Genomic DNA, 55,470 nt, shown 5'->3' with positions numbered 1-55,470 from the left:
GGTTCCGCCAGCGGCAGAGGCTGTCGCGGGGGTCGTCCAGCACAGCCATCGGGACGAGCGGGTTCGGGCGGTTCACCACGTCCGCCCAGATCTGCAGGTAGGCGCGGCCGGACGGGTCGGCCAGGCGGGCCGCGAGCGGGCGGACGAGGGCGGCGGCGAGCGGGCGGACGCCCCGCTCGCCGTCCTCGTAGGCGTCGAGCAGGGCGTGCCGGCGGGCCTCCACGTCGGGGGCGTGCCGGGCGAAGATCGCGCGGAGGATCCCGGCGCGGTCCCCGAAGTGGTACTGGACGGCCGTGGCGTTGCGGGCGCCGGCCTCCTGGAGGATCTCCCGGAGGCTGACGGCGTCCACGCCGCGCGCGGCGTACAGGGCCTCGGCGGCGTCCAGCAGCCGCTCGCGGGTGTCACTCATCGGCGATCGCGAGCTCCAGGGCCTCGGCGAAGCGCTCGCGGGCGGCCTCGCGGCGGGTCGGCAGGTGGCCGGACGGCCATAGCCCCTCGACCGGCTCGACGTCGCGCAGCAGCTGCCGGGCCAGGGTGATCTTGTGGACCTCGGTGGGGCCGTCGGCGATGCCGAGCGCCTCGGCGGCGAGCAGCATGCCGGCGAACGGCATCTCGTTGGAGACGCCGAGGGCGCCGTGCAGGTGCATCGCGCGCTGGACGACGTCGTGGTAGACCTTCGGCATCGCGGCCTTGACGGCGGCGATGTCCTTGCGGACCTTCTTGTAGTCGCCGTGCTTGTCGATCAGCCAGGCGGTGCGCAGCACGAGCAGCCGGAACTGCTCGATCTCGATCCAGCTGTCGGCGATCTTCTCGCGGGTCATCTGCATCTTGGCCAGGGCGCCGAACCGGGTCTGCCGGGACACCGCCCGCTCCAGCATCATGTCGAACGCCTTGCGGACCTGCGCGATCGTCCGCATCGCGTGGTGGATGCGGCCGCCGCCGAGGCGGGTCTGCGCGATGACGAACGCGCCGCCCTCGTCGCCGAGGAGGTTCTCGGCCGGGACGCGGACGTCCTCGTAGCGCAGGTAGCCGTGCGAGCCCTCGCGCTCGCCGCCGACGCCGACGTTGCGGACGGTGGTGAGCCCGGGCGCGTCGGCGGGCACGATGAACATCGACATGCCCTCGTAGGCCGACACGTCGGGGTTGGTCACCGCCATCACGATCAGGAAGGTCGCGTGGCGGGCGTTGGAGGAGAACCACTTCTCGCCGTTGATGACCCACCCGTCCCCGTCCCGGACGGCGCGGGTGGTGAACAGGGTGGGGTCGGCTCCCCCGTGCGGCTCGGTCATCGAGTAGGACGAGGAGATGTCGCCGTCCAGCAGGGGGCGCAGGTAGCGGTCCTTCTGCTCGGGCGTGCCGAAGTGGGCGATGATCTCGGCGTTGCCGGAGTCGGGCGCCTGGCAGCCGAACACCGACGGCGCCCACCGGGAGCGGCCGAGGATCTCGTTCAGCAGAGCCAGCTTGACCTGGCCGTATCCCTGCCCGCCGAGGTCGGGGCCGAGGTGGCAGGCCCACAGCCCCTTGGCGCGGACCTGGTCCTGGAGGGGGCGGACGAGCCGCTTGTAGCGGGGGTCGCTCTTGTCGTAGGGGTCGCCGAGCACCAGGTCGAGCGGCTCGACCTCGTCCCGGACGAAGGCGTCCGCCCAGTCGAGGAGTTCCTGGTAGTCGGGGTCGGTCTCGAAGTCCCATGCCATGGCGAGCCTCCTGCGTCGTTTCCCCCGATAATCGACCTACCTCAGTAAGTAATGCAAGTGCATGACTGTTACCCTCCGGATGACCTTGCGCCGGAAAGGGACCCGCCGTGCAGCCTGAGCAGATCGACCGCGCCCTCGTGGACTTCGCCGTCCTGGCCGGGTGGATGGACGACCGGGGCCTGCCGGGCGGCCCGTTCGAGGACGTCGCGCCGCTCGCGGGCGGCACGCAGAACACCCTGATCCGGTTCCGCCGGGGCGGCCGCGACTACGTGCTGCGGCGCGGCCCGGCGCACCTGCGGGCCAGGACGAACGACGTCCTGCGCCGCGAGGCCCGCGTGCTGGGGGCCCTCGACGGCACCGACGTCCCGGCGCCGCGCCTCATCGCGGCCTGCCCGGACGAGTCGGTGATGGGCGGCGCGGTCTTCTACCTGATGACGCCGGTCGAGGGCTTCAACGCCTCGGTCACGCTCCCGGCCCTGCACGCGGGCGACGCGTCCGTCCGGCGGGAGATGGGGCTGAACGCGGCGCGCGCGCTGTCGGCGCTCGGCGCCGTCGACCACGAGGCGGCCGGGCTGGGCGACTTCGGCAAGCCCGAGGGGTTCCTGGAGCGGCAGGTCGGCCGCTGGATGTCCGAACTCGACTCCTACAGCGCGCTCGACGGCTACCCCGGCCCCGACATCCCCGGCCTGGACGACGTCGCCCGCTGGCTGGAGGAGCACCGTCCCAAGGTGTGGCGGCCGGGCATCCTGCACGGCGACTACCACCTGGCCAACCTCATGTACTCCTTCGACGGCCCCGAGGTCGCCGCGATCGTCGACTGGGAGATGTGCACGATCGGCGACCCGCTGCTCGACCTCGGCTGGCTGCTGGCCACCTGGCCGGACCGCGACGACCAGAGCGCCGCGCTGGCCGGGCCGCTGGGCGAGGCGGGCGGGCTGCCGGCCGCGGACGAACTGGTCGCCACCTACGCCGAGCGCGCGGACGCCGTCGCCGGGCGCGACCTGTCGTCCATCACCTGGTACGCGGTGCTCGCCTGCTTCAAGCTCGGCATCGTCCTGGAGGGCACGCACGCCCGCGCGTTCGCGGGCAAGGCGCCCCGGGAGACCGGCGACCTGCTGCACGCGATCACCCTCGGCCTGTTCCGCCGCGCGCAGGGCTTCATCGGCGCATGATCGAGATCCGGAGCGGCGGGCCCGCGGACGCGCCGCTGATGCTCGCCATGCTGGACGGCGCGGTCGCGTGGCTCGCGGCCCGCGGCCGGACGGGCCAGTGGGGCAGCGAGCCGTGGTCGGGCGATCCGCGCCGCGTGGAGCGGATCGAGGGCATCGCCCGCGACGACGAGCTGTGGGTCGGGCAGGTGGACGGCCGCCCGGCCGGGGTCATGGCGGTCGCGCCCCGTCCGGCGCCCTACGTCGACCCGGCCGGCGAGCCGGAGCTGTACATCACGCTGCTGGTGACCGACCGGGCGTTCGCCGGGCACGGCGTGGGTTCCGCGCTCATCGCGAAGGCCAAGGACGAGGCGCGGGCCAGAGGCGTCTCCCTGCTGCGCGTCGACTGCTACGGCGGCGGCGACGGGCGGCTCGTCGAGTACTACCGCCGCAACGGGTTCGAACCCGTCGCCGAGTTCACCGTCGGCGACTGGCCGGGGCGCCTGCTGGCACAGCGGGTGGAGCCCCGCGGAGCTTGAAAATCCGCGCGGCGCGACGCAGCCTGGGAAGGGACCGGTGCGAACGGGGCAGTCGGTGACGCCCTTACGCCGCACGGACGGCGACCGAGCCGCTCGTCCCGTTCCGCCGGTCGAGACCTCCTGCCGGGAACCCTCTTGTCGGATTCCCGCCAGCACCCGCACCCGCCCGGCGGGCACGCTCATGGCATGGCAGGGAACTTCCGCTTCGGCGTCGTGGGCGAGTCGATCAGGTCGGGCGACGGCCTGGTCGAGACCGCGCGGCGCGCCGAAGCCCTCGGATACGACGTGCTGACGCTGCGGGACCATTTCGTCGCCGAGCCGTTCGGCGACCAGCTCGCGCCGATGGTGGCGCTGGCGTCCGCCGCGTCCGCCACGACCACGCTGCGGCTGGGCACCATGGTCCTCGCCAACGACTTCCGGCATCCGGTGATGCTCGCCAAGGAGGCCGCCACCCTCGACCACCTGTCGGGCGGGCGGTTCGAGCTCGGCATCGGCGCGGGCTGGCTCCGCGACGAGTACGAGGCCGCGGGGATGCCGTTCGACCCGGCCGGGACGCGGGTCGGGCGGCTGGAGGAGTCGCTGCGGATCCTGCGGAGCCTCCTCGGCGGCGAGAAGACCGACTTCGCCGGGGAGCACTACCGCGTCGACGGGCTGACCGTCTTCCCGCGGCCGGAGCGGCGGCCGCCGCTGGTCGTCGGCGCGGGCAGCGCCCGCATGCTCGGGATCGCCGGGCGGCACGCCGACACGGTCGGCGTCCTCCCCCGCGCCCTGCCCGAGGGCGCGATCTCCGACGAGCTCACCGAGCGGCTGCCGGACATCATCGCCCGCAAGGTCGACCGGGTCCGGGAGGCCGCCGGCGGCCGGGACGTGGAGCTGAGCATGATGGTGAACCCCGTGTTCGGGGACGACCCGCGCCGCACCGCCGCCCGCGTCGCGGTGACGCGGGGCTGGGGGACGTCGTCGGCGGGGCTCGTGCTGGAGATGCCGTCGCAGTTCGTCGGCCCGCCCGAGCACATGGCCGAGCAGATGCTCGCCCGCCGCGACCGCTACGGCTTCACCTACTACCAGGTCCCGGACTCGGCCATGGAGGCGTTCGCGCCCGTCGTCGGGCTCCTGGCCGGCTAGCCGGGGGCGGCGAAGCCCGCGTTCATGGCAAGGCTCAGCTCCTGCTCGGTGAGCCGGTCGCCGGCGAGGGCGGCGACGATGCGGCCGTGCTGGAGGACGACGACGCGGTGGCACAGCTCGACCAGCTCGGCAAGGTCGCTGGAGGCGATCAGCACCGCCTTCCCCTCGGCGGCCAGGCCCCGGACGATGCCGTGCAGCTCGCCGCGGGCGCCGACGTCCACACCGCGGGTCGGGTCGTCCAGGACGAGGACGTCCGGGTCCGCGTCCAGCCACTTCGCGAACACGGCCTTCTGCTGGTTGCCGCCGGACAGGTCGCTCGCGCGGGCGTGGACGCCGCCGCGGACGCGGAGGCGCTCCAAATGCTCGCGGGAGCGGGCGACGAGGCGGGAGCGGCGCGGCATCGGCCCGCCGCGGCCCTGCCCGAGCCAGCTCACCGACGTGATGTTCTCCCAGAGCGCCTTGTCAAGCATCAGCCCGCGGCCCTTGCGGTCGCCGGAAACGTAGGCGACGCACATCGTGACCGCGTGTCGGGGCGAGCGCGGCGACCGGCCGTCCGGCAGCCGGACCGTCCCGGACGTGGGCCGGGCCCGGCCGCAGACGGCGTCGAGCACGGCGAGGTGGCCGGACTCCTGCAGCCCGGCCAGCCCGACGATCTCGCCGCCCGCGACGGTGAGCGACACGTCCCGGAGCCGTCCCGGCACGGTCACGGAGGCGAGGGCGACCGCGGCTACGCGGTCAACCGCGAGGAGTCGGAGGCCGGGGTGTCCGCGGTCGCCGCGCCGATCCTCGACCGGCGGCGCCGCGCCATCGCCGCGATCTCCATCACCGGGCACGTGTGCCGGCTGGACCTGGACCGGCTCGCGCCGGCCGTCCGCACGGCGGCGCGGGCGCTGTCGAGGGAGCTGGCGCGGGAGGGCCCCGGAGAGCTGAAAACGGGGACTCCCCGGTGATCTCGCGATACCGGGGAATCCCCGTCTTCCATGCACCGGCAGCCCTGTGCCGGGTCTATGTGAGGCCGGACGGACGGAAGTGAGCGGGCTCACATCGCCGTCACGGGCCTTCTTCTTGTGTCAGCCGCTTCACCGGGTCACCGGTGATGTGGCCTCAGTTCCTTCGGGTCAGGAGCCGAAGGGACGCGGAGCGCCCTTCTTCCCGGCGCCGTGGCCCCAGGACAGGACCTCCCACTTGACGCCCTTCAGGTGGCCCTCACCCGTGCCGGAGTTGTACTTGCTCTTCGGCTTCCCGCCGTCCAGCAGGTAGCGGAAGGTGTAGGTGTCGAGGTCGAGCATGACGCCCCGGTGCGAGGGCTTGCCCGGCCCGCGGTCGCCGACGAAGCCGGTGACGCTGCGGCCCTTGTAGCTGACCTTGACCTTGGTGTGGAGGGGCCAGCTCGGGCTGGCGAACAGGCCCTTCTGCATCGGCTTGCCGCCGGCCGGGGCGCCGGTGTCGCCGTTGACGCCCGACCCGTCGTCCCAGAAGTAGGACGCGGTGGTCTTGCCGCTCAGCAGCGACTTGGAGCCGGTCTTCTCGCGCTTGGCGTCCGGCTTGGCCGCGGCCTTGGAACCGGACTTGGAACCGGCATCGGGGGCGGCCTTGGCCTCGCCCTTCTCAGCGGCGTCGAAGGTCTTCTTGGGGGAGGTCTTGTGCTCCTGCGAGGCCACGGCCTGCTGCGACAGGAACTGCTTGTCCGGAGCGGAGTCATCGCTGGCCGCTGCGACGCCGGCCACCAGCATGCCCGCGAGGGCGGTGCCGGTCACGCCGGTCAGGACGACATTGATCGCTCGCTGCTGCATTGATTTCCTTCGTTCGGGGTACAGGGCTGCCGCTCCGCGCCGGGGCGCTCCGCCGGGTGGCGTCGCGCCGGATTCCGGGCAGGGGGAAGCGGCTCCGAGACTCGGGACTCGGGAGGTGCCGCCGCGGTGAAGGACCCGCTTGGAACGATCCACGGGCATGGTGGACCGCGCCCGCACTCAGGTGCGCACGACCGTTCTCGGGCATGCGTGAACACGGGCTTGGTTCAAACGGAAGGAACGCCGGGCCGGGGGCTCATGGGCGCATCCCGGATACGCGCGGCCGGTGCATGGGACGACCGCGGTTCGGCGCGATGATTCCCGCCTGGCGGGCGGGAGGCGACGGCTATGCGATTGGCCAGGTCAAGGGTTCTTTGACCCGACCTGCGGTTGACTATATACGGCATTACCGTACTTTCGCCAAACCGCCGTTTTCTTTACCTTTGCCCAGGTAGATCGTTTTCCCGAGGACTGGACTGGAGCCCCTTTGGCATCGGGCTTCCGGGTCGTCCGCCCCGCAAAGAACGATCTTTATGGTCCCCGATCACGGCCTGCGCGAGCGCGCCGTACCGCCTCAGAGACCGGGCAGAGGGCCGAGGAGAACGCTGTAGCGGACTGCCACAGCATCACCGCGACACCCTAAAGAACACACCCACTACAACGGGCATTCCAACCATCCCCCCAGAGCAGGTAAAGCCTGGGTTCGGGCGGCCGGAGGGCCTGCAGGGCCGGGCCTCCGCGCGCCTGCACGGCGGGGCCTCCGCGCGTCTGCACGGCTCCCTGGAGGCCCTCAGGGGGCGACGACAGCGGCCCGGTCAAGCCCTGGCTCGGCGCATGACAAACGCCGCGGGGCGAGCCCGCGGCGTCGAAGGGTCCGGCTGGTTCAGTGCGTCGGGTAGACCGTCGGCACGAGCGGCGTCGGCCCGGTGCCACCGGTGAAGAGCGGAGCCCCCGGCTGCGGCGGGACGAACGGCCCCTCCGTGTAGACCGGCTCGGGGTAGCCGGGCTCCGGGTAGCCGGGCTCGGGGTACCCGGGCTGCGGGTACGCGGTGCCCGTGTAGGGGGCGCCCTGGTAGGCGGATTCGCCGTAGGGGTCGGCCGCGGCCACGATGGGTCCCTGCGCCGCCGGCACGGCCTGGGCCGGAGGTGGCGGTACGTGGGATCCGTCGGCCCGGCGAGGCTCGGGCCCTGGGAGGCCCTGCTGCCCCGCACGGCGCTCGGCCAGCAGGGCCATGAGCGCGTGGGCGGTCTCCGCGTCCATCCTCAGCAGGACGCTCGGCATCCCGGACTGGTCGACGAACGGGGAGACCGAGGGGGCGGCCGGCAGCTGCGGAAGCGCGGCCCGCATCTCCTCGCGGAGATCCTGGGCCAGCCGCAGCGCCTGTCGGTCACTGTCGCTCAAGTGTGCGTTCATCGCGATCTCCGGGGAGTTCACGTGCGGGGGTCCGGGATCATCCTGCTAGGGATGGCGTGCAGGTGCAAGAGCTGATGCACGTGCATTTCAAGAAATATCCCCCCGTAACCCCGGCCCCTGTCGATCGTTCCAACGTCCCTCCATCCCGCGCCCGCCGGGCGTCGATACCGGGTCTGACCAGCACGGATCTGCGGGCCCGGCCGCCCTCCCGGACGAGATGCGCGCACACCGCCTGTACGGTGCGTGCCTCCCCGGCCACGTAGACGAATCCCGGCTCGGCCGGCCGGTCGAGGTCGCACGCCGCGCTGGCTCGGGTCCTGGCGGTGGTGATGTCCGCCACACGCACCCATAGTCGAGGCCGGGCACACCGTCGGCCCGGATCCACCCCATGTGGCCGGGCGCGGGGCTGGTGCGGGGGGCTCGGGAGCCCGGCATGCTGGACGGGTGACGGAGACACTGAGCATCCGGGCCCTGAACCGGGCGACGCTGGCGCGGCAGATGCTGCTCGCACGGGAGGCGGTCCCGGTCACCGAGGCGGTGGCGCGGCTGGGCGGCATGCAGGCGCAGGAGCCCAAGCCGCCTTTCCTGGGGCTATGGACACGGCTGGACGGTTTCCGAGCGTCTGATCTGCATGCGGCCTTGCAGGACCGTACGCTCGTCCGGGCCACCATGATGCGGGCCACACTGCATCTGGTCACAGGCACCGACTACACGGCGTTCCGTACGACCCTGCAGCCGATGCTCGACGGCGCCCTGCGCGTTCTGGGCGACCGCGCCAAAGGGCTGGACCTGGACGAGGTCGTGCCCGCCGCGGGTGCGCTCCTCTCGGACGGGCCGCGCACCTTCAACGAGGTCCGCGCACTGCTCCAGGAGCAGTTCCCGGACGTCAACGACCGCGCCCTGGGCTACGCCGTCCGGTTGTGCGTGCCGCTGGTGATGGTCCCCACACAGGACAGGTGGGGCTTCCCGCGTACGGCGCAGTTCACACTCGCCGGCGGCTGGCTGGGAGGCGAGCCGTCCGCCGAGACGGCGCTCGACGAGTTGATGCTCCGGTACCTGGCGGCCTTCGGGCCGGCCTCCGCCGCCGACGCCCAGACATGGTCCGGCCTGGCGTCCGCCGGGGAGGCCCTTGAGCGCCTGCGGCCCGGCCTCCGGGTCTTCGCCGACGACAAGGGCCGGGAGCTGTTCGACCTGCCGGACGCGCCGCGCCCCGGAGAGGACGTCCCGGCGCCGGCGCGGTTCCTGCCCGAGTTCGACAGCCTCGTCCTGGCGCACGCCGACCGCAGGCGCGTGATCTCCGACACCGACAGGCCCATGCTCACCACCAAGAATCTGCGCGTCCGCGCCGTCTTCCTCTGGGACGGGTTCGCTCGCGGCATCTGGGACACCGAATACAAGCGCAAGGTCGCCACCCTGACGTTGCGGCCGTTCGAACGCCTCCCGCAGGCGGCCGTCAAGGCGCTGACCACCGAAGGGGAGGCGCTGCTGCGCTTCCTGGAGCCCGACGCCAAGGAGACCGTCGTCACCGTCGAGGCATAGGCATAGCCACGGGCGCGCGGGAGGGTTCAGGCGATCGTGCGGCCCAGTCCGTCCCAGTAGGGCGCGCGGAGGTCCTTCTTGAGGATCTTGCCGCTGGGGTTGCGCGGCAGCGCGTCCACGAAGTCGACCGAGCGCGGGCGCTTGAAGCCCGCGAGCCGCTCGCGCGCGTAGGCGAGCACCTCGTCCGCGGTCAGCTCGGCGCCCGGCGCGAGCACGACGACGGCCTTGACGGTCTCGCCCCAGCGCTCGTCCGGCACGCCGATGACCGCCACGTCCGCGATGGCGGGGTGGGCGGCGAGGACCTCCTCGACCTCGATCGGGTACACGTTCTCCGCGCCGGTGACGATCATGTCCTTGATGCGGTCGGTGAGGAACAGGTAGCCCTCGGCGTCGACGTAGCCGGCGTCGCCCGTGCGGAGCCAGCCGTCCCCGGCCAGCAGCCGGGCGGTCTCCTCCGGGCGGTTCCAGTACCCGGGCGTGTTCTGCGGGGAGCGCGTCAGCACCTCGCCGACCTCGCCGGGCGCTCGCTCGGCGTCCCCGCCCGGCTCGACGATCTTCACCTCGACCCAGTCGTAGGGGCGTCCGGCCGAGCGCATCAGGTGCGCGCGCGGGCCCTCGGGGTCGTGGTCCTCGGGGTCGAGCTGGACGATCGCGCCGGTCGTCTCCGTCATCCCGTACAGCTGGAACAGCGGCGCCTTGAACGTGTCGAGGGCGCGGCGCAGCACCTCCGAGGTGATCGGGGACGCGCCGTAGGTGATCGCGCGCAGCGCCGAGTAGTCGCGGCCGGCCGCGCCCGGGACCTGGCACATGAACTGCAGGACGGCCGGGACGATGAACGCGTTGGTGATCCGCTCCCGCTCGAACGTGTCGACCAGCGCGGCCGGGTCGATGTCGCGGACGAGCACCTGGCGGCAGCCCGCGTACAGCCCGGCCAGCGCCCAGCCGGAGCCGCCGATGTGGAACAGCGGCATCGGGACGAGGCTCGCCGAGGAGCCGTCCAGCCGCCAGCGGCGGGCCATCCGCTCCCCCACCTCGAAGTTGGCGTTGCTGAGCTGGACGCCCTTCGGGACCCCGGTCGTGCCGGAGGTGTAGAGCTGCACGACGATGTCGTCCGGCTCCCCCGTGAAACCGGGGTCGTCGGCCGGATGCGCCGCCAGCCAGCGCTCGTGCTCGTCGCCGGTGCGGACGACGCGGCCGGGCAGCGCGTCCGCGAGGTCGGCGAACTCGGCGTCCAGCACGGTCACCGGCGCGTCCGCGTCCGCGACGATCGCCGCGATCTCGGCGGGGGTGAGCCGCCAGTTCACCGGGACGGTCACGGCGCCGATCTTGGCCGCGCCGAACAGCAGGTCGAAGAACTCGGGCGCATTCTTGCCGACGTAGGCGGCGCGCGACCCGGGGCCGAGCCCCGCCGCCCGCAGGGCCTGCGCGGCCCGGCTGGAGCGCTCGTCGAGCTCGGCGTAGCTCACGGTCCGCCCGTCCCCGGTGACGGCGGGCGCCGTCCCCCGCTCGCGGGCGTGGTCTCGGACGATGGACACGACCCGGTACTCCACCCCGGCCCCTTCCGAATCCCATTCGGTTATGTGTCGCCGACCTTATCGATCCGGACGCCGCCCGGGGAACCACTGGTCCGCCGCCACTTGCGGACATGACGCTGTGAGCGTGGACAACTTCGAATGGTGATCAATCCGATACCTGAACTGATTGAAAGATCCACCAATTGGGCGCAAGCTGTCCCCGACGTCTGGAATGCCCCGCCCGTTCCTTCCGACCGACCGCCGACAGGACACGATCAATGTTCGAGATCTGGGAGACGAGCGAGCCGGCCCGGCTCATCAGCGACGCGGGGAGCCTGAAGGTGGCGCTGGAGAAGGTCGACACGATGTGCCGCCTCCGGCACGACCAGGCCGTGGCGCACGTCGGCGACGCCGGCCGGGGCTACCACTTCGAGATCAGGGATCCCGAGGGCAAGGCCCTGGCACGGCTCAGCTACGTGCCCGACACCTCCCGCGCGTACCAGAGCGTGGTGGTGGAGGAGATGCGCGGCGACAAGCACGGCGGCCCGTAGCCGTCCTCCGGACGGCGACCCCGACGGACGACGCCGGGAACGCTGGAAGACGCCGAATCACGCGGCCCCGGCCCTTGCGGCCGGGGCCGTCGCGTTCGTGCCCGCCCCCTGCCGCCTCCGGCCTCCGCTGGCTATGGGCTCGCTCCCTTCCGCGAGTCGCCCGCCGGCGGCCGAGCGGGTCCCGGCCGGATGACAGGATGCTGTGTGCCCGTGCAATCGGACCGTGGGAGTGGCGGTGTGGAAGTCGCGGCGGCGGCGCGGTCCCGGATCGCCGGAGTCGTCCTGGGAGCCTGCTCTGGAGTCGGCGGCCGGTGCTGTGGTGGCCGAGGCGGTCACGGCACTGGCGCGCGGTGATGGCGCGGCGTTCCGAGAACTCGTAGCCGAACTGGAGCAGGGGCCCGGCACGCCACTGTGGACGCACGCCACGGATCACCACCTGGCCGACCGGCTCCGGCAGGGCGTCACCGGGGCGTGGAGCCGGGGCTGGCAGCCGGCCGACGTGATCAGGTTCGTCTCCCGCCGGTACACCGCCCGGCACGCGGGGCTCGCGGCGGACGCGATCGCCGGCGAGCTGCGCGCCTACTCCGCCACCACCGTCGACGCCGTCTGGCACGAGCAGCTCGCCTCCCTGGACGCCACCGTCTGGTGGACGGACGACGACGCCCACCCGGCCGAATGGTGCGACCGCGAGGGCGTGGCACGCGCCCGCTACATCGCGACGGCGATCGAGCTCGTCCACCTGCTGGAGACACTGCCGAGGCTCCCGCCCCTGGCCCCGCCGCCCGGCTCGGCATCGTCCAGTGCAAGCACGCCCACACCGGAGACGACGCGGGACGTGGATCAGCGGATGCTCGGCAAGGTCCGTGCGCTGCTCGCCAAGGCGGAGTCGACCGAGTTCCCGGAGGAGGCCGAGGCGCTCAGCGCGCGCGCCCAGGAACTCATCGCGCGGCACAGCATCGACCATGTGCTGCTGGCCGCGGAGACGGGCGACATGGGAGGGCCCGCTGGACGGCGCGTCGCGGTGGACAACCCTTACGAGGCGCCGAAGGCCGTACTGCTGACGGTCGTGGCCGACGCGAACCGCTGCCGCGCGGTGTGGCATCGGGAGTTGGGGTTCTCCACGGTCCTGGGTTTCCCGGCCGATCTGGCCGCGGTGGAGATGCTGTTCACGTCGCTGCTGGTCCAGGCGACGTCCGCCATGGTGCACGCGGGTCCGCGGCGCGACGCGCGAGGACGCTCACGCACGCGGTCGTTCCGGCACGCCTTCCTCAACGCGTACGCGTCCCGGATCGGGGAGCGCCTCCGCGAGGCCGCGGGCGAGGCCGCGGACCGGGCGGCCGCGGGCGCCGGCGGGAAGGATCTTCTTCCCGTGCTGGCGGCGCGCGACCGGGCCGTCGAGCAGGCCGTCGACACGATGTTCCCGAACCTCGCCCAGGGGCGGGCGGGTTCCGTCTCCAACTACGAGGGCTGGGTGGCCGGGCGCGCCGCCGCGGACCTCGCCAGCCTGAACGGGCGCTCCGAGGTCACCGGAGCGTCTCGCCGTCCTTAGCGCACGGGGTCCCCCCGGGGGGCGAGGGGGACGTCCGTTCATGTGCTGTGCTTTCTTCTCGGCCTATCTGGTCTTGCCTGGTCTCGGGAGCGGGTCAGCCCTTCTTGCGCCGGGTGTTGCCGCCGCGCCCGCGCAGCGGCACTCCCGCCTCCTTCAGCACGTTGTAGATGAATCCGTACGACCGGCCGGTCTCGGCCGCCAGGTCGCGGATGCTCTCACCGGCCGCGTACCGCGGAGCGAGCTCGGCGGCGAGCTGCGTGCGTTCGGCACCGGTGACGCGGGTGCCCCTCGACAGTGTTCGAGCCACGGGGACCTCCTGTTTTCAAGGCTGGGCGGCGGGGCCCGTCCCCGCAGCTCACAGCAGTGTTGATCTCCCCAACGTACACATTCCCCCTGATTACGCCGTCGATGCCGCGCGAATCACCGCGAATTCGGCCGAAGCTGGTCTTATCCGTGGTGAACGGCGTGTCGGATCTAGACAGACGGGTCCGGAACCGCTGGCGGTCGTCCGTTCCGAACGATCACCGCCTGCAGCGGCACCCGGACCGGAACCCGGTCCAGGCCCGGCACGGCCGGTTCCGCGCCCTGGGCTCGCACCGGCCCGGTGGCCTGGGAGGCGGCCTCGCGGAGCGACAGGTCCGAGCGGCGCAGCGGATGCCGCGGCGGAGCGAACGGGAAGTGCGACTCCTCGGCGAGCCCGTCGACCACCAGCAGCTCACCGGGTTCGAGGAGCCGCCAGCCGGGATCGTCGTCCATCGGCTCGCTCGCGATCACGACGGCCGGGACCGGGCCCGGCCCGCCGGCGGGGGCCCGGCCGGGGCCGCCGTCCGCCGCCCCCGGACCGCCGGCGGGGCGCCCGGGCTCGCTCGCACCGCCCCGGTCCGGCGAGAGCACCCACAGCTCGTTGCTCTCCGGGTAGCGCAGCGCCCACAGGCGGCCGGCCTCGGCGATGAGGAGGTTGAGCGCGAACACGGGCAGCTCCGCACCGATGCGGCGCACCGCCTCGACGATCCCGGCCGTCGTGTCGCCGCGGCGCCGGATCTCGGCCGTCAGGTAGGCGAACACCAGCTCCGAATCGGTCTCTCCGGCGACGTGGGCGCGCTCGATCTCGGTCAGCCACGTACGGAGCACGTCCAGCCCCTTCACCACGCCGTTGTGGGCGAACAGCCGGTCGTTCATCACGAAGGGGTGGCAGTTGCGCACGGTCAGCCCGCCCACGGACGCGTCCCGCACGTGCGACACGAAGGTATGGGACGGGACGTTGCGCGCGTGCAGGTCGAAGTCGGCGTTCTCGAAGGCGGCCAGGGGCGCGCGGTCGCGGACGGGCTCGCCGCCGAGCGAGAACCAGCCGAGGCCCGCGCCGTGCTGCATGCGGTGGCTCTGCGCGCGCAGGCTCCGCGGCGCGTCCAGCAGCCAGTGCGCCGCCCTGACGCGGGGGCCTCCTGTACTCATCCCGAAAAGCCGGCACATGTCGTCACCTCTTGATGATCTTAACTGCGGGTGACGGGGATTTTACCGAACGTCGCGGCCGACCGCCCGGTGAATCGCCGGTGTCCCGGCCAGGCAAGGCCGGACGTCCGGCAGCGGGAAGACACGGCCGGACCTGCGCGGTTCACTGCCGGTCAACGGACCGACCCACCTGGAGGAAGCCATGCCGGAGGACGCGACCACCGAGTTCTGGAAGAACCTGAAGCCGATCCAGAACTCCCAGAAGCCGGACGCCCTGCCCGAGGTGTACCTGCCGAAGGTCGCCACCGACGACGACCGCTACTACGTGCCGTTCACCGAGACCGTCGGCTCGCGCCCGCTCTGGATCAACGTCAAGGACAACTCCTGGGCGGACATCCTGCGCGCCACCAGCGCCGGCCTGGTCAACAGGCACTACCACCCGCACGAGGTGTTCGCGTACACCATCTCCGGCAAGTGGGGCTACCTCGAACGCCCGTGGACGGCGACGGCCGGCGACTTCGTCTACGAGGCGCCGGGCGAAGGCCACACCCTCGTCGCCTACGAGAGCGGCGAGCCGATGAAGACGATGTTCATCGTGAAGGGCCCGCTCATCTGGCTGGACGAGAACGGTGACACGGAAGGGTACTTCGACGTCCACGACTACATCGCGATGTGCCGCGAGCACTACGAGAAGGTCGGCCTGGGCTCGGACTACGTCGACTCGCTCTTCCGCTGAGGGACGCTGGCTAGACTCGACCTCCCACCTGCGAGGGAGGTCGAGATGGCCGCTTCCGTGCTGGAGTCGCGTGTATCGACCGAGGACGTCCCGCCGGGCGACCGGGTCTCCTACTGGGAGCAGTACAACGCGCGTGCGCTGGTCGGGCTGACCTGCACCTCCTACGCCGAGGGCGGCCTCCTGGCCCGGCAGGCGAACCTGCGCGTCGGCGGGCTGCGCCTGGCCGACATCCGGGGGAACGAACACGTCATCGAACGGACGCCCGGCATCTGCCGCGACTTCCCCAAGGACTCGGTGTTCGCGAGCCTCGTCCTCAAGGGCGAGGCCGTCTTCTTCCACTCCGGTGGGTGCCTGAAGGTCGGCGCGGGAGACATCGTCCTCTACGACACGTCTCGTCCGTACCTGTTCGGTTTCTCTGCTCCGATGCGGAAGCTCCTCCTGGACGTTCCGCGCGAGATGTTCGCAGAGCACTTCCGCACGCCGGTTCTCCCCGCTCCGATCGCCCTCAACGCCTCACGCCCCACCCCCGCCTCCCGCACGCTGCGGTCGCTTCTGCTGGAGCTGACAACGGGCAAGGGGCCCGGCCACGCCGACGACCTGGCCCTCGAACTCCTCGGCCTGCTCGCCGCCGAGCAAGCCGGTGACCGCCCCGCGTCCCCCACCCGGCTGCTCCACCTCCTCGTGGCCAGGGACTACATCGACCGGCATCTGCACGATTCCGGGCTGAGCGCCCAACGCGTCGCGTCCGCGCTGGGCATCTCCGTCCGCCACCTCAGCCGCGTCTTCGAACCGGAGGGCACTACACCCGTCCGCTACGTCATGGACCGCCGGCTGACGAGGGCCAGGGCGGACCTGGCCGACCCGGCGTCGGCCGCGGCGACCGTCGCGGAGATCGCGCACCGCCACGGCTTCGCCAGCCAGGCCCACTTCACACGGGTCTTCCGGGAGCGCTTCGGCACCACCCCCGGCGCGATCCGGCCGCGCTGACCAGAGAGTTATCCCCAGAACCGGATTCGGGTGCCTCTTCCCGGGACGGGCGCGCAAGCTGGCGATGTCCCCTCCCGGAAGGAGCGGCCCGATGGCCACGATCACGTTCCCGGTGCCCGCCACCACGACCTCGCGGTTCGCCGTCGCCACCGACGGCGTCCCGCACGATCTCCCCGGCATCCTCCGCGAAGCCGCGGCCGGCCCCTTCCACGCCCACATCGCCGGCCGGCTCGGCTCGCCGCAGCTGCAGCTCACCCGGGAGAGCTCCGCCACCCTGCGCTGGGATCCGGGCGAGATCCGCGCGGCCGTCCCGGAGGACCGGCCGGCCGCGCAGACCTTCAACGACGCCTCGGATTTCGCCGTCATCACCGCCTTCGCGCCGATCACCGACCAGCCCCGCGGCGCCCAGGCGGCCCGCGCCGCCGCGTACGCCATCGCCCGGGCCACCGGAGGCATCGTCGCCGATCTCGTCACCGGCCACATCCTGGCCCCGCCCGCCGCCGAACGGACGCGCTTCGTCCTCGCCGACCGCTGGCTGGGCGACGCCCTGCCGCCGTTCCGCGCCAACGGCCGCTGCACGGCCGCCGACCCGGAACTGGACCCGGAGGGCGTCAACGGGTGCGCCTGCGTCCGCCTGCGCACCCGCGGCCTCCGCCGCTTCGGGCTCCCCGAACTCCAGATCACCGACGTCGCCTGCCCGCACGACCTCGCCGCCCTGAACGTCCTGCGCACCGCGGCGCGCCGCCTCCTGACCGACCACTGGTCCTGGCTCGCCACCGGCCCGGCCGGGCGCGACCGCACGATCCCCGCCGAACTCGACCTCTCCCAGCGCGACTTCAACGACTTCTGGGGAACCACCCGCCGCGTTCCGCTCGCCCCGCCGACCCCCTTCCAGATCACCCTCACCCCGCTGACCTCGCGCCTCCTCACCGTCACCCCACCCGCGACCTTCGACGGCACGATCAACGACTGGCTTTGGGGCGACACGCTCCCCCTGGGCATGTACGACATCCTGAAATCCCCCGCAGACCCCCCACAAGCCGCCTAACCCCCACCACAGCCACACGCGCGCCCTCGCGCTTCCACCGACGATGTCTGAGGCGCGAGGTCGCACCAGAGTTCAGGGGAAGGCATCCACCCACATCCTCCACCTGCCCGAACACCACAAAACCGGGTGCCACCAGAGCACCACCGCCCCCTGAAACGCGCGCCGCCCCCTCGCCCCGCAGCCGCAAGACCACATGGCCATCGGGGGTGGGCGCCGTGGCCGATCACAGAAGCGGGCCCGACCACCACCCACGACCCCGGCCTGGACACACCACCTGGCGAGCCCTGAAGCCTGGGCGAGCCCTGAAGCCTGGCGAGCCCTGAAGCCTGGCGAGCCCTGAAGCCTGGCGAGCCACCTGGCGCCCCTCGAAGCCTGGCGCCCCTCAAAGCCTCGCGCCCCTCGAAGCCTGGACATGCCACCCAGCGAGCCTTGACGGCTGGGCATGCCACCCAGCGATGGGTGAAGGCTGGTCATGCCAGCTGGTGAGCATCGGCACGTTCGGGTCGTTCATCGGGTTCGGCTTCGCGTTCGGGCAGGTCCTGCCTCCGCGGCGGCGAGCACGGCGATCATCGCCTTGTCGAACCCTTGACGGACGTCACCTACGCCTACCTAGGGACGCGCAGCAATATGGACACAGCAACGCCGCGGCCGGCGTGCTTCTCGGTATAAACGTGCGGGTCGTCGCGCCACGCCATCGGTCTCGACACATCACCCGCCCTTCAATGGCGAACAAATCGCCGCAAAGGGGGCAATTTACCGAGGAGCGATCTACGCTTGCGCCTTCCGGGAGGCGATAACACCGAGTGAGACTTATAACACCGTGCGGCCACCCATGCATACCAGCCCGTCGGCTTCCGGAAGTGTCGGTCAGTGGCACATCATCTGCGGAGCCCGCGTGGAGACCGCTGGCGGCATGGCCCGGAACACGCGTGCCAGCAGGCTATACCGCCGAGAATTCACGCCTTTCGCTTCACGCCGCCACACCTGCTCGATCACATCACCCTCTCGCTTACATCTAGGACATAACGCGCATTTCCTCCACCATCACGCCGCAACCCGCCACCCAGGAACCTTCCGTCGAGTGTGAGCAATGTTCAACGCTCCGTAGCCGAATTGACTACGATCGGCATTCTCACGGTGACCGACGCGATCCCCCGGGGCGAAGATGAACCGCTTTCAGGCCCATCCCAGGCTGGCCGACCTGCTCGGTGACTGGCTTCGCTGCACCAGCGGCGTGCTGGGCTGTACCGCGATGGCCGGTGCGATCTCCATGGGAGCCGCCGCGTCCGCGGAGGCCGCCGCGCATCCCGAGCCGGGGGCGCGCAGATCCGCGCCGCCCATCTGCCGTCACACCGTGAGCATGGGCGACTGGCAAAAGTGCAAGGAGGCATGGCGGTCGATGTACGAGAGGTCTCGCAGAGGATCAGGCCGCGGCCGGGACTTCCCTCGCTGGGCGGACCGGCACACCTGGAAGCCCAAGTCCGGGCACAAGCCGCCCTCCCCCGTACCGGTCGAGAGGCCGACGCCCCGCGCCACCCGGCCGGATCCCCCACGCGGCGAATCCCCCGCCCCCGACCGGAGGTTCCCGTCTCCCGTGGTCTCCTCCCCCGAGCCGACGCGCATACAAGACCAGGCGGACGAGGTGGATTCACGTCCCCCTTCCCTGCAGCCCGTACTGCTGTTGAGCCTGCTCATCCCCGCCGCGGCCGCGATCTGCTACCCCTTCCGGCATCGGCTCTACGCCGTCGCCGCAGCAGGTCTGCCCGCCCTCGGCCTCCCCGAGGAGGAGCCGGCCCCGGCCCACTTCGACTACCGCCCCGCCCTCGACCCGTTCGCCGCCCCGGCCATCGGCCTGACCGGCCCGGGCGCGGTCTCGACCGCGCGCGTCCTCGCCCTGGCCGCGCTCGACGAGCACGGCGACGACTCCCTGGTCGTGATCCCACGCCCCGACGCGACCATCCTTTTCGGGTTGGCCGAAGACGAACTGCTCGACGACGACACGGCCGGGCTCTTCATCCCGGGCAATCTCGACGCCGCCCTCGCCTACCTGGAAACCGAACTCGCCATCCGGCAGAACACCGGAGTGACGAAGGCACGCCGGCTCCTCCTCGTGGCCGACTGCACCCAGGAACCCGACCGGATCAAGGCGCTCCTCGCCCGGCATCCCGGCGGCGCCTCAGCGATCCTCGTCGGCCCGTGGACGGGCGAGCGGGCCACCATCGACGACACCGGCCTGGTCACCGCCCCGGCGAGCCTGGCCTCCAGCCTGCCCGGCCACGTTCCGGCGCTCTCCCGCACCGAGGCCCGCGACCGCCTCCTCGCCGCCCTGGCACGCCACAAGAAGCCGGGAAAGCCCTCCCCCAAACGCCGCTCCTCCTCCCGTCGCCCCTGACCATGACCGTCTCTCAGCCCGTCACACCTCCCACCCTCGGGCACAACCACCCGCCCCAAGGCAATGACAGAGGCACCCTCCATGACGCCGGGATCGCCGGTCAGGAAGCGGCCTGCTCGTGGCTTGCGAGTTCGGCTCTGACCGTGCCGAGGCTTCGCAGCGCCCGGCTCAGGAGGGCGATGTCCGGCGGCTGTTCGGCGTCGCCGTCCACGTAGGCGAAGCAACGCAGCATCCAGCCGCGCACCACGTCCTCGACATGGGCCTCGGACTCGCGCTTCTTGACGAGGGTCAGGTGACGTTTCTCCTCGGCGATCTCGCGTGCCAGACCGTCGTCCGCCCTCAGGGCCTGAATGTCGGAGAGGGCGTACCGGCCGAGCCGGTCCGTCGTGAGTCCGCGTTCGCTCGCGACGCGGTCGAACGTCCGGCGGGGCCAGTCGAGTATCGACATCGCGCCGCCCACGTCGACGGACTCCATGAGCGGCCCCTTCCTCGTCGAGACGACGGCACGGACGGTCTCCGGGTCGAGCCGGTCCAGGTCGCGCATGAGGTACACCGGGTACCCGCGGAACGTGCTGACGACGTCGAGGGCGCCCTGGGCGACCAGCACCTCGACGTCCCGCCGTTCCACGTCGAGGCCCACCCTGGCGGCCAGACGGGCCGCCGCGCGCGCGGAGCCGATCGGCGGTTCATCGCCGAACCTGGCGATGACCTCCTTGCCGGCCTCCCCGGCGCTCTCGGCCAGGTCGGCGGACCACCGTCCACCGTCCAGGTCGGGCGCGGGGAGGACGCCGTGCTCCAGGCCCACGCGCAGCTGCCACCGGGTGAGCCCCAGATGACCGGCGAACTGGTGGGCGCCGTACTGTGTGCGGTCGATCTGCGCAGCCATTGCCATGCCTTTCGTCGCGGGTTCGACATTGACGCCACTCAGCCTCGCGGACGGGAACTTCCGAGAGCTACGGAACGCGATTCTGTGGACAATCCATAGATGCATAGCGGATTAATCGGATAACTCGGGCGATCGACCCGGTCTTCAGGAGAGCGCGCGGCATGCGAGGCTGGTTCCATGGAGCGCTTGGGAATCGGGCTCGCGGCCTTGGGGCGGCCCGCTTACATCAACGTGGGCCGGGCCGTTGAGCTGCCGCCCGAGCGGAGCGTGGACCTGATGCGCGACGCGACCTGGGACGTCCTCGACACCGCCTACGCGGCCGGTATCCGGTGGGTGGACACGGCACGTTCGTACGGCAGGGCGGAGGAGTTCCTCGGGGGCTGGCTCAGCGCGCGCGGTGCTGACGATGTGACCGTATCCAGCAAGTGGGGCTACACCTACGTCGGCGACTGGAAGACCGATGCTGCGGTGCACGAGGTCAAAGAGCACTCTCTTGGCCGCTACCGCGCCCAGTACAGGGAGACTCGCAAACTGCTGGACGGGCACCTGTCCGTCTACCAGGTCCACTCTCTGACCGAGGAGAGCCCGCTGTTCCAGGACCTCCGCCTACAGGAGGCTCTGGCTGAACTGAGCGCCGAGGGCGTCCGCATCGGTTTCTCCACGTCGGGCCCGCGACAGGCCGACACGATCCGCCGAGCCATGGCGCTGGACGTCTCGGGTCAGCGACTCTTCACTTCCGTCCAGTCGACCTGGAATGTCTTGGAGACGTCGGCCGAGGACGCTCTGCGCGACGCACATGACGCAGGGCTGCATGTTCTGCTCAAGGAAGTGCTGGCCAATGGGAGGCTCGCCGTACAGCCACCCGCGGCCGTGCTGTCCGTCGCGTCCAAGAACAATGTGCAGCCGGACGCAGTGGCGCTGGCAGCGGCGCTCAGTCGACCTTGGGCCGGCACAGTCCTGATCGGTGCGGTCAGCCCGGCCCAACTCGAGTCGAACCTTGCGGCGTCGACGCTGTCCCTAGACGAGGACGAGTTGCGGGTACTGGCGGAACTGCGCGTTCCACCGGAGCACTACTGGGCCGAACGAAGCGCGCTGCCCTGGACTTGAGCGCCGCGCACTGCCGGACGTGTGTCCGCCCATGGCACGATTAGGCGCGGCCCACCATGATCGGATCCTCCCCTTGTCCATGCAGTCAGAACTTCCAGATGTGATCGGCCCGTACCGTGTGGTCGCCCGGCTCGGTGCCGGTGGGATGGGCGAGGTGTTCCTCGGCGCGTCACCCAGCAGGCGCCTCGTCGCCGTGAAGGTGATCCGCCCGGAGTTGCTGGACGATCCGCGGTGGCGGGAGCGGTTCCGCCGTGAGGTGACGTCCGCGCGGTCGGTCAGCGGCTTCTACACGGCACCCGTCGTCGACGCCGACCCGGATGCGGACCGGCCGTGGCTGGCGACCCAGTACATCCGCGGTGTGAGCCTCGCCAGGGTGGTCCGGGAGAAGGGTCCCCTTCGCGAGCGGGCCGCGTGCCGGCTGGGGGCGGGGCTCGCCGAGGCACTGATCGCGATCCATCGTGCGGGCATCGTGCACAGGGACTTGAAGCCGTCGAACGTCCTGCTGGCTTCCGATGGACCGAGGGTCATCGACTTCGGTATCGCGAGGCCGCTGGACGCACTGCCGCTGTCTCGCACTGAAATACTCGGGACACCCGCTTACATGTCGCCAGAGCAGGCCCTCGGCGACCCCGTCCACCCGGAGAGCGACGTGTTCTCCCTCGGCTCGACGCTAGTGTTCGCGGCCACGGGAGCCGCCCCCTTCGGCGGCGGCCACAAGGTCCGCGGACGCATCGTGCACGGCGAACCGGACCTCACCCGTCTGCCCGCACCCATGCTCGGGCTCGTGAACCGCTGCCTGTGCAAGGACCCTGGGGAACGTCCCACACCGGAGCAGATCCTCGTCGCACTGTCCACGCTGCTGGACGCGCACTATGGCGAGGAGTGGCCGCCCGTGGACGTCGAACAACTCATCGGCGTGCAGGAGCGAACCCTGATCGACATCACAGCCGAGTTGCCCACGCTCAAGGAGTAGCAGGACGTCCTGTTACGGCAAGCCCTGCGCGAGTGCGTCCCAGAAGGCGGTCTCGTAGGCGTGCAGGAGGCGGGCCGCACGAGCAGCCTCGACCGGGTCGTCACCGGACGCCAGCCCGGACGCGATCACGTCCAAGGCTTGCTCCTCGAAACCGGGCGGGGATTCGGCGAAGAACTGGAAGAAACCGACCGCGTCCCCGGAGAGGCCGTACCGCGTCTGGAGGGCCCGCGCGGTGCGCGCACAGTACGAGCCCCACTCCTCAAGGTTGGCCAGCATGGCCAAGGCGACCTCGCTGGCCGTGCCGAACGCCGCCTTCTGCGCGAGAAAGGCCGGGTACGCCTGCGCCATGGGTTTCGGCTCGTACGCCATGAGATTCTTCTCACTCTGGCCTAGCGCGGCGGCGAACTCCCGGAGCAGCCCCAGGGCCTCCGCCTCGCCCTGGGCGAGCCCCAGGAACAGCTCACCGGACGACGAATCCGGAAACCGCGCCGCCAGCAGGGCGAAACTCCGCCGATCGCTACTAACGATCCGATACTCCTCGCCTGCCAGCCAGACCAGGCGATCTCGGGGCATCTCACCCGTCTCCAGCATGTCGACGAAACGGTTCGCGCGCGCTCCGGCCGCGAGCTCCGCGCGAGCCCGCGCGACGAGTTCCGCGGCCCCGTGATCGGTCATGACTCCACCGGAACACCCGAGCCGCGCCTCCGTCAACCGGGACGGGCCGGATTAGCGTTGGTGATCACGTGGATACGATGAAGAGAAGAACGTCTACGCAGGTGTGGACCCAGTTGGGAGTGAGCGAGTATGTCGGACTTCGAGCTCGACCACGCGGGCGGCCGGATGCCTCTGGAGGTCGCCGAGGCGACCGAAGGGCCGTCAGGGCTGGTCGTGGGCAGCCTCCTGAAGGAGACGGGGCATGTCACGCTCGATCCCGGCTTCACCAACACCGCGTCCACCACGTCGGCGATCACCTACATCGACGGTGAGGCGGGGATCCTCCGCTACCGGGGCTACCCCATTGAGGAACTGGCGGAGAAGTCGTCCTTCCTCGAGGTGGCCTACCTGCTGATCTACGGCGAGCTCCCGACGACCGACCAGCTCGACACGTTCACCGACAAGGTGCGCAACCACACGCTGCTGGACGAGAAGTTCCGCGCGTTCTTCTCCGCCTTCCCGCGCCGCGCGCACCCCATGGCCGTGCTGTCGTCCGCGGTCAGCGCCCTGTCGACGTTCTACCAGGACAGCCTCGACCCGTTCGACCCCGAGCAGGTCGACCAGTCGAGCATCCGGCTCATCGCCAAGCTGCCCACCATCGCGGCCTACGCCTACAAGACCTCCAACGGGCAGCCCCTGCTGTACCCGGACAACTCCATGGGCTACGTGGAGAACTTCCTCCGCATGATGTTCGGCCTGCCCACGCAGTCCTACGACGTCGACCCCGAGATCGCCCGCGTGCTCGACATGCTGTTCGTCCTGCACGCCGACCACGAGCAGAACTGCTCGACCTCGACCGTGCGGCTGGTGGGCTCCAGCCAGGCGAACCTGTTCTCGTCGGTGTCGGCGGGCGTGGACGCGCTGTTCGGCCCCCTGCACGGCGGCGCCAACCAGGCCGTCCTCGAAATGCTGGAGCGCATCCACGAGAACGGCGACGACGTCGACTCGTTCGTGGCGCGCGTCAAGAACAAGGAGCCCGGCGTCAAGCTGATGGGCTTCGGCCACCGCGTCTACCGCAACTACGACCCGCGCGCAGCGGTCGTGAAGAAGGCCACGGGCAAGGTCCTGGACGCGCTCGGCAAGTCCGACCCCCTCCTGGACCTGGCCATGCGCCTCGAAGAGGTCGCGCTGAGCGACGACTACTTCATCGAGCGCAAGCTCTACCCGAACGTGGACTTCTACACGGGCGTCATCTACAAGGCGATGGGCTTCCCCACGAACGCGTTCACCGTCCTGTTCGCACTCGGCCGGCTGCCCGGCTGGATCGCCCAGTGGCGCGAGATGATGAACGACCCGGCCACGAAGATCGGGCGTCCGCGCCAGGTGTACGTGGGCCCGGGCGAGCGCCACTACGTGGCCCCCTCCGACCGCTAACAACTCCCCCGCACGCTCACCCGGATCGTCCGTCCGCCCTAGGCGGCCGGACGATCCGCTTTTTCAGGCCCCCGTGGGCATCCGGCCCTCTATCCACAGAATCGCGTTCTAGTGAAGGAGCGCGACGGCCTCCTCGAAGCTGGGCAGCGAACGCCGGTCCAGGCCACGAGGAGGCTGCAATGCGCGTCACCATCACGGTTCCCGAAGAGACGACCACCGGCTTCGTCATCGCGGCCGACAGGGATCCCGGCGACATCGCGTCAACGCTCCGCCGGCATCTCCCGGTCCCATTGAGCACGGCGGCGGCAATGCGCCCCGGCACGCCGCACCTCATGATCGCGTGCCATCCCGCCAACGATTCCCCCTGGGATCTGAGCACCGTGGTCGGAGAAGACGAGGACGCAGAAAGGCTCCACCACGCCGCACGGCATATCGGGGTCACCTCCGTCCTACCGGTCGGTGACGTGCCGTCCGGCCCTCATGTCGCGCGGGCCACCGCCAGGGCGATCGCGGAATCGCTCTGCGGAGTGCTCGTGGACCTCGCCACCGGCCGGACACTGCCCCTGCCGCGCCTCGGCCGCCCGGACGGCTTCGCCCTCGCCGACGAGTGGCTCGGCACCGGCCTGCCGCCCTACCGGAACTCCGGCCGCTGCACCGCCGACGAGGACGACATCGACGGCTGCGCCTGCGTCGCCCTCCACACCACCGGGCTGCACCGCTTCGGCATCCCCGAACTGGAGATCACGGAGGTGGCGTGCCCCCACGACCTGGCCGCGCTGAACCTCCTCCGCACAACCGCACAACGGCTGCTCCCCCTAGGGCGGCACCCAGGCGACCACACGCTGCCGAATGAACTCATCCTGACGAGCGCGGACTTCTCCGCATTCTGGGGCAACCAAGACCCGATGTGGGACGACGGCCCCATCGCGGTGCAGCTGGCCGAAGCCGCACCCAACCGCCTGAGCATCCGGCCGCCCAGGGGCTTCCCAGGCACGCTCAACGAATGGCTCTGGGACGAACTCCCACCCGTCCTGCACGAAGTCCTGACCTGCGAACCCGACCGCACACCCACACCGAACTGACCACCGGTCTCCGGACCCCAACGCCGAAGGTCGGCAGAGCGACTCGCCCGTAGCCGGCGGGTCAGTCGCGGAGCGGTGGATTGGCTAGCGTCGTGCGGCATGGACAATGTTGAAGCGCCCGGGGCGTTGGAGACCGTGCTGGCCGACGTCAGAAGCGAACGTCATGCCCAGGACCGCATGTGGGGAGTCCAAGAGTTCCCTGATGGGAGCGGCCCCGAGTTCAGCGGCGAGGCGGAGCGGGCGAAGCGGGAATGCGCCGCCGCGTGGACGAGAGGGGAACTGACGTGGCGGCACATCCTGGCCGAGGAATTCTTCGAGGCTCTCGCCGAATCGGATCCGGTCGCTCTTCGAAATGAGTTGGTGCAGACCGCCGCCGTCGCCGTCAAATGGGTTCAGTCCCTGGATCGGCGCCACGGCGCGATGGTCCATTCGGCCAAGGAGGGAGGTGGATCCGCCGAGAAGCTGGTCCGCGACCGGATACCCGAGATCATCCGGGCGTCCGGCCGGGAGCCGGAGACCCGGGTCGCCGACTCGGGCGAGCACGCCGCACGGCTGCGCGCCAAACTCGTCGAGGAAGTCGGCGAGTACATCGCCAGCGGCGACCCAGGCGAACTCGCCGACGTCCTGGAGGTCGTCCACGCTCTCGCCGCGACCCACAAAATCACGCCCGCGGACCTGGAGAGGCAACGTTCCGCCAAGGCAGCCGAGCGAGGCGCCTTCAACGACCGGGTGATCCTGCGCCTCCAGACCTGATACGCGCCCCACCTGAAGCCATGGCCACGCAGGAAATGTCACCCAACAAGGCCAGAGGCTCCAAGCGCCTGACAGAAACCGTTGTCCCCCAGGCCCGACAACGGTGCCGCAAGACCTCAAGCGGCGTCCACGCCGGGAGTTGGCGTAGTACGTCCTGCCTCGTGTGTCCGGGTGACGCCCTGATGAGCAGGCGACTGACCCGCAGGAGTACGCGGTGACGCTCGCACCCGCCCGGTGGCGCTGCCCCTGACGCACGACATCCATGCTCAACGCACAGCGCCCACCCCGACCTGCAGCACTCACCCCCAACGCGCAGCACTCACACGTAACGTGCGACATCACCCCGACGCACGGCGCTTATGCCCAAGGTGCAGAACTCGCACGCAAAATGCTGCGCTCGCATTTGGTCTGCGGCGCTACCGTGATGCGCAGCGCTCGGACCTGACGAACGGCATTCGCACCGGAGGTGCGCCACTCGCACCCGACAGGCGCTCACCCCACGAGGTGCGACACTCGCACCCGACGTGCAGTGCTCGTACCTGACCTGCGGCACTACCGTGATGCGCGGCGTTTCGAATCTCACGAATGGATTCGCACACGAGATGCGCCACTGCACCGAACGCACGACGCTCACACCCTGCGTTCGACACTCGCACCGGACGTGCGGCGCTTACCTCCTGGGAGATGGTGATGCAGGCGCGCCGCCGAGGTGCGCGACTCGCACCCTGCGCAGGACGCTCACCCCCGAGGCGCGGCACTCACCCAACGTGCGACGCTCGCACCCGATGCGCAACACCACCGCCGGACATGCGGGACTCGGACCTGACCTGTGGAACTCCCGTGTCAGCCGGCGCTCAAACTCGAGGCACGGATGCGCACCCGAGGTGCGCCCCTCGCACCCTATGCAGGACGCTCACCCCCGAGGTCCGGCACTAACCCCGACGTGCGGCGAATCGCACCCGACTTGCGGCGCTCCCGCGATGCGCGGCGCTCGGACCTGACACACGGATTCGCGCCCGAGGGACGCGGCTCGCACCCGTGGGGCGCTCACCCCAAGGTGCGACACTCACCCCAAGGTGGGGTCTTGCACCCCGGCCCGTGGCGCTCACACCCTACGTTCGGCCCTCGCGTCGGACGTACAGCGCTTGTATCTGACCTGCGGCGCTTACCTCTCGGGCGGTGGTGATGCAGGCGCGGCGCCGAGGTGGCGCTGCTGCAACCCGCGTGGTGGTCCCGATGAACTGTTGCCAGCGACCATCTGGAGGGCTTCGTCCGGCGGGCCACTCGTCCTGACATCTGGCGCTTGCGGTGGGTCCAGTCGTCTCGGCCGGACGTCAAGTCCGCGTGTCTCATCATCCTCGAACACATGTTCGGGTAGCGTGTCGTCCCGTGCTGATCGATGAACCCGTTTCCGCGGAGATCACGTCCACCGGCCGTCCGTCTTGCCTCACCGGCCGGCGAGGCCGTTACCGGGTGCGCCGGGTCCTGGAGGAATGGCAAGCGCCCGGTCAGGCGAGGTACTACCGCCTCCAGGTCACCACACCTGATGGCCCCGCCATCGCGGAGGTACTCAGCCCGAGCGACGCAGAGGCGGCCTCGTGGACGCTCCACCGCATCTGGTCCTGATCCTCCAGGCGCAGTCCTTCCACTGGAATGCAACCGACCAGCCGGTTGCGGGCAAGGGGCCGTGGTCGGCCGTTCGCTTCGTGCGCGGTCGGCGCGTCCGACATCTCTGAGGTGGCGCTCGAATCGGTGCGCTGGATCAGTGTGGTTGCGATAGGCATCGCTCGAACGCGGTGCCGTTGAGCTATGGCTCCGGCATGCATCCACGCAGTGGTGTGGCCGCTCAGCTGGTGGTCTGCCACGTTGGCTGTGTTGCAGGGAAGTGGGCCCGCTCTCGTCTCGTCGTGAACGGGTCGGCAGGTCTGGCGGTCGGGGCGTGAGGGCTCAGAGAGGGTGTTAGGGCATGCCTAGGCGGGTGGCCAGGGGCGGGGGGACGGGGTAAGGGCGCTCTTTGGGGAGGAGGGCCTTTGCTTGGGCGGTGCGGCCGGCCTTGAGGTGGTCGTGGATCTTGCGGGTGAGCGGGGTGCGGTCCTCGATGTCCAGGATCCAGTCGTCGACGTAGCGGTCGATGATGTGGCGGCTCAGGCCGATCTGGATGCTGCGCGTCTGCAGTTTCTCGCCGCGGAGGGAGCGTTCGGGGTCCCACTGGACGTGGACGGCGGCGGCCGCGAACTCGCGGCGCCATTCGTCGGAGCTGCGGAAGACGCGGCGGTCCGGGTCCGTGGGGACGGCCAGGCTCAGGGCCTCCTCCCAGCCGGTCCGGCTGATCCGGACGGCGAGGATCGTCTCCTGGCCCGGTTTGCGGGCCCAGCCGCTGCGTGCCATGAGCCACAGGAACGACGGTTTGATCCATGTCATGCGCCGCCGGGAGAAGGGCGGGAGGAAGGTGCCGTGCTCGGCCGCGGGCAGGCCGATCCCGGGGGCGTACGCCTGGTACACCGTGATCGAGTCGCGGTCGTGGGAGGCCCGGATTTCGCGTGTGCCCATGGTCCGGTCAGGGTGCCCGAGGGGGCGGCGGGGCTCAACCGGTTTTCGGGGCGGTTCGCTTGCGCCGGTGGGCCTTCTGGCGGCATGCGGCGCTGCAGAAGCGGGCGGGGCGGCCCGTCTGCGCCGGTGTGAGGGGGGCCGCGCAGAGTTCGCAGCGGGCGACGTTAGTTTCGTTTCGTTTCGTTGCTTCGGGGCGGAGTCCGTCGTACGCGAGGGATGCCAGGCGGCCGTTGCCTCCGTGCCTGCGCTCCATGTACATCGCGGCCGTCATTAGGGCGCGCACGTCTTGGACGTCGACGTCTGCGCGCACCGCTCCAGCGGCCTGAGCTCGCTCAAGCAGGACGTCGAGGGCCGCAGTGAACTGCGCGTCCGCGCCGCATACGTCGAAGCTGCCTATGTCGGCCGCCAACGCCTCGCTCAGCGCGTGGTTGAACATGGCCCGCTGGACGACTTCCGTAACGAAACCATAGAAGGCCGCGCCCGGGTCCGGCGCGTCCCCGAGCGCTTTCGCCTCGGCGACGATCTGTTCGACGCGGTCGGTGACCACGGCCGCGAACAGCGCCTCCTTGGTGGGGAAGTTGCGGTAGACCGTGCCGGCTCCCACGCCCGCGCGGCAGGCGATGTCGTCGAGTGGGACGAGGTGGCCCTCGGCGGCGAACGCCTCGGACGCGGCCCGCAGGATGCGCTCGCGGTTCCGGCGGGCGTCGGCGCGCTTGGGCGGGGTGCTCACGCCGTCCTCCTTCGGCTGCGTTGACAAGCGGGGCGGTCGTTCCGGTACCGTCCTAAGCGGGTTGTACGTTCCGATTATAGGAGGACCGATGACTGCGGTACGGCTGATGCGGGAGCGGCTGGGCAGGGTCGGCGTGGGGCTGATGACGCCGATCGCCCCCGCAGACGAATGGCGGCGGGCGGCCCGGCGCGTCGAGGACGCGGGCTACGGGTCGCTCTGGACGAACGAGGCCATCGGGGGCCGCGAGGTCTTCACGCAGCTCAGCGTGCTGCTCGGGGCGACGGAGCGGATCGTCCTCGGGTCGGGGGTCGCGAATCTATGGGCGCGGCATCCCGCCGCCATGCAGGGTGCGGCGTCGGTCCTCGCGGACGCCCATCCGGGACGGGTCGCGCTCGGCGTGGGCGTCAGCATTCCCGCGTTCGTCGAGCAGAGCGGGCAGAAGTGGACGAGCCCGCTGGCGCGGATGCGAGAGTACCTCGACGGGATGGACGCGGCGGTCGCCGCGGCGCCGGTGCCCGAGGTGCCGTTCCCCCGGCTGCTGGCGGCGCTGGGCCCGAAGATGCAGGGTCTCGCGCGCGACCGCGCGGACGGGGCGCTGCCAGCGGCGATGCCCGTCGAGCACACCAGGGCGGCCAGGGAGCGGCTGGGCCCGGACAAGCTCCTGGTCGTCACGCTGACCACGATCCTGGAAGCGGATCCCGGGAAGGCGCGCGCCGTCGCCCGGCAGATGCCGCTGCTCAGCCTTCCCGGCTCGCCCTACGCACGCGTGCTGCGGGAGCTGGGCTACCCGGACGAGGCACTGGCCGGCGGTGGTTCGGACGAGGTCGTCGACGCGTGCTTCGCCTGGGGTGATGAGGCCGCGATCGGCAAGCGGGTCCAGGACCATCTGGACGCCGGAGCCGACCATGTGGTCATCGCGGCCCTCGCTCCGGATCCGGCGGCGGCCGCCGACCTGTACGAGCGGCTCGCCCCCGCGCTGGTCTGATCGCCGGCTAGCCGGGCTGGACAAGGCGGGTCTCGTAGGCGGCGATCACCAGCTGCGCGCGGTCGCGGGCCTGCAGTTTGGAGAGCAGGTGGCCGATGTGGGTCTTCACCGTCGCGGGGCTGAGGTGCAGGTGCTCGGCCAGCTCGGCGTTGGACAGGCCGCGGGCGATGAGCGTGAGGACCTCGCGTTCCCGGTCGGTCAGCGCGTCCAGGGCGGCGGGCGGCGGCTGGACGGGCGCGGGCCGGCGGACGAACTCGGCGATCAGGCGGCGGGTCACGGTGGGGGCGAGCAGCGCCTCGCCTGCCGCGACGGCCCGGACGGCGGACAGCAGGTCGGCGGGCGGGGTGTCCTTCAGCAGGAAGCCGCTCGCCCCGGCCTTGAGCGCCGCGTACACGTAGGCGTCCAGGTCGAAGGTCGTGAGGATCAGCACGCGCACGTCCGTGAGGTCGGCGCAGATCCGCCGGGTCGCCTCGATGCCGTCCATCTCCGGCATGCGGACGTCCATGAGGACGACGTCGGGGCGCTCCCGCGCGGCCAGTTCGACGGCCTCGGCGCCGGTGCCGGCCTCGCCGACGGCGCGGAGGCCGGGCGCGGTGTCGATGAGGACGCGGAAGCTGCCGCGCACCAGGGCCTGGTCGTCGGCGACGAGGACGCGCAGTTCCAACGGTCTTCCTAGGGCTCGTACGGGAGGTCGGCGGACACGGCGAAGCCGCCGCCCCGCCGGGGTCCGGCGGTGAAGTCGCCGCCGTACATCATGACGCGTTCGCGCATGCCGATGAGCCCGTGGCCCCCGTCGCCGCCGGGCAGGACGCGGGCGCCGGGCCCGTCGTCGGTGACGTCGATGCGCACGCGCTCCCCGTCGGCCCGGACGCTGACGCGGCACCGGGCGGGCGCGGCGTGCTTGACGACGTTCGTGACCGCCTCCTGGACGATGCGGTAGGCGGAGAGCGCGACGCCTTCGGGGAGGGTGGGGGCGTCCACGTCGAGGTCGACGTGGACGCCGGCCATCGCGGCGCGCTCCGCGAGGGCGGTGAGGTCGGCGAGGCCGGGGGCCGGGCCGAGGTCGGCGTCGGTGCGCAGGACGCCGAGGAGGTGGCGCATCTCCGCGAGGGAGCTGCGGCTGGTGGTCTCGATGACGCGGAGGGCGTCGAGGCCCTCCTCGGGGCGGGCCTCCGCGACGTGGAGGGCCACCCCGGCCTTCACGGCGATCAGGCTCATGCTGTGCGCGACGACGTCGTGGAGTTCGCGGGCGATGCGGAGCCGCTCGTCGGCGACGGCCTGGTCGACGAGGCGGCGGGCGGAGCGGTCGGCCTCGGCGCGGCGCTCCCGGACGACGCGGCCGAGCGTCCAGGACGCGCCGAGGACGGCGAGCCCGAGCACGGCCTCCCCGGCCTTCTCGGCGTGCCAGTCAGCGGGGCCGACGATGGCGCCGGCGAAGATCACGACGGCGCTGCCGACGCCGATCAGCGGGGTGGGGATCCAGCGGCGGCGGCGCCGGGCCAGCGCGACCGGGTAGAGGGCGAACGCGGCGGCGGCGTAGGAGTCGAACGGCAGCCCGAGCAGGAGCGCGGCGGTGGACGCGGCCAGGACGGCGGCGAAGACGGGGACCGGCCACAGCCGCCGCACCGCGAGGGGCAGGCCCGACGCGGCGGCGACCGCGACGGCGGCGACCGCGGAGGTCTCCGGGGCGGCGGACAGCGTCAGCATCAGGAGGGTGTAGACGACCGCGGCCCCGGCGTCCAGCCAGATGAGGGCGCGCCGGCCGAACCGCATGAAGAACGGCGAGCGCAGTTCGGATTCGTCCACGTCACGACGGTAGCGGGCGGGGCGGGGCGTCGCCTCCGACCGCCGGCCGTCATACCGGGGTCGGAGGTGGGGCCCGGTGCTCGGCGCACGGTCGGACGGGCGGGTCCCGCCCGCGCTCCGATGCGCGGCGGGCACGTGCGGCGGGAGCGTTGACCGCATGATCGAGGTACGCGAGCTGACGAAGCGGTACGGCGGGACGACCGCGGTGGACCGCCTCTCCTTCGTGGTGCGGCCGGGGACGGTGACCGGCTTCCTCGGCCCGAATGGCGCCGGGAAGTCGACGACGATGCGCGTCCTGCTGGGGCTGGACAGGGCGGAGTCGGGCGAGGCGCTGGTGAACGGGGGCCGGTACGCGGCGCTGCGGCGGCCGATGCGGGAGGTGGGCGCGCTGCTGGACGCGGGCGCCGTGCACGGCGGGCGCCGCGCGTTCGACCACCTCGGGTGGCTGGCGCGCAGCAACGGGATCGGGACGCGCCGGGTCGCGGAGGTGCTGGAGCAGGTGGGCCTGGCCGGGGTGGCGCGCCGGCGGGTCGGCGGGTTCTCGCTCGGCATGCGGCAGCGGCTCGGCATCGCGGCGGCGCTGCTCGGCGACCCGGGCGTGCTGATGTTCGACGAGCCGGTGAACGGCCTGGACCCGGACGGCGTCCGCTGGATCCGCGAGCTGATGCGGTCGCTGGCCGCCGAGGGGCGGACGGTGCTGGTCTCCAGCCATCTGATGAGCGAGATGGAGCTGACGGCCGACCGGCTGGTCGTCATCGGGCGGGGCCGGCTGATCGCGGACACGTCGGTGCGGGAGCTGGCCGACCGGTTCCGGCGCGGCGTCCTGGTCCGCTCACCGCGTCCCGCCGAACTGTCCGCCGTGCTGGCGCGCGCCGGGGGCGGTGTCGAGTCCGCGCCGGACGGGGCCCTCACCGTGACGGGGCTGGACGTCGCCGCGATCGGTGACACGGCGGCGGCGAACGGGATCCCGCTGTACGAGGTGACGCCGCGCAACGCGTCCCTGGAGGAGGCGTACATGCGGCTGACCGCCGACAGCACCGAGTTCGGGGCGGTGGCGCGATGACCGGGCCGGCCGACGCGATCGCCGCGGAGTGGTACAAGCTGCGGACCGTCCGTTCGACGGCCGCCGTCCTCGGCACGATCGTCGCGTTCACGCTGCTGTGCGTCCTGTGGTCGTGGTACGTGGCCCAGTACTGGGACGGGCTGTCGGCGGAGCGCCGGGCGACCGCGAAGGCGGCGCCGGCGGAGCAGCCGCTCGCGCTCGCGCTGCCGGTGTGCGCGGTGGTGCTGGGGGCGCTGACGCTGACGTCGGAGTACTCGTCGGGGATGATCCGAACGACGCTGGCCGCGATGCCGCGCCGGCTCGCGCCGTTCCTGGCGAAGGCGGGCGTCGCGGCGGCCCTCATGGCGGTCGCGGCCTGGGCGGCGCTGGCCGCCGGGACCGTCGCGGGCGATGTCATCGTCGGCGACCGGGCCGTGCCCACGTTCCAGGGGCCGGCGGCCGATGTCGGGGCGCACCTGCTGTGGGTCGGGCTGGAGACGGCGGCGATCACCCTCGTCGCGTTCGGGCTGGGCGCGGTGCTGCGCTCGACCGCCGCGACGATCACGGGCGGCATGGCGGTGCTGTTCGTGCTGCCCCCGCTGGTCCGGCTGCTGCCGTCCCCGTGGGACGAGCGGATCTGGTCGGCGCTGCCGGGCGGGCTGGCGAACCAGATCGCGGGGGCGCCGGGCTCGTCCGGTGACCCCGGGGCCCTGTCGTCGCCGGCGGCGGTGGGGCTGCTGGCGGCCTATGTCGTCGTCGCGCTGGGGGCCGGCGCGTACGCGTTCGTACGGAGGGACGCGTGATGGTGGACGCCCTCGCGGCCGAGTGGTGGAAGCTCCGCTCGGTCCGCTCGACCTATGTGGTGCTGTCGGTGACGGCCGCGTTCACCGGGCTCGTCGTGCTGCTGGCGTTCCAGATGGCGCACGTCTGGGACGGGCTGGAGGCCGACCGCCGCGACGACCTGCTGCTGCGTCCGCTGCAGGAGATCGCGAGCTGGGTGGCGTCGCTGTGCCTCGCCGTGCTCGGCGTGCTGTCCGTCGCGTCCGAGTACCGGACGGGCATGATCCGCACGAGCATCGCCGCCGTCCCCAGGCGCGGGACGCTGCTGGCGGCGAAGGCGGCGGTGGTCGGGGCGGTCGCCGCCGTCGCCGGGCAGGCGGTGGCGGTCGGCGCGTTCCTCGGCACGCGGTTCGTGATCGGGGACCGGCCCTTCGCCGACCAGCAGGCGTCCATCGCGCACGACCTGCCGGGCATCGTCCTCGCCGGGACGGTGGTGCCGGTGTTCGCGCTGCTCGGCCTGGCGCTCGGCGTGCTGCTGCGCTCTGCGGCGGGATCGATCGTGGTGGTCGTCTTCGTGTGGCACATGCTGCCGCTGCTCGTCCAGCACCTGCCCGGTGCGTGGGGTGAGCGCGCCGCGTCGGTGATGCTCGGGGGCCTTCCCCGGCAGATCGCGGGGCTCAGCGCGGACAACTCCATCTACGGCGATCTGCTGTCGCCGGTGCAGGCGGCGGCCGTCTTGGTCGGGTACGCGCTCGTCCCGCTGGTTTTCGCGGCGTTCGTCCTGAACCGTCGCGACGCCTGAGCCGGGTCCGGACGCACGAACGGCGGCGCCCCGCGTCGGGGCTCCGCCGTTTCCCGCGTTCCGGCCGGCGTCCGCGCCTCGGCGGCCGGCCGGTCTCAGGCCCGGTCTGTCAGAACCGGCCCGCCTGGAGCGAGGTCGCCCGGACCGCCAGGCGCTCGCGGAGCATGTCGATGGCCTCGTCGATGCGGGGCGCGGCGGCCTGGGCGCGGACGCGCCGGCCGTTCAGGTCGACGACGGCCTGCGCCAGCGCCGGGCGCGGCAGCGACGGGTCGTTGACGACGCTCAGCGTGACCTGGACGGAGCTGACGCCGCGGGCGCCGGCGAGCGCCTTGCGGACGGCGCGCTCCGCCGCCGCGCGCTCGTGCGCCGAGACATCGCCCGAGGTCAGGAACCGGATCTCCGGTCGCTCACGGGTCGCGTTCATGTTTCCCCCAGATGGACGGTGGTGGCCGGCTGATCGGCGGTGGGGCGGGCACGATGGCCGCCTCACACTGATCAACGTCCGGCGGCCCCGAGATCTTGCCCGGACGGGACGAGAGCTTCGTCACGCGGCCGGGCACGGCCCGCGCCGCCCGCCCGAAGATTCACCAAAACACGTGACGTACGACATTCACGCGTCTCACGACGGATCTGGGAATGGACTGTCAGGATTAGCCGCGGGCAATGCCGAGAACGGCGGGTAATTGGTCCTCCAACGGCGGCGCGACCACCGGTGAAATGACCCGCGCGCCGACTGCGGCGGGATGCCGCTACCACGTTCCGCAGCCGGACCGCCACCGACAGCACTGGTCACCGGCCATCCCCACCTGCCCCGCAGCACGCCCGCCCCGCGACGCGCCCGGCAGCGGGCGCGTTTTCCATACCTCCCAAAAAGGCGTCCGCATCCTCTAACATAGGGCGGTGCCGTGCGGCCCACACGCAGACCCGTCGACTGGCTGGTGACCCCTTGTCCCAGGATTCAGCTGCCCCAACACCTCCGTCCGAAGGTGATCCGGCCGGACGGCTGATCGATTATCCCCGGCGCGGCGGGCCCACCGTCCTGCGCATTCTCCTCGGTGCGCAGCTGCGCCGGCTGCGCGAGGCCCGCGGCATCTCCACCGAGCAGGCGGGCTACGAGATCCGCGGCTCCCACTCCAAGATCAGCCGGATGGAGCTCGGCCGGGTCGGCTTCAAGGAGCGCGACGTCGCCGACCTGCTCACCCTCTACGGCGTCTCCGAGCCCACCGAGCGCGCGCCGCTGCTGGCGCTGGCCAAGGAGGCCAACAACCCCGGCTGGTGGCACCGCTACGGCGACATCCTGCCGAGCTGGTTCGAGGTGTACCTCGGCCTGGAGGAGGCGGCCTCGCTGCTGCGCACCTACGAGCTGCAGTTCGTCCCCGGGCTGCTGCAGACCGAGGACTACGCGCGCGCGGTCGTCCGGCTCGGCTACTCCGACGCCTCGGAGGAGGAGGTCGAGCGGCGCGTCCAGGTCCGCACGACGCGGCAGGAGCGGTTCACCTCCCCGGAGGCGCCGACGCTGTGGGCGGTGCTGGACGAGGCGGTCGTGCGCCGCCCGCTCGGCGGCCGCGACGTGATGCGGGCCCAGATCAGGCACCTGATCGAGGTGTCGGAGCTGGCCAACGTGACGCTGCAGATCGTGCCGTTCGGGGCGGGCGGGCACGCGGCGGCGGGCGGCCCGTTCACGATCCTGCGCTTCGCCGAGCCCGGCCTGTCCGACGTCGTCTACCTGGAGCAGCTCACCAGCGCGCTCTACCTGGACAAGCCGACCGACGTCGACACCTACATGCGCGCGATGAACAACCTGTGCATCACGGCGGCGCGGCCCGACGACACCGCCCGGTTCCTCGCCGGCATCCTGAAGGAACTCTGAGCCGGTCCGGGGAAGCCCCCGGTCAGAGGGCGTCGCCGCCGATGACGCGCGTGCCCCGGCTGCGGCTGCCGCCCCGGAACTCCGCGATGACGTCCCCGTCGGGGACGCGGCGCACGGTCACGTCGTAGATGCCGCTGCGGCCGAAGCGGACTCGCTCGGACGCCGACGCCTCCAAGACGTCTCCGGCGCGCGCGCTCGCCACGAACACCACGTCCGCCGACGCGGCGACCGTCACGGCGTCATGGGTGTTGCACGCGTAGGCGAACGCGGAGTCGGCGAGCAGGAACACGTAGCCGCCGTGCGCGATCCCGAAGCCGTTCACCATGGTCTCGGCGACCGCCATGCGCAGCCGCGCCCAGCCGGGCGCGACCTCCACGACCTCCATGGCGAGGTCCTGCGCGACCTTGTCCCGTGCGTACATCGTCTCGGCGCATCGCCGCGCCACCTCTGCCGCGTCGTCCACCGGCCCAGCGTAAGGGCCGCAGCGCTCGCCGGGGCGGCCGCGAGGCCACGGCTTGAGAGGCGCGCCCCTGGGAAGGTCATCGGGGGTCCGGGGGTTACACCGGTGGCCGCACCACGGCCGGAGTCACGAGGAGGAGCTAACCATGCTGTACGGCGAGGAACACGTCCGGCGCTACCAGGAGACCGACGGCGCGGAGGGGCACGACTGGCAGGGCACGACGACGCTGCTGCTCACCACGACGGGGCGCAAGACCGGCAAGGAGCGCACGACGCCGCTCATCTACCAGCCCGACGGCGACGCCTACCTCGTCGTCGCGTCCAAGGGCGGCGCGGACGAGCCGCCGCTCTGGTACCGCAACCTGCAGGCGGACCCGGAGGTGAAGGTGCAGGTGAAGGGCGACAGGTTCACGGCTCGGGCGCGCATCGCGACGCCGGAGGAGAAGCCGGCGATGTGGCGGAAGATGGCCGCGGTCTGGCCCGACTACGACGAGTACCAGAAGAAGACGAGCCGCGAGATCCCCGTGGTGGTGCTGGAGCGCGTCTGACCCGCCGGCCGCGGGTTCGCCGACGCGGCGCGCGCGGGTTCACTTTCGCGGCGCGGGCGGGGCGTGTAGCGTCGTCGTCGTAGAACATCCATTCGACCGCCGTCCGCCGACGCAGCCGAGGTGCCGAGGTGCCCACGTCGCAGAGCACTGAGACCCGACCGAGTGCCGACACCGATCCGGTGCAGCCGCGGCTGCTGCGGCGGTGGGACGTCGGCGCCGAGGCGGCGCTGAGCCCGCTGCCCGCCGGTCCCGGCCGCCGGTCCTGGCGTGTCGACGCCGCCGCGGGGGCGTTCTTCCTCCGCGAGTACACCGAGCCCGACCGCCGCCGCGTCCGCTTCCAGCACACCGTCACCGCCGCGCTGGACGCGGCGGGGCTGCCGGTGCTCGCGCCGCTGCCGGCGCGCGGCGGCCGGACGCTGGTCACCGCCGCCGGCCGCGGCTACGTCCTGTACCCGTGGGTCGGGGGCCGGGGGCGCGGCGGGCTGGAGCTGACGTTCGCGGGCTGCGAGGCGCTCGGCGCGCTGCTCGGCCGGCTGCACGCGGCGCTGGACGAGCTGACCGCGCCCGTCCAGCAGAGCATGCTGGTGCCGACGCCGCGCGCCGCCGACGCGGCCGCCGACGTCGCGCGGATGCTGGCGGACGTCCCCGGCGACGGCGACGGCACCGACTTCGACGCGCTGACCGCGCGCCGGCTGCGCGAGCGCCGCGACCTGCTCGCCGAGTTCGCCGGGCACCAGCCGCCCGACATCGAGGTGAGCACGGTCGGGCACCTGCACGGCTCGTTCCACGCCGGGCACCTGCGCTACGGCGGGTCGGGCAACGTGACGGCCGTCCTCGGCTGGGACGGGCTGACGACGGGCCCGGTCGCCGGCGAGGTCGTCCGCGCGGCGGCGCGGCTGTTCGCGTGCGAGGACGAGCGCGGTCTCGACCTCGACCGCGTGCAGGCGTTCGTGCGCGGGCACCGCTCGGCGTACCCGCTGGACGCCGGGCAGATCCAGGCCGCCGTGCACCGCGAGTGGTGGGAGCGGCTCTGCGACGTCGCGCCGCTGCGGCACCGCTACCTGGGCGAGAACGGCGCGGGCGGGCGCGGCGCGGCGGCACTGGTGGCGTGGTGGTCGGCGCAGCTCGACCGCACCCTCGACGCGTTCGCCGCGCCGTACACCGACGTGTACGCCGACGCGCCGGACGACGGCCACGCCTACGGCTGACCGGCCGCCGCTCTCCCGCCCCTCACTGGGTAGGGGCCTCCTTGACGCGCGCCGGTGCGCGACGATGCGCGAGGCGCGACCGTGTGCCAGGATGGCCACCGCACGATTATGAACTGGATAGTCCAAAACTGGGAGGGCGAGATGACGCAGATCGCGATGCTCGGCACGGGGATCATGGGCGCGGCGATGGCCCGGAACCTGCTCCGCAACGGCCACGGGGTCGCCGCCTGGAACCGGACGGCCGCGCGGGCCGAGCCGCTCGCCGCCGACGGCGCCACCGTGGCGGGCTCCCCCGCCGAGGCCGTGGCGGGCGCCGAGGTCGTCATCACCATGCTGAAGGACGGCGAGACCGCCCTGTCGGTGATGGCCGATGCCGCGCCCTCGCTGCGCCAGGGCCAGGTCTGGGCGCAGATGGGCACGGTCGGCCTCGGGTCGCTGGAGCGGCTCGCCGCGTTCGCCGCCGAGCAGGGCGTGACGTTCGTCGACGCGCCCGTCCAGGGCACGAAGCAGCCCGCCGAGCAGGGCAAGCTCATCGTGCTCGCCGCGGGCCCGCAGGACGCGCGCGGTGTCCTCGGCCCGGTGTTCGACGCGGTCGGCTCCCGCACGCTGTGGCTGGACGAGAGCGGCGCCGGCGGCGCGGGCACCCGGCTGAAGCTCGCCGCGGTCAGCTACGCCATCTCGCTGACCTCGGTCGTGGCCGAGTCCGTCGCGCTCACGAAGGGCCTCGGGCTGGACCCGGCGCTGCTCGGCGAGGTCCTCACCGGCGGCCCGCTCGACAGCGTCTACCTGCAGGCGAAGATGAAGGCCATGGTCGAGGGCGACTTCGAGCCGAGCTTCGCCGTCCGCAACGCGGAGACCAACACCCGGCTCATCCACGAGGCGGCTGAGGCGGCGAAGATCCGGGTGGACGTCAACGACGCCGCCGGGGAGCGGTTCCGGCGCGCCATCGAGCAGGGCCACGGCGACGAGGACATGGCGGCCACCTACCGCGCGAGCTTCCAAGCCTGATCCAGCCCGCTTCCAGCCGGGCTCCGCGCGGGCGCGTGGCGGTGCGCCGGGGCCGGGCGGCCGGAGGCGAGGATGGGGCCATGGACGTTCTGAGCAGCCGCATCCTGCTGCGCCCGCCCGACCCCGCGCGCACCCAGGCCTTCTACCGCGACGTGCTCGGCCTCGCCGTCTACCGGGAGTTCGGCCCGGCCGACTCCCCCGGCGTCGTGTTCTTCCTCGGCCCCGGGTTCCTGGAGGTGTCGGGGCACGGCGCGGGCGAGACCGGCTCGTCCCCGCTGATCTGGCTCCAGGTGCGGGACGTGCGCGCCGAGCACGAGCGGCTCGCCGCGGCCGGCGCGCGCGTCGTCCGGGAGCCGCGGGAGGAGCCGTGGGGCCTGGTCGAGATGTGGATCGAGGACCCCGACGGCGTCAAGATCGTTATCGTGGAGGTCCCGGCGGGGCATCCCCTGCGCCGCGACCCGCGCTCCTGACCCGGCGGTGACGATGACTCGCGACCACCCGAACCCCGACTACTGGAACCACAACGTCCACTACCACGGGCTCGTCCTGCGCAACGTGCCGCGCGGCTGCGGCGAGGCGCTGGACGTCGGCTGCGGGGACGGGCTGCTCGTGCGCCGCCTCGCGCCCCGCGCCGCCCGCGTCACCGGGCTGGACCGGTCGGCGGAGATGATCGCCAGGGCGCGGCGGCTGAGCGAGGGCGTCGGCAACGCGCGCTTCGTCGAGGCCGGGCTCCTGGAGCACGACCTGCCGGCCGGGCACTACGACTTCGTGTGCAGCGTCGCCGCGATCCACCACATGGACTTCGTGAAGGGCCTCGCGGCGATGCGCGACGCCGTCCGGCCGGGCGGGAGCCTGGTCGTCGTCGGCCTGGCGAACAACCGGGGAGCGCGCGACTGGACGGTCTCGGCGCTCGGCCTCCCGGCGCACCACGCGCTGCGGCTGCGCAACCGGCGGCGTGCGGGCGATCCGGGCGCACCGGTCCTCGACCCGGAGATGACCTGGGGCGAGGTGCGGGAGGAGGCACTGCGGCTGCTGCCCGACGCCGTGTTCCGGCGGCACCTGCTGTGGCGGTACTCGATCGTGTGGCGCAGGCCGCGCTGACCCGCACCGCCGCTGGAAACTGGAAAACACTGGAATTGTCCGGAAGCACCTGTACTGTCTGCCGCATGTCCCCGCCCCCCGGCGGCCCGACCCCCGGCGCCCCCACCCCCGACGAGCTGGAGGCGCGCATCACCGAGCTGCGCGCCGCCGTCCGGCGGGCCGTGGCCGCCGGGGACCGGCGGGAGGCGCGCGGCCTGCGCGCCCGGCTCCGCGAGGCCGAGCAGGCGTGGGACGAGGCCGTCCTCGGCGACGGCGGAGCCGACCCGGAGCCCCGCCGCGATGACCGCGGACGCAACGACCGCGAACGCGGTGGGCGCGAGAGCGGCGGACGCGGGCTGCTGCCCGTCCGCGACCAGGTCCACCAGGCGCTGACGCTGCTCGGCGCCCCCGCGGCGCCGAAGCTGATCGGGTCGGTGTACGCGGCGTTCTTCCCCGGCGAGATCGCGGGGTCCCGGCTGACGAGCCTGCGCCGCGACGAGGAGCGCTCCTTCCGCACCGCGCCGTACGCGCGGCCGTACTACCTGTGCGCCGCGCTGACCGCCGACCTGCTCGCCCCCGCGCGCGGGCTGCTCACCGTGAGCACCTGGCCGCTGGAACGGCGGATCGTCGGCCCGCTGAGCCCGCGCACCGACTTCCTCACCGCCGCGGTGCGCCTCGCCGAGCACGCCGGGCGCGGGACGCCGTCCCCGGACGTGCAGCGGCTGCTGTGGCGTTTCGCGTCCAACATTCCCGGCGCGGTCACCGGTACGGTCGGTACGGCCGATCCGGAGGCGCTCGCCGCGGCCGCCCGGGCCGAACTGGACGTGCACCGCGAACCGGACCTGCGGCGCCGCGGGGCCGCCGCGGCCCGCGCCCGGGAGCGGCTCGACGACGCGGAGCGGCTGTTCGGCAGCCGGCTGCGCGCCGTGCGGGCCTCCGGGCGGCGCCCTGCCCTCGATGGAGAGACGGACCGATGACCGACACCGCACCGGATCTGGACCGGCTGCGCGGCGGCACTCCCCCGCGCAACCACGACGCCCGCACGATCGCCGCGCTGACGTCCAATCCGGGCTGCGCCCGGCGCGGGCTGATGGACGCGGCGGGCGTCGACAAGGACGCGGTGGCGCGGGCCCTCGGGTTCCCCGCGCCGTTCGGGCAGTCGCAGTTCGCGATCACGCGCGGCAACGCGTTCGAGGCGCAGGTGAAGGCGGACGGGTGCGCGGAGCTGCTGACGCTGCTGCGCGAGCGGCTCGGCCTCGACGTGCCGGAGGTCGCCTACGACGACCTGGAGGTGGTCGCGGGCAACGAGGGCCGGGAGCTGCGGCACTCGCGGACGCGGCGGCTGCTCGCCCGCGCGCTGGAGTCGGGCGAGGGCACGCTGTTCGACCATCCGCTGCTGCGGCTGGAGATCGCCGGGTACCCGGCCTACCTGGAGCCGGACGTCATCGCGTTCCAGCTCGCGGGGCGGCTGCACGTCATCGAGATCAAGTCGTTCGCCGTCGTGGACGGGCAGGCCGAGCCGGAGCAGGTCGCGGCGGCGGCCCGCCAGTCGGCGGTGTACGTGCTGGCGCTGCGCCGGCTGGTGGCCGAGCTCGGGCACGACCCGGCGCGCGTGTCGCACGAGGTGTTCCTGGTGTGCCCGGAGAACTTCTCCAACCGCCCGACGGCGACACCGCTGGACGTGCGGCCGCAGCTCGCCGTCCTGGAACGGCAGCTCACACGGCTCACCCGGGTCGACGCGCTGCTGGCCGAGCTGCCCGACGGGCTGACGTTCGAGGCCGGCGAGGACCTGGCGGCGTCGGTCCAGGCGGTGGAGGCCCGGTACTCCCCCGAGTGCATGTCGGGCTGCGAGATGGCGCTGTTCTGCCGGGACGAGGCGCGCGCGTGCGGCGCGACGGGCGCGCTCGGCCGGTCGGTGCGCGACGACCTCGGCGGCGTCGACACGATCGGCACGGCGCTGGCGCTGGCGGACGGCTCGCTGACCCCGTCCGACGACCTGGCCGAGACCGCGGAGCAGCTGCGCGCCGCCGCGCGGCTGCGCGCCGAGGCCCTGCACGGGGCGGCGTGACCCGTCGATGAGCGCACTGTCCTCGCTCGCGCAGTTGCAGGCGGCGGCCGCGGGGGTCGCGCAGCCGCTCGCGACCGTGCGGCACTGCCAGGTGTCCGGCGCGCCGCTGGTCCTGGTCCCGCTGAAGCTGGCCGGAGAGGCGGCGGCGCCGCTCGCCGTCATGGCCGGGAGCGCGCCGGACGCCGCGACGCTGCTGGTCGTCCCGCAGCCGCGCAACCGCGACCTGCGGTTCAGGTTCGCCGCCGCGCTCGGCAGGCTCGTCCTGAACCACATCGAGACCAGCCGCGGCGAGGTGGAGCAGCTCCCGCCCGGTAAGGAGGGCGACGAGCGGATCCGGTACGGGGACGCGCCGCAGCTGCTCGTCCCGAACCGGGGCGGCGTCGCGTTCCTGCGGCTGATGGGCCGGTCCACCCGGTTCCGCAGCACGGAGGGCCCGTACGCGGTCGACCCGGCGGTGCCGGTGCTCGGCCGGTGGCTGACGTGGTTCGCCGAGCGGTTCGACCATCCCGGGTCGTCGCTGCTGATGGCGATGACGGAGGCGCTGCGGCTGCACTGGGCGACGGGCCAGAGCTCGCTGGAGGACGGCAACCTCGCGGCGCTGATGGGCTGGATCGACCCGCCCGACGGCATGGACGGCCCGGCCGCCGCGGCCCGCGCCGAAGATCCCGTGCTGTGCCCGCCCGCGGGGCCGACCACCGACCCGACGTTCGACAACGAGGTCCTCGCACCGGCGATCGCCGCCTACGACCGGGCCGGTCCGGGCTCCCGCGCCGAGGAGCGGCTGCGGGACGTCCTCGCCGGGCAGCTCACCCCGACGTGGGAGCTGATGTGGCGGGGCGTCGAGCTGCTCCGGGCGCTGCCGGAGGGCGCGAGCGTGCCGCGCCGCTGGGAGCGCGACCGGGACGCCTTCACCTATTACCACCAGACGTTCGGCGAGGCGTATCCTCAAGCGCGCCGCGACCCGCCCGTCCGCGCGGCCCGGCGGCTGCACGACCTGGAGCGCGCGCAGGACGCCTACGACGCGCAGCGGGCGTTCGACGACCCGCTGGTCATGGCCGAGCACCGGCTGGCCGGCGCGGCGTTCGGCGGGACGGTCACCGAGTGCGACCCGGCCCGGCTCGACGAGACGGGCAAGCGCCCCAAGCTGCGCCCGCTGCTGCGGGTCGGCACGGCGGACCCGGTGCGGCTCGACGTCGGGACGACCGTGTGCAGCGCGGCGCGGCCCGCGCTCAAGGGGAGGATCGTGGAGATCGCGGACGGGTCCGTGCTGCTGGAGCTGACCGGCGGGATGGGCCGCAAGCTCACGCCCGAGCCGGGCGCCGTCCCGGCGGCGGGCGCGCGGGTCTGCTTCACCTCGCTGTCGGAGGGCTCGTTCGGCGCGGCGAAGTTCCCCGACCGCGAGGACACGCCGTGGACCCACGGCGGCCCGCCCGGCGAGTACACGCCGACCGGCGAGGACGCGGAAGAGGAATGGGCGTGAGCGGGCACGCGGGCCGCCACCTGGCGCCGGTGGCGGCGGACGACCTCGACCCGTCGGCCGCGGCCGGGCGGGTCGTCGACGCCGTCCTCGCCGACCTCACGGGCGGGCACCGCGGCGTGGTCGTCGACTCGCCGCCCGGCGCGGGCAAGTCGACGCTCGTGGTCCGCGCCGCCGCGCACCTGGCCGAGGCCGGCGAGCGGCTGATGATCGTGGCGCAGACGAACGAGCAGGTCGACGACCTCATCGAGCGGATCGCGGGCAAGCACCCGGCGATCACGCTGGGGCGGCTGTCGGCGTCGGGGTACGCGCCGTCCGAGCGGGTGCTGGCGCATCCGCAGGTGCGGGTGGCGCAGAAGGCCGCCGACCTCGCCGAGCACACCGTCGTGATCGCGACGGCGGCGAAGTGGGCGACGCTGTCGGACGGCACGTGGCCGTGGGCGATCGTCGACGAGGCGTACCAGATGCGCTCGGACATGCTGCTGCGCATCGCCGGCCGGTTCGAGCGGGCGCTGTTCGTCGGCGACCCCGGCCAGCTCGACCCGTTCTCCACGGTGGAGGTCGAACGCTGGACCGGCCTCACCTGGGATCCGATGCGCAGCGCCGTCTCGGTGCTGCTGGCGCACAACCCGGACCTGCCCGTCCACCGGCTGCCGGTGTCGTGGCGGCTGCCCGCCTCGGCGGCGCCCGTCGTGTCGCGGGCGTTCTACCCGTTCACCGGGTTCCGCGCCGGGACGGGGCCGGGCGACCGGCGGCTGGAGTTCGGCGCGCGCGGCATGGGCACCACCTACGACCACGCGCTCGAAGAGGCGGCGGCGACGGGCTGGGCCCTGTACGAGCTGCCGGCGCGGCACACGCTGCGCACGGACGCCGAGGCGGTCCGCGCGACGGCGGCGCTCGCCGTCCGGCTGCTGCAGCGCGGCCCCGTCGCGCACTCCGAGCAGGGGTCGGCGCCGGTGGACGCCTCCCGCGTCGCGATCGGCGCCGCGCACCGCGACCAGGTGACGGCGATCCGCGCCGCGCTCGGCCCGCACGGCGAGGGCATCACGGTCGACACCGCGAACCGGCTCCAGGGCCGCGAGTACGACGTCACGGTCGTGCTGCACCCGCTGTCGGGGCGGCGCGACGCGACCGCGTTCCACCTGGAGTCGGGGCGGCTGTGCGTGCTGACGTCCCGGCACCGGCACGCGTGCGTGGTGGTGGCGCGGGCGGGCATCCCCGAGCTGCTGGACGCGCACCCGTCCGCCGAGCCGGTGCACCTCGGCGTCCCGGTGAAGTTCCCGGACGGCTGGGAGGCGAACCAGTCGGTGCTGGCGCATCTGTCCCGGCACCGCGTCGCGGGCGGCTGAGCCGCGGGCGGGCGGCGGCTATGCGGGCCCGGCGGTCGCGGCCCAGCGGCCGTTGTGGCGGGTGATCGTGATCGGGTGGTCGAAGCAGGCGCTGACCAGTTCCGTCGTGAGCACCTCGCCGGCCGGGCCGGAGGCGAGCACCCGCCCCTCGCGCAGCAGCAGCGCGTGGCTGGTGCTGATCGGCAGCTCCTCCAGGTGGTGCGTGACGAGCACGGTGGTCAGGTCCGGGCGGTCGGCGCGCAGCTGGTCGATGCTCTGCAGCAGCCGCTCCCGCGCGGCGACGTCGAGGCCGGTGGCGGGCTCGTCGAGCAGCAGCAGCGCCGGGTCGGGCATCAGCGCCCGCGCGATCAGCGTCCGGCCCCGCTCGCCCTGCGACAGGGTCGGCCAGCGGGCGTCCGCGCGCGCCGACAGGCCCATCAGGCCGATCAGCTCGTCGGCGCGGCGCACCTCGGCGTCGGTGGGCGTCCAGCGCGGGACGAGCTCGATGGTGCCGGTCACACCGGTCAGGACGATCTCCCGGACGGTCCGCGCCGACTCCAGGGGGTGCCGCGGGTTGACCTGCCCGATCAGCTTGCGCAGGTCGTGGACGTCGACCCGGCCGAGCCTGCGGCCGAGGATCTCCGCCGTGCCGCGCGTCGGGTGCGTGTAGGCGCCGAGGATGCCGAGCAGCGTGCTCTTCCCCGCGCCGTTCGGGCCGATCAGCGCCCAGTGCTCGCCGCGCAGCACGGTCATCGTGACGCGGTCGAGCAGCGGCCGCCGCTCGCGGACCAGATCGATCTTGTCGGCGTTGAGCACGACGTCGGACACGGGACCTCCCGATTCGATGACTCGGCATGGGGCACGCGGGGAGTGTGCGGCGCGCGCGGGGACGCGGAGGCCGGGATCGCCGGGGCGGGCGCGTCGGTGAAGATCTTCAACGTACCCGAGCGGCGCCGCCCGGTACGACGGAGGCGTCCGGCCGGATACTGTGAGATCCGGTGCCTCAGCGATCAGGGGAGGGACATGGAGGACATCGGCCTCATGTGCGCCCGCTGCGGCGGCGAGGTGCACGATGTGACGCACAACCGCGAGGGCTCGCTGGACGGCGTCGGCTACCGCCACAACCGGCGGGTCGAGCCGTGGGACCACGAGCTGGAACTGGCGGTCGGCGAGGCCCTCCCGCGCGAGCCGGGCTGCGACTTCTGCGGCGCGTCCGGGCCGAGCTGGCTCTACTACCCCACGCTCGACCCCGACGACACCGACATGTTCGAGGTCGAGCTCGACACCACCGACCTCTCCGACGACGACACCGCCGTGGCCGTCCTCAACATGCTGTATCCGTGGTACGCGTGCGACACGTGCTCGGTGCTGGTCGCCGACCGCAACATCGACCTCCTCATCGCCCGCGCCCTCGACCACACCCCCGTCCCGGCGGACGGGCCCGTCGACGAGGACACGGTCCGCGCCCGGCTCCAGGCGTCCCTCTCGGTCTTCTTCACCACGCGTCCCGGCCGGCCCCAGCCGTCCCGCGCCGTGTAGCGGCGCGGCGGGGCGCGGCAGGGGGCGCGGCGACCGCCGCACCCCCGCGGGCCGGATGTCGGTGGGGGACATTAAGATCTATGCCGTTTTGGTGAGATGAGTGCGGGCACGGGGGCGGACATGATCATTGACCGGCGGTTCCATGGGCCGGACGGGTCGGGGAACGGCGGATACGTCGCGGGGCGCCTCGCGGGGCGCGTCCCGATCGACACGGTGACGGTGACGCTGCGGCAGCCGCCGCCGCTGGACACCGAGCTGGCCGTGACGGTGGAGGACGAGCGCGGCCACAGCGTCCGGCTGTGGGACGGGGAGCGGCTGATCGCGGAGGCGCTCGCGGGGGCGATCGTCGTGCCGCCGATCGCGGCGGTCCCGTTCGAGCGGGCGCTGGAGGCGGCGGAGAAGTTCCGCACGCAGGAGAACCACCCGTTCCCGCGCTGCTTCGTCTGCGGGCCGGAGCGGGAGCCCGGCGACGGGCTGCGGCTGGAGCCGGGGCCGGTCGGCGAGGGGTGCGTCGCGACGCCGTGGGTGCCCGAGCGGGTCCCCGAGCGCGAGCTGGTGTGGGCGGCGCTCGACTGCCCCGGCGGCTGGTCGTTCGACGTCGCGGGCCGCCCGGCGGTGCTCGGCACCATGACCGCGCAGGTGATGGACGTGCCCGAGGCCGGCGAGCGGTGCGTCGTGGTGGGGCTGGCGCGCAGCCGCGAGGGCCGCAAGATGCACGCGGCGACCGCGCTGTACGGGGCGGACGGGCGGCTGCTGGGCCGCGCCGAGCAGATCTGGATCGAGATCGACCCCGAGGCCTTCGGACGCTGAGCCCGGCCCGCCGGCCGATGATCCGCAGCCGGCCGACCCCTGCCGGTTCCGCATGGATCGCGGAAATGTGTCGCCGGGCACTGTCGCCCCGGCCGGTTCCGCTGTTCAATCTGAGCTGCCGCGGATACGGAGGCGGAGCTCATGAGCGGAGACGGGTTACTCATCCTGGGGCTGGCGGCCCTGGCGATCTACACGGGCGTCCACTGGGAGCGGGCGCGGCGCAGCGTGACGGACCTGCGGCTCAGCCGCCGGCGGATCGCCACCCTGCGGCGGACGGCGGCGCGCGAGCGCGGCCACGTCATGCTGATCAGCGCCGTGGCGGTGGCCGCGTTCTTCCTGGCGGTCCGGTACGGCTGAGCCCGGGCGGCGGCCCGCCCGGGCGCGACGGCTCCCGTCAGGGGCCGGCGAAGAGGGGGTCTTCGCGGTCGACGCCGTTCAGCGGGCGGCCGTGGTTCTGCGCCTCGGCGCCCGGCACCTGGTGGCCGCCGGTGCCCGAGCCCGGCTCTCCGTTCGGTGCGGGGGCCGGGTAGGGCAGCGGCGCGCCCAGCGGGGCCATCGCACCGTTCGGCGCGACCCCGTTCTGCGCGACCCCGTTCTGCGTGACGCCGTTCTGCGTGACACCGTTCGGGGCGGTGCCGTGCGGGAGCGGGCCGCCGATCGGGGGCGGGCCGGGCGGCAGGCCGGCGGGCTGCACACCGGGGCCGTTCGGGACGCCCGGTCCGTTCGGGACGCCCGGCGGGGGCACCGGGGTGCCGCCGCCCGGCATCCGGCCGCCCTGCGGGACGCTGGACGACAGCGTGCCCTGGGTGAACTGGTCGACCTGGCGGCGGGCGCGGTCGGCCTCGGCGCGGGCGGCGTCGCGCTCCTCGGCGAGGGCGGTGAGCGCGGCCTGCTGGTCGGCGACCGACTGCGACAGGTGGCGCAGCTGCACGGCCTGGTCGTTGATCTTGCCGGTCAGCTCGTCCCGCTCCGCGGTGGCTGCGGCGGCCCGGGCCTTCGCGGCGTCGCGCTCCTTGGCGGCCTCGTCGGCGCGCGCGTTGGCGCGGACGACCTCCGCCTCGGCCTCGGACTGCGCGCGCAGCGCGGCGGTCCGCTCGGCCTCGGCCTTGCTGGCGGCCTGCATGGCGCGCTGCCGCTGCGCCTCGGTGTCGCGCATGGCGTTGCGCAGGTCCTCGGCGCCCTGCTTGGCGACGGCGGCCTCCACCCGCTGCGCCTCGGCGGCGCCCTCGGCCTCGGCGAGCTTCGCGTGCAGGCCGACGAGCTCGGCCCGCGCCGCCTCCAGCGCCGCGAGCAGCTCGGTCTCGCGAGCGGCGACCCGGTCGCGCTCGCTCTCGGCGGCGAGCTTGGCCGTCATCGACTGCTGCGCGACCTGGTGGGCCTCCTCCCAGGCCTGCTGGGCGGCGTCGCGCTTGGCGGTCGCGAGCCTGGCCTCCTCGCGGGCGCGCCCGGCGTCCTGCTCGGCCGTCTCGGCGCGCTTGCGGGCCGACGACGCCTCCTGCCACGCCTCCTCAGCCTTGCGCTGGGAGGCGTCCCGCTCGCTCTGCGCGATGGCGAGCTCGCGGGCGGCCTCGGCGCGCACCTCGGCGACCCGCCGCTCGACGCCGGCGACGCTCAGCTCGGAGGTCAGCGAGTCGGCGAGCAGGTCGGCGGCCTTCTCCAGCCGCTCGACCATCTCCCACGCCGACGCGACCTGCCCGGTGAGGCCGGGGGCGTCCCGGCCGCGGTCGCGGCGCTCGCGGGCCTCGCGGGCGCAGGCCCCCTCGTTGTCCTGGCAGTAGCGCACGGCGCGTACGGCGCCGACCGGCTGCGGGACGGGGCGTCCGCAGTTGGCGCACGGCCAGACCGCGACGGGGTCGCCCACGCGGGCGACCGCCGTCTCAGTGCTCTCCCCCGCGCCTTCGGAGACCGCGCCGCCCTGGGGAGCCGCGGCCGTCCCGGGGCCGCTATTGTCGCGCTCTTCGCTGTTAGGCATGGAATGAACCATACGCACTGACGCACGTCACCGCAGTGACTTGTGAGGCGGATGTGGGGGTGCCCACGTCGTCGAAAAGTGAGCGGCGAACGCGTCGGTCGCCGTGATGAGGCGGTCGCGCGTGCCGGGCTCGCTCCCGCCGTGCCCGGCGTCCTCGACGATGTGGAATTCCGCCTCCGGCCAGGCACGATGCAGATCCCACGCCTGGTCCAGCGGCGTCTTCATGTCGTAGCGGCCGTTGACGATCACCGCCGGGATGTGCCGGATCCGGTCGACCCCGGCGAGCAGCCCCACCGCCGGGAGGAAGCCGCCGCCCGCGATGTAGTGGTGCAGGATGCGGGCGAACGCCAGCACGACGGCGTCGTCCAGCTCCGGCGGCGTGACGGGCAGCAGCGTGTTCGCCGCCATCTCCCAGTCCATCAGCGCGCGGGCGGCCGGCATGTGCACCGCCGGGTCGGGGTCGGCGAGGCGGCGGCCGTAGGCGGCGAGCAGGTCGTCGCGCTCGGCGGGCGGGACCGCGTCCCGGAACGCCTCCCACTCGGCCGGGAACAGGTGCGCCGCGCCGGTCGGGGTGAACGCCCACGCCTCGTCGGACCGGCGGACGAGGTAGACGCCGCGCAGCACCATCGCGGCGACCCGGTCCGGGTGCGCCTGCGCGTAGGCGAGCGCGAGGGTGCTCCCCCAGCTCCCGCCGAACACCAGCCAGCGGTCGATGCCGAGGTGCTCGCGCAGCCGCTCGATGTCGGCGACCAGGTGCGGCGTGGTGTTGTGCTCCAGCGAGACCGCGTGGTCGCCGGCGTGCGGGACGCTCCGGCCGCAACCCCGCTGGTCGAACAGCACGACCCGGTACTTCGCCGGGTCGAAGAACCGCCGGTGGTCGGGCAGCAGCCCGCCGCCGGGCCCGCCGTGCAGGAACACCGCGGGCGCGCCGTCCGGGTTCCCGCAGGTCTCCCAGTAGATCCGGTCGCCGCCGCCGACGTCGAGCAGACCCGACTCGTACGGTTCGATCGGCGGATAGAAGTCTCGCAACCCCGTGCCCCCGTCATACGCCGCGATTAGTGATCTTCGGTGCACACTACCCTCTCCGCATGACGCAGCCGAGGTGCACGCAATGCGGAACCGAAGATCTGGAGCCGGGCTTCATCGAGGACGCGGGCGACCACTCCCGCGGCTACGCGCGCTGGATCGCCGGGCCGCTGGAGCGCGGCGTCTTCGGCGGCGCGAAGCGCCTGGGGCGGCAGCGCTGGCAGATCGACGCCTGGCGCTGCCGCCGGTGCGGCCACCTGGAGCTGTGGGCCGCCACCCCCGTCTGAGCTAGAGCTGGGCCATCGCCTTGCGGATGCGCTTGTCGGAGACCGGGAAGCGCGTCCCGAGCTGCTGCGCGAACAGGCTGACCCGCAGCTCCTCCAGCATCCACCGGATCTGCCGGGCGGGCTCCTCGTCGCGGCGGGACGGGTGCAGCCGCCGCAGCGCCTGCTCGTACTCCTGCGCCAGGACGTCGACCTGGTGCGCGAGCATCCGGTCGCGCCCGGGGTTCTCGGGGAGCTTGTCGAGCCGGACCTGGAGGGCGCGCAGGTAGCGGGGCAGGTCGGGCAGCCGCGCCCAGCCCGTCTCGGTGACGAAGCCGGGGTGGATCAGCGCCGCGAGCCGGCCGCGGATGTCGGTCAGCGCGGGCACGAGCGTGAGGCTCGCGGTGCCGCGCACCCGCCGGTCCACCTCGTGGGCCTCGGCGAGGATCCGCTCCACCAGCCCGACGACCTGGGCGGTCGCGTCGTGCAGGTCGGCGCGGACGCGGTCGTACAGGGCGCGGAAGCCCTCCTCGTCCCAGGCGGGCCCGCCCGCCTCGGCGATCAGCCGGTCGGCGGCGGCGGTGACGCAGTCGTCGAACAGCGCCGCGACCGAGCCGTGCGGGTTGTGGCTCAGCGCGAGCTTGCCCTGGTTGGTCAGGCGGCCCTGGACGAGCTTCACCGGGGACGGGGCGTTCAGCAGGATCAGGCGGCGCGTGCCGAGCCACATGGCGCGGCGCTGCTCGGCCTCCGTCTCGTACATGCGGACGGCGACGCTCTCGCCCTCGTCGGTGAGCGCCGGGTACGCCTTGACGTCGTAGCCGCTCTGCTTGCGCTCGTAGGTGCGGGGCAGCTCGCCGATCGTCCACTCGGTGAGGCCGGAGCGCTCGACGGTGGACGCCGCCTTCGACAGCGTCCCGCGCACCGTGCCGGCGAGGCGGCGCTTCAGCTCGTCGAGGTCGGTGCCCTCGCCGAGCGTGCGGCGCTTCTCGTCGACGACCCGGAACGTGATGCGCAGGTGGGCGGGGAGCCGGGACGGGTCCCACGCCTCGCGGGCGACGGGCACGCTCGTCATCGCGGTCAGCTCGCGCTCCAGCGCGTCCAGCAGCGGCTCGGTGCGCGGGGCGACGCGGTCGAGGACCTTGCGGGCGTAGTCGGGCGCCGGGACGAAGTTGACCCGCAGCTGCTTCGGCAGCGACCGGATCAGCTCGGTCACCAGCTCCACCCGCAGCCCCGGGACCTGCCATTCGAACCCGTCCGGCCGCACCTGGTTGAGGACCTGGACGGGGACGTGCACGGTGACGCCGTCGGCGTCGGTGCCGGGCTCGAACTGGTAGGTCAGGCGCAGCCGCAGCGGGCCCTGCTTCCACACGTCCGGGTAGTCGGCCTCGCTGACCCCGCCCGCGGTCTCGTTGATCAGCATGGACTTCTCGAACCCGAGCAGGTCGGGATCGGTGCGCCGGGCCGTCTTCCACCAGGCGTCGAAGTGCCGCCCGGACACGACGTCCTCGGGGATGCGCGCGTCGTAGAAGTCGAAGAGCGTCTCGTCGTCGACGAGGATGTCGCGGCGCCGGGCGCGGTGCTCCAGCTCCTCCACCTCGTCCAGCAGGGCGCGGTTGTCGTGGAAGAACCGGTGGTGGGTGTCCCAGTCGCCCTCGACGAGCGCGTGCCGGATGAACAGCTCGCGCGACAGCGCCGGGTCGATGCGGCCGTAGTTGACGCGGCGGTCGGCGACGATCGGCACCCCGTAGAGGGTGACCTTCTCGTGCGCCATGACGGCCGCCTGCTTCTTCGACCAGTGCGGCTCGCTGTAGTTGCGCTTGACCAGGTGCTCGGCGAGCGGCTCGATCCAGTCCGGCTCGATCTTGGCGTTGACGCGGCCCCACAGCCGGGACGTCTCGACCAGCTCCGCCGACATCACCCAGCGCGGCGGCTTCTTGAACAGCGCCGACCCCGGGAACACGGCGAACTTCGCGCCGCGCGCGCCGAGGTACTCCTGGCCGCGGCGCTGCTTGCCGTCCTTCTTCTCCGCGTCGATCAGGCCGATGTGGGAGAGCAGGCCGGCGAGCAGCGAGATGTGGATGCGGTCGGGCGGCGCGTCGGCGGTGTTGAGCGTGACGCCGAGCACCTTGGCGACCTGCTTGAGCTGGCCGTGCAGGTCCTGCCATTCGCGGACGCGCAGGAAGTGCAGGAACTCGTTCTTGCACATGCGGCGGAACGCGCTGCCCGACAGCTCCCGCTGCTGCTCGCGCAGGTAGTTCCACAGGTTCAGGTAGGCCAGGAAGTCGGAGGTGGGGTCGGCGAACCGGCGGTGCTTCTCATCGGCGGCCTGCTGGTGCTCGGCGGGGCGCTCGCGCGGGTCCTGGATGGACAGCGCCGACGCGATGACCAGGACCTCCCGCACGCAGCCGTTCTTGTCGGCCTCCAGCACCATCCGGGCGAGCCGCGGGTCGACCGGCAGCTGGGCGAGGCGGCGGCCGAGCGGGGTGAGCCGCTTGCGCGGGTCCTTCTCGGCCGGGTCGATGGCGCCGAGCTCGTGCAGCAGGTCGACGCCGGCCTTGACGTTGCGGCGGTCCGGCGGCTCCACGAACGGGAACGCGGCGATGTCGCCGAGGCCGAGCGAGGTCATCTGCAGGATGACCGACGCGAGGTTGGTGCGCAGGATCTCCGGGTCGGTGAACTCGGGGCGGGACTCGAAGTCCTCCTCGGAGTACAGCCGGATGCAGACGCCCTCGGACACCCGCCCGCAGCGGCCCTTGCGCTGGTTCGCCGACGCCTGCGACACCGGCTCGATCGGGAGCCGCTGCACCTTCAGCCGGTGGCTGTAGCGGGAGATGCGGGCGGTGCCGGGGTCGACGACGTACTTGATGCCGGGGACGGTCAGCGACGTCTCGGCGACGTTGGTCGCGAGGACGACGCGCCGCCCGCGGTGCGGCTGGAACACCCGGTGCTGCTCGGCCGCGGACAGCCGCGCGTACAGCGGCAGCACCTCGGTGGTGCCCTTCTGCCGCGTGAAGTGCTTGGTCAGCGCGTCGGCGGTGTCGCGGATCTCCCGCTCGCCGCTGAGGAACACCAGCACGTCGCCGGGGGCCTCGCGGCCCAGCTCGTCCACCGCGTCCACGATCGCCTGGATCTGGTCGCGGTCGGGGTCGGCGGACGGGTCCTCCGGGTCGATGACGGGCCGGTACCGCACCTCGACCGGATAGGTGCGGCCCGACACCTCCACGATCGGCGCGTCCCCGAAGTGGGCGGAGAACCGCTCGGGGTCGATGGTCGCCGAGGTGATGATCACCTTGAGGTCGGGCCGGCGGGGCAGGATCTCCTTGACGTAGCCGAGCAGGAAGTCGATGTTCAGGCTGCGCTCGTGCGCCTCGTCGATGATCAGCGTGTCGTACTGGCGGAGCAGCCGGTCGGTCTGGATCTCGGCGAGCAGGATGCCGTCGGTCATCAGCTTGACGAGCGTGTCGTCGCTGGAGCGGTCGGTGAACCGCACCTTATAGCCGACGGTGTCGCCGAGCTCGGTGCCGAGCTCCTCGGCGATGCGGTCGGCGACCGTCCGGGCGGCCAGCCGGCGTGGCTGGGTGTGCCCGATCGAGCCGAGCACGCCCCGGCCGAGCTCCAGGCAGATCTTGGGGATCTGGGTGGTCTTGCCGGACCCGGTCTCGCCCGCGACGATCACGACCTGGTGGTCGCGGACCGCGGCGAGGATGTCGTCCTTCTTCTGCGCCACCGGCAGCTCGGCCGGGTAGCCGATCGCG

Annotated in this window: 54 protein-coding genes (2 of these 54 cut by a window edge); 34 read left to right on the top strand and 20 right to left on the bottom strand. The window is 72.7% G+C overall.

Annotated elements, in window-relative coordinates:
• Both ACGFI1_RS42935 and ACGFI1_RS42930 read right to left on the bottom strand, forming a co-directional pair.
• Window positions 1–409: the 5' portion of a TetR/AcrR family transcriptional regulator gene (locus tag ACGFI1_RS42935; RefSeq protein ID WP_301176364.1), read on the bottom strand. The gene continues 224 nt to the left of window position 1, outside the view; 409 of the gene's 633 nt are visible here — the first part of the coding sequence; it begins with the start codon at window positions 407–409; its stop codon lies off the left edge, out of view.
• Window positions 402–1,694: an acyl-CoA dehydrogenase family protein gene (locus ACGFI1_RS42930; RefSeq protein ID WP_387078681.1), complete on the bottom strand. Its 1,293-nt coding sequence runs from the start codon at window positions 1,692–1,694 to the stop codon at window positions 402–404. The genes ACGFI1_RS42935 and ACGFI1_RS42930 overlap by 8 nt, the downstream gene beginning before the upstream one ends.
• A gap of 107 nt (window positions 1,695–1,801) precedes the next feature.
• Between ACGFI1_RS42930 and ACGFI1_RS42925 the strand changes: the two genes are divergently transcribed.
• From ACGFI1_RS42925 to ACGFI1_RS42915, 3 genes are all read left to right on the top strand, one after another.
• Window positions 1,802–2,866 carry a phosphotransferase family protein gene (locus ACGFI1_RS42925; RefSeq protein ID WP_387078682.1) on the top strand — a complete coding sequence of 355 codons (1,065 nt, stop codon included), beginning with the start codon at window positions 1,802–1,804 and terminating at the stop codon, window positions 2,864–2,866.
• Complete coding sequence (locus ACGFI1_RS42920) at window positions 2,863–3,381, top strand: GNAT family N-acetyltransferase (protein WP_356948772.1); 519 nt, start codon at window positions 2,863–2,865, stop codon at window positions 3,379–3,381. Before ACGFI1_RS42925 ends, ACGFI1_RS42920 begins: the two co-directional genes overlap by 4 nt.
• Before the next feature lie 186 nt (window positions 3,382–3,567).
• Window positions 3,568–4,506 carry a TIGR03621 family F420-dependent LLM class oxidoreductase gene (locus ACGFI1_RS42915; protein WP_392793412.1) on the top strand — a complete coding sequence of 313 codons (939 nt, stop codon included), beginning with the start codon at window positions 3,568–3,570 and terminating at the stop codon, window positions 4,504–4,506.
• On the opposite strand, the gene ACGFI1_RS42910 is transcribed toward ACGFI1_RS42915, so the two are convergent.
• Entirely contained in the window at window positions 4,503–5,213 is a 711-nt protein-coding gene (locus tag ACGFI1_RS42910) for an ATP-binding cassette domain-containing protein (protein WP_392793410.1), read from the bottom strand. The two genes, ACGFI1_RS42915 and ACGFI1_RS42910, sit on opposite strands and share 4 nt — an antisense overlap.
• Here ACGFI1_RS42910 and ACGFI1_RS42905 point away from each other — a divergent pair.
• Window positions 5,124–5,456: an IclR family transcriptional regulator domain-containing protein gene (locus tag ACGFI1_RS42905; protein WP_386875555.1), complete on the top strand. Its 333-nt coding sequence runs from the start codon at window positions 5,124–5,126 to the stop codon at window positions 5,454–5,456. The two genes, ACGFI1_RS42910 and ACGFI1_RS42905, sit on opposite strands and share 90 nt — an antisense overlap.
• 168 nt (window positions 5,457–5,624) lie before the next feature.
• On the opposite strand, the gene ACGFI1_RS42900 is transcribed toward ACGFI1_RS42905, so the two are convergent.
• Window positions 5,625–6,299, bottom strand: a complete 675-nt coding sequence (locus ACGFI1_RS42900) for a hypothetical protein (RefSeq protein WP_392744226.1) — start codon at window positions 6,297–6,299, stop codon at window positions 5,625–5,627.
• Window positions 6,300–7,179: 880 nt separating this feature from the next.
• Window positions 7,180–7,698: a hypothetical protein gene (locus tag ACGFI1_RS42895; RefSeq protein WP_392793408.1), complete on the bottom strand. Its 519-nt coding sequence runs from the start codon at window positions 7,696–7,698 to the stop codon at window positions 7,180–7,182.
• A 456-nt stretch (window positions 7,699–8,154) separates the two neighbouring features.
• Here ACGFI1_RS42895 and ACGFI1_RS42890 point away from each other — a divergent pair, with 456 nt between their 5' ends.
• Window positions 8,155–9,249, top strand: a complete 1,095-nt coding sequence (locus ACGFI1_RS42890) for a winged helix DNA-binding domain-containing protein (RefSeq protein WP_392793406.1) — start codon at window positions 8,155–8,157, stop codon at window positions 9,247–9,249.
• A gap of 26 nt (window positions 9,250–9,275) precedes the next feature.
• On the opposite strand, the gene ACGFI1_RS42885 is transcribed toward ACGFI1_RS42890, so the two are convergent.
• Complete coding sequence (locus ACGFI1_RS42885) at window positions 9,276–10,784, bottom strand: long-chain-fatty-acid--CoA ligase (RefSeq protein ID WP_392793404.1); 1,509 nt, start codon at window positions 10,782–10,784, stop codon at window positions 9,276–9,278.
• 257 nt (window positions 10,785–11,041) lie between these two features.
• On the opposite strand from ACGFI1_RS42885, the gene ACGFI1_RS42880 reads away from it, so the two are divergent.
• Together ACGFI1_RS42880 and ACGFI1_RS42875 are read left to right on the top strand one after the other, a co-directional pair.
• Window positions 11,042–11,314, top strand: a complete 273-nt coding sequence (locus ACGFI1_RS42880) for a hypothetical protein (protein WP_138640786.1) — start codon at window positions 11,042–11,044, stop codon at window positions 11,312–11,314.
• A gap of 223 nt (window positions 11,315–11,537) precedes the next feature.
• On the top strand, window positions 11,538–12,863 hold the full coding sequence (locus ACGFI1_RS42875; protein ID WP_392793403.1) for a DUF2786 domain-containing protein: 1,326 nt from the start codon (window positions 11,538–11,540) through the stop codon (window positions 12,861–12,863).
• 94 nt (window positions 12,864–12,957) lie between these two features.
• Here the strand turns inward: ACGFI1_RS42875 and ACGFI1_RS42870 are convergent, their stop codons facing one another.
• Window positions 12,958–13,170, bottom strand: a complete 213-nt coding sequence (locus ACGFI1_RS42870; RefSeq protein WP_089329011.1) for a helix-turn-helix domain-containing protein — start codon at window positions 13,168–13,170, stop codon at window positions 12,958–12,960.
• Window positions 13,171–13,337: 167 nt separating this feature from the next.
• Window positions 13,338–14,315 carry a class II glutamine amidotransferase gene (locus ACGFI1_RS42865; RefSeq protein ID WP_392793401.1) on the bottom strand — a complete coding sequence of 326 codons (978 nt, stop codon included), beginning with the start codon at window positions 14,313–14,315 and terminating at the stop codon, window positions 13,338–13,340.
• 199 nt (window positions 14,316–14,514) lie between these two features.
• Here ACGFI1_RS42865 and ACGFI1_RS42860 point away from each other — a divergent pair, with 199 nt between their 5' ends.
• The 4 genes from ACGFI1_RS42860 (at window position 14,515) to ACGFI1_RS42845 (ending at window position 19,475) form a co-directional block, all read left to right on the top strand.
• Complete coding sequence (locus ACGFI1_RS42860; RefSeq protein WP_386875570.1) at window positions 14,515–15,048, top strand: 2,4'-dihydroxyacetophenone dioxygenase family protein; 534 nt, start codon at window positions 14,515–14,517, stop codon at window positions 15,046–15,048.
• Window positions 15,049–15,093: 45 nt separating this feature from the next.
• Window positions 15,094–16,035, top strand: coding sequence for a helix-turn-helix domain-containing protein (locus ACGFI1_RS42855; protein WP_392793400.1), 942 nt, complete (start codon window positions 15,094–15,096; stop codon window positions 16,033–16,035).
• 91 nt (window positions 16,036–16,126) lie between these two features.
• Window positions 16,127–17,083, top strand: coding sequence for a hypothetical protein (locus ACGFI1_RS42850; protein ID WP_392793399.1), 957 nt, complete (start codon window positions 16,127–16,129; stop codon window positions 17,081–17,083).
• A gap of 1,642 nt (window positions 17,084–18,725) precedes the next feature.
• Entirely contained in the window at window positions 18,726–19,475 is a 750-nt protein-coding gene (locus tag ACGFI1_RS42845; protein WP_392744250.1) for a hypothetical protein, read from the top strand.
• Between the two features lie 100 nt (window positions 19,476–19,575).
• Here the strand turns inward: ACGFI1_RS42845 and ACGFI1_RS42840 are convergent, their stop codons facing one another.
• Entirely contained in the window at window positions 19,576–20,361 is a 786-nt protein-coding gene (locus tag ACGFI1_RS42840) for a hypothetical protein (RefSeq protein ID WP_392793398.1), read from the bottom strand.
• Window positions 20,362–20,538: 177 nt separating this feature from the next.
• Between ACGFI1_RS42840 and ACGFI1_RS42835 the strand changes: the two genes are divergently transcribed.
• Window positions 20,539–21,468, top strand: a complete 930-nt coding sequence (locus tag ACGFI1_RS42835) for an aldo/keto reductase (protein ID WP_392793396.1) — start codon at window positions 20,539–20,541, stop codon at window positions 21,466–21,468.
• Between the two features lie 100 nt (window positions 21,469–21,568).
• Window positions 21,569–22,441, top strand: a complete 873-nt coding sequence (locus tag ACGFI1_RS42830) for a serine/threonine-protein kinase (RefSeq protein ID WP_387075877.1) — start codon at window positions 21,569–21,571, stop codon at window positions 22,439–22,441.
• Window positions 22,442–22,453: 12 nt separating this feature from the next.
• On the opposite strand, the gene ACGFI1_RS42825 is transcribed toward ACGFI1_RS42830, so the two are convergent.
• Entirely contained in the window at window positions 22,454–23,116 is a 663-nt protein-coding gene (locus ACGFI1_RS42825; RefSeq protein WP_392744262.1) for a thiaminase II/PqqC family protein, read from the bottom strand.
• A gap of 129 nt (window positions 23,117–23,245) precedes the next feature.
• On the opposite strand from ACGFI1_RS42825, the gene ACGFI1_RS42820 reads away from it, so the two are divergent.
• From ACGFI1_RS42820 to ACGFI1_RS42810, 3 genes are all read left to right on the top strand, one after another.
• On the top strand, window positions 23,246–24,529 hold the full coding sequence (locus ACGFI1_RS42820) for a citrate synthase (RefSeq protein WP_386875586.1): 1,284 nt from the start codon (window positions 23,246–23,248) through the stop codon (window positions 24,527–24,529).
• A gap of 179 nt (window positions 24,530–24,708) precedes the next feature.
• Entirely contained in the window at window positions 24,709–25,611 is a 903-nt protein-coding gene (locus ACGFI1_RS42815; RefSeq protein WP_392793394.1) for a hypothetical protein, read from the top strand.
• A 99-nt stretch (window positions 25,612–25,710) separates the two neighbouring features.
• A complete protein-coding gene (locus ACGFI1_RS42810; protein WP_392793393.1) occupies window positions 25,711–26,364 on the top strand; it encodes a nucleoside triphosphate pyrophosphohydrolase in 654 nt (217 codons plus the stop codon).
• Window positions 26,365–28,323: 1,959 nt separating this feature from the next.
• Here ACGFI1_RS42810 and ACGFI1_RS42805 read toward each other — a convergent pair.
• Both ACGFI1_RS42805 and ACGFI1_RS42800 read right to left on the bottom strand, forming a co-directional pair.
• A complete protein-coding gene (locus ACGFI1_RS42805; protein ID WP_392793392.1) occupies window positions 28,324–28,914 on the bottom strand; it encodes a DUF4291 domain-containing protein in 591 nt (196 codons plus the stop codon).
• A 34-nt stretch (window positions 28,915–28,948) separates the two neighbouring features.
• Window positions 28,949–29,644 (bottom strand): TetR/AcrR family transcriptional regulator, encoded by a 696-nt coding sequence (locus ACGFI1_RS42800; protein ID WP_392793390.1) that lies wholly within the window; start codon window positions 29,642–29,644, stop codon window positions 28,949–28,951.
• Between the two features lie 88 nt (window positions 29,645–29,732).
• Between ACGFI1_RS42800 and ACGFI1_RS42795 the strand changes: the two genes are divergently transcribed.
• A complete protein-coding gene (locus ACGFI1_RS42795) occupies window positions 29,733–30,629 on the top strand; it encodes a TIGR03620 family F420-dependent LLM class oxidoreductase (RefSeq protein ID WP_386875596.1) in 897 nt (298 codons plus the stop codon).
• A 7-nt stretch (window positions 30,630–30,636) separates the two neighbouring features.
• Here the strand turns inward: ACGFI1_RS42795 and ACGFI1_RS42790 are convergent, their stop codons facing one another.
• On the bottom strand, window positions 30,637–31,293 hold the full coding sequence (locus tag ACGFI1_RS42790; RefSeq protein WP_392793388.1) for a response regulator: 657 nt from the start codon (window positions 31,291–31,293) through the stop codon (window positions 30,637–30,639).
• Window positions 31,294–31,301: 8 nt separating this feature from the next.
• Window positions 31,302–32,435 carry a sensor histidine kinase gene (locus tag ACGFI1_RS42785; protein ID WP_392793386.1) on the bottom strand — a complete coding sequence of 378 codons (1,134 nt, stop codon included), beginning with the start codon at window positions 32,433–32,435 and terminating at the stop codon, window positions 31,302–31,304.
• A 157-nt stretch (window positions 32,436–32,592) separates the two neighbouring features.
• On the opposite strand from ACGFI1_RS42785, the gene ACGFI1_RS42780 reads away from it, so the two are divergent.
• From ACGFI1_RS42780 to ACGFI1_RS42770, 3 genes are read left to right on the top strand one after another with little or no spacing between them, the layout of a single operon-like run.
• Window positions 32,593–33,498 carry an ATP-binding cassette domain-containing protein gene (locus ACGFI1_RS42780; protein WP_392793385.1) on the top strand — a complete coding sequence of 302 codons (906 nt, stop codon included), beginning with the start codon at window positions 32,593–32,595 and terminating at the stop codon, window positions 33,496–33,498.
• Window positions 33,495–34,280 (top strand): ABC transporter permease, encoded by a 786-nt coding sequence (locus ACGFI1_RS42775; protein ID WP_392793384.1) that lies wholly within the window; start codon window positions 33,495–33,497, stop codon window positions 34,278–34,280. The genes ACGFI1_RS42780 and ACGFI1_RS42775 overlap by 4 nt, the downstream gene beginning before the upstream one ends.
• Window positions 34,280–35,059, top strand: coding sequence for an ABC transporter permease (locus ACGFI1_RS42770; RefSeq protein ID WP_386875752.1), 780 nt, complete (start codon window positions 34,280–34,282; stop codon window positions 35,057–35,059). Before ACGFI1_RS42775 ends, ACGFI1_RS42770 begins: the two co-directional genes overlap by 1 nt.
• Before the next feature lie 109 nt (window positions 35,060–35,168).
• Here the strand turns inward: ACGFI1_RS42770 and ACGFI1_RS42765 are convergent, their stop codons facing one another.
• Entirely contained in the window at window positions 35,169–35,483 is a 315-nt protein-coding gene (locus tag ACGFI1_RS42765; RefSeq protein WP_387075906.1) for a hypothetical protein, read from the bottom strand.
• A gap of 579 nt (window positions 35,484–36,062) precedes the next feature.
• On the opposite strand from ACGFI1_RS42765, the gene ACGFI1_RS42760 reads away from it, so the two are divergent.
• Window positions 36,063–36,929 (top strand): helix-turn-helix domain-containing protein, encoded by an 867-nt coding sequence (locus ACGFI1_RS42760; RefSeq protein WP_392793429.1) that lies wholly within the window; start codon window positions 36,063–36,065, stop codon window positions 36,927–36,929.
• A gap of 22 nt (window positions 36,930–36,951) precedes the next feature.
• On the opposite strand, the gene paaI is transcribed toward ACGFI1_RS42760, so the two are convergent.
• Window positions 36,952–37,392, bottom strand: a complete 441-nt coding sequence (gene paaI, locus ACGFI1_RS42755; RefSeq protein WP_392793382.1) for a hydroxyphenylacetyl-CoA thioesterase PaaI — start codon at window positions 37,390–37,392, stop codon at window positions 36,952–36,954.
• 142 nt (window positions 37,393–37,534) lie between these two features.
• Here paaI and ACGFI1_RS42750 point away from each other — a divergent pair, with 142 nt between their 5' ends.
• The 9 genes from ACGFI1_RS42750 (at window position 37,535) to ACGFI1_RS42710 (ending at window position 46,126) form a co-directional block, all read left to right on the top strand.
• Window positions 37,535–37,936 carry a nitroreductase family deazaflavin-dependent oxidoreductase gene (locus tag ACGFI1_RS42750; protein ID WP_301176921.1) on the top strand — a complete coding sequence of 134 codons (402 nt, stop codon included), beginning with the start codon at window positions 37,535–37,537 and terminating at the stop codon, window positions 37,934–37,936.
• A 128-nt stretch (window positions 37,937–38,064) separates the two neighbouring features.
• Window positions 38,065–39,144: a phosphotransferase enzyme family protein gene (locus ACGFI1_RS42745; protein ID WP_392793380.1), complete on the top strand. Its 1,080-nt coding sequence runs from the start codon at window positions 38,065–38,067 to the stop codon at window positions 39,142–39,144.
• Between the two features lie 141 nt (window positions 39,145–39,285).
• Window positions 39,286–40,152 (top strand): NAD(P)-dependent oxidoreductase, encoded by an 867-nt coding sequence (locus tag ACGFI1_RS42740; RefSeq protein ID WP_392744287.1) that lies wholly within the window; start codon window positions 39,286–39,288, stop codon window positions 40,150–40,152.
• Between the two features lie 80 nt (window positions 40,153–40,232).
• Window positions 40,233–40,622: a VOC family protein gene (locus tag ACGFI1_RS42735; RefSeq protein ID WP_387075917.1), complete on the top strand. Its 390-nt coding sequence runs from the start codon at window positions 40,233–40,235 to the stop codon at window positions 40,620–40,622.
• A 13-nt stretch (window positions 40,623–40,635) separates the two neighbouring features.
• Window positions 40,636–41,253: a class I SAM-dependent methyltransferase gene (locus ACGFI1_RS42730; protein WP_386875615.1), complete on the top strand. Its 618-nt coding sequence runs from the start codon at window positions 40,636–40,638 to the stop codon at window positions 41,251–41,253.
• 65 nt (window positions 41,254–41,318) lie between these two features.
• Window positions 41,319–42,209 (top strand): hypothetical protein, encoded by an 891-nt coding sequence (locus tag ACGFI1_RS42725; protein WP_392793379.1) that lies wholly within the window; start codon window positions 41,319–41,321, stop codon window positions 42,207–42,209.
• On the top strand, window positions 42,206–43,300 hold the full coding sequence (locus ACGFI1_RS42720) for a hypothetical protein (protein ID WP_138641165.1): 1,095 nt from the start codon (window positions 42,206–42,208) through the stop codon (window positions 43,298–43,300). Before ACGFI1_RS42725 ends, ACGFI1_RS42720 begins: the two co-directional genes overlap by 4 nt.
• Before the next feature lie 7 nt (window positions 43,301–43,307).
• On the top strand, window positions 43,308–44,780 hold the full coding sequence (locus ACGFI1_RS42715) for a hypothetical protein (protein WP_386875619.1): 1,473 nt from the start codon (window positions 43,308–43,310) through the stop codon (window positions 44,778–44,780).
• Window positions 44,777–46,126 (top strand): AAA family ATPase, encoded by a 1,350-nt coding sequence (locus ACGFI1_RS42710; protein ID WP_392793377.1) that lies wholly within the window; start codon window positions 44,777–44,779, stop codon window positions 46,124–46,126. The genes ACGFI1_RS42715 and ACGFI1_RS42710 overlap by 4 nt, the downstream gene beginning before the upstream one ends.
• 18 nt (window positions 46,127–46,144) lie before the next feature.
• Here the strand turns inward: ACGFI1_RS42710 and ACGFI1_RS42705 are convergent, their stop codons facing one another.
• Entirely contained in the window at window positions 46,145–46,933 is a 789-nt protein-coding gene (locus ACGFI1_RS42705) for an ABC transporter ATP-binding protein (RefSeq protein WP_138641168.1), read from the bottom strand.
• Between the two features lie 195 nt (window positions 46,934–47,128).
• Here ACGFI1_RS42705 and ACGFI1_RS42700 point away from each other — a divergent pair, with 195 nt between their 5' ends.
• The 3 genes from ACGFI1_RS42700 (at window position 47,129) to ACGFI1_RS42690 (ending at window position 48,811) form a co-directional block, all read left to right on the top strand.
• Window positions 47,129–47,644, top strand: a complete 516-nt coding sequence (locus ACGFI1_RS42700; protein WP_138641169.1) for a hypothetical protein — start codon at window positions 47,129–47,131, stop codon at window positions 47,642–47,644.
• 120 nt (window positions 47,645–47,764) lie between these two features.
• Window positions 47,765–48,454, top strand: coding sequence for a thioesterase family protein (locus tag ACGFI1_RS42695; RefSeq protein ID WP_138641170.1), 690 nt, complete (start codon window positions 47,765–47,767; stop codon window positions 48,452–48,454).
• Window positions 48,455–48,595: 141 nt separating this feature from the next.
• Window positions 48,596–48,811: a hypothetical protein gene (locus ACGFI1_RS42690; RefSeq protein ID WP_386875624.1), complete on the top strand. Its 216-nt coding sequence runs from the start codon at window positions 48,596–48,598 to the stop codon at window positions 48,809–48,811.
• A 37-nt stretch (window positions 48,812–48,848) separates the two neighbouring features.
• On the opposite strand, the gene ACGFI1_RS42685 is transcribed toward ACGFI1_RS42690, so the two are convergent.
• Window positions 48,849–50,426, bottom strand: coding sequence for a chromosome segregation ATPase (locus tag ACGFI1_RS42685; protein ID WP_392793376.1), 1,578 nt, complete (start codon window positions 50,424–50,426; stop codon window positions 48,849–48,851).
• Between the two features lie 27 nt (window positions 50,427–50,453).
• Entirely contained in the window at window positions 50,454–51,455 is a 1,002-nt protein-coding gene (gene pip, locus ACGFI1_RS42680) for a prolyl aminopeptidase (RefSeq protein WP_392793374.1), read from the bottom strand.
• Window positions 51,456–51,514: 59 nt separating this feature from the next.
• On the opposite strand from pip, the gene ACGFI1_RS42675 reads away from it, so the two are divergent.
• Entirely contained in the window at window positions 51,515–51,739 is a 225-nt protein-coding gene (locus tag ACGFI1_RS42675) for a hypothetical protein (RefSeq protein ID WP_138638538.1), read from the top strand.
• Between the two features lies 1 nt (window position 51,740).
• Here ACGFI1_RS42675 and hrpA read toward each other — a convergent pair whose 3' ends face one another.
• Window positions 51,741–55,470 carry the 3' portion of an ATP-dependent RNA helicase HrpA gene (gene hrpA, locus ACGFI1_RS42670; protein ID WP_392793373.1) on the bottom strand. It continues 206 nt past the right edge of the window, so only the last 3,730 of its 3,936 coding nucleotides appear in the window; its start codon lies beyond the right edge, outside the window; the stop codon is at window positions 51,741–51,743.

It is taken from the genome of Actinomadura geliboluensis, assembly GCF_043197915.1.
Taxonomy (GTDB): Bacteria; Actinomycetota; Actinomycetes; order Streptosporangiales; family Streptosporangiaceae; genus Spirillospora; species Spirillospora geliboluensis.
The sequence above is the reverse complement of the archived record's forward strand: the minus strand, read 5'-3'. Positions and strand labels throughout refer to the sequence as shown.

Coding starts and splice junctions, on each gene's coding strand:
- ACGFI1_RS42765 (WP_387075906.1), bottom strand. CDS start 35,483: ATGAACGCGACCCGTGAGCGACCGGAGATCCGGTTCCTGACCTCGGGC.
- ACGFI1_RS42920 (WP_356948772.1), top strand. CDS start 2,863: ATGATCGAGATCCGGAGCGGCGGGCCCGCGGACGCGCCGCTGATGCTC.
- ACGFI1_RS42740 (WP_392744287.1), top strand. CDS start 39,286: ATGACGCAGATCGCGATGCTCGGCACGGGGATCATGGGCGCGGCGATG.
- ACGFI1_RS42725 (WP_392793379.1), top strand. CDS start 41,319: ATGTCCCCGCCCCCCGGCGGCCCGACCCCCGGCGCCCCCACCCCCGAC.
- ACGFI1_RS42695 (WP_138641170.1), top strand. CDS start 47,765: ATGATCATTGACCGGCGGTTCCATGGGCCGGACGGGTCGGGGAACGGC.
- ACGFI1_RS42880 (WP_138640786.1), top strand. CDS start 11,042: ATGTTCGAGATCTGGGAGACGAGCGAGCCGGCCCGGCTCATCAGCGAC.
- ACGFI1_RS42720 (WP_138641165.1), top strand. CDS start 42,206: ATGACCGACACCGCACCGGATCTGGACCGGCTGCGCGGCGGCACTCCC.
- ACGFI1_RS42690 (WP_386875624.1), top strand. CDS start 48,596: ATGAGCGGAGACGGGTTACTCATCCTGGGGCTGGCGGCCCTGGCGATC.
- ACGFI1_RS42865 (WP_392793401.1), bottom strand. CDS start 14,315: ATGAGTACAGGAGGCCCCCGCGTCAGGGCGGCGCACTGGCTGCTGGAC.
- ACGFI1_RS42795 (WP_386875596.1), top strand. CDS start 29,733: ATGACTGCGGTACGGCTGATGCGGGAGCGGCTGGGCAGGGTCGGCGTG.
- ACGFI1_RS42915 (WP_392793412.1), top strand. CDS start 3,568: ATGGCAGGGAACTTCCGCTTCGGCGTCGTGGGCGAGTCGATCAGGTCG.
- ACGFI1_RS42805 (WP_392793392.1), bottom strand. CDS start 28,914: ATGGGCACACGCGAAATCCGGGCCTCCCACGACCGCGACTCGATCACG.
- ACGFI1_RS42840 (WP_392793398.1), bottom strand. CDS start 20,361: ATGGCTGCGCAGATCGACCGCACACAGTACGGCGCCCACCAGTTCGCC.
- ACGFI1_RS42735 (WP_387075917.1), top strand. CDS start 40,233: ATGGACGTTCTGAGCAGCCGCATCCTGCTGCGCCCGCCCGACCCCGCG.
- ACGFI1_RS42810 (WP_392793393.1), top strand. CDS start 25,711: ATGGACAATGTTGAAGCGCCCGGGGCGTTGGAGACCGTGCTGGCCGAC.
- ACGFI1_RS42850 (WP_392793399.1), top strand. CDS start 16,127: ATGGCCACGATCACGTTCCCGGTGCCCGCCACCACGACCTCGCGGTTC.
- ACGFI1_RS42855 (WP_392793400.1), top strand. CDS start 15,094: ATGGCCGCTTCCGTGCTGGAGTCGCGTGTATCGACCGAGGACGTCCCG.
- ACGFI1_RS42835 (WP_392793396.1), top strand. CDS start 20,539: ATGGAGCGCTTGGGAATCGGGCTCGCGGCCTTGGGGCGGCCCGCTTAC.
- ACGFI1_RS42780 (WP_392793385.1), top strand. CDS start 32,593: ATGATCGAGGTACGCGAGCTGACGAAGCGGTACGGCGGGACGACCGCG.
- ACGFI1_RS42685 (WP_392793376.1), bottom strand. CDS start 50,426: ATGCCTAACAGCGAAGAGCGCGACAATAGCGGCCCCGGGACGGCCGCG.
- ACGFI1_RS42700 (WP_138641169.1), top strand. CDS start 47,129: ATGGAGGACATCGGCCTCATGTGCGCCCGCTGCGGCGGCGAGGTGCAC.
- ACGFI1_RS42730 (WP_386875615.1), top strand. CDS start 40,636: ATGACTCGCGACCACCCGAACCCCGACTACTGGAACCACAACGTCCAC.
- ACGFI1_RS42775 (WP_392793384.1), top strand. CDS start 33,495: ATGACCGGGCCGGCCGACGCGATCGCCGCGGAGTGGTACAAGCTGCGG.
- ACGFI1_RS42750 (WP_301176921.1), top strand. CDS start 37,535: ATGCTGTACGGCGAGGAACACGTCCGGCGCTACCAGGAGACCGACGGC.
- ACGFI1_RS42820 (WP_386875586.1), top strand. CDS start 23,246: ATGTCGGACTTCGAGCTCGACCACGCGGGCGGCCGGATGCCTCTGGAG.
- ACGFI1_RS42715 (WP_386875619.1), top strand. CDS start 43,308: ATGAGCGCACTGTCCTCGCTCGCGCAGTTGCAGGCGGCGGCCGCGGGG.
- ACGFI1_RS42860 (WP_386875570.1), top strand. CDS start 14,515: ATGCCGGAGGACGCGACCACCGAGTTCTGGAAGAACCTGAAGCCGATC.
- ACGFI1_RS42815 (WP_392793394.1), top strand. CDS start 24,709: ATGCGCGTCACCATCACGGTTCCCGAAGAGACGACCACCGGCTTCGTC.
- ACGFI1_RS42900 (WP_392744226.1), bottom strand. CDS start 6,299: ATGCAGCAGCGAGCGATCAATGTCGTCCTGACCGGCGTGACCGGCACC.
- ACGFI1_RS42930 (WP_387078681.1), bottom strand. CDS start 1,694: ATGGCATGGGACTTCGAGACCGACCCCGACTACCAGGAACTCCTCGAC.
- ACGFI1_RS42825 (WP_392744262.1), bottom strand. CDS start 23,116: ATGACCGATCACGGGGCCGCGGAACTCGTCGCGCGGGCTCGCGCGGAG.
- ACGFI1_RS42770 (WP_386875752.1), top strand. CDS start 34,280: ATGGTGGACGCCCTCGCGGCCGAGTGGTGGAAGCTCCGCTCGGTCCGC.
- ACGFI1_RS42675 (WP_138638538.1), top strand. CDS start 51,515: ATGACGCAGCCGAGGTGCACGCAATGCGGAACCGAAGATCTGGAGCCG.